This is a genomic window from Paenibacillus sp. Pae15 (genome assembly GCF_024519685.1).
In the GTDB taxonomy this organism is placed as follows: Bacteria; Bacillota; Bacilli; order Paenibacillales; family NBRC-103111; genus Paenibacillus_G; species Paenibacillus_G naphthalenovorans.
Map to the genome: position 1 here is coordinate 1 of NZ_JALJRM010000012.1, position 57,671 is coordinate 57,671.

Annotated in this window: 56 protein-coding genes and 1 riboswitch (1 of these 57 running past the window's edge); of the genes, 13 read left to right on the forward strand and 43 right to left on the reverse strand. The window is 45.9% G+C overall.

Features of this window, described 5'->3' with window-relative positions:
- Positions 1-101: 101 nt before the first annotated feature.
- From NR121_RS11915 to NR121_RS11925, 3 genes are all read right to left on the reverse strand, one after another.
- Positions 102-1,400, reverse strand: a complete 1,299-nt coding sequence (locus NR121_RS11915) for an ABC transporter substrate-binding protein (protein WP_054817117.1) — start codon at positions 1,398-1,400, stop codon at positions 102-104.
- A gap of 148 nt (positions 1,401-1,548) precedes the next feature.
- Complete coding sequence (locus NR121_RS11920) at positions 1,549-2,385, reverse strand: carbohydrate ABC transporter permease (RefSeq protein ID WP_054817116.1); 837 nt, start codon at positions 2,383-2,385, stop codon at positions 1,549-1,551.
- Entirely contained in the window at positions 2,385-3,269 is an 885-nt protein-coding gene (locus NR121_RS11925) for a carbohydrate ABC transporter permease (protein ID WP_062406810.1), read from the reverse strand. Before NR121_RS11925 ends, NR121_RS11920 begins: the two co-directional genes overlap by 1 nt.
- Before the next feature lie 190 nt (positions 3,270-3,459).
- Between NR121_RS11925 and NR121_RS11930 the strand changes: the two genes are divergently transcribed.
- From NR121_RS11930 to NR121_RS11945, 4 genes are read left to right on the forward strand one after another with little or no spacing between them, the layout of a single operon-like run.
- Positions 3,460-5,241 (forward strand): cache domain-containing sensor histidine kinase, encoded by a 1,782-nt coding sequence (locus tag NR121_RS11930; protein ID WP_062406808.1) that lies wholly within the window; start codon positions 3,460-3,462, stop codon positions 5,239-5,241.
- A gap of 3 nt (positions 5,242-5,244) precedes the next feature.
- Positions 5,245-6,864 (forward strand): response regulator, encoded by a 1,620-nt coding sequence (locus NR121_RS11935; protein ID WP_256831241.1) that lies wholly within the window; start codon positions 5,245-5,247, stop codon positions 6,862-6,864.
- Positions 6,861-7,289, forward strand: coding sequence for a hypothetical protein (locus tag NR121_RS11940; RefSeq protein ID WP_054817112.1), 429 nt, complete (start codon positions 6,861-6,863; stop codon positions 7,287-7,289). The genes NR121_RS11935 and NR121_RS11940 overlap by 4 nt, the downstream gene beginning before the upstream one ends.
- 21 nt (positions 7,290-7,310) lie before the next feature.
- Positions 7,311-8,387, forward strand: coding sequence for a phosphodiester glycosidase family protein (locus NR121_RS11945; protein WP_062410819.1), 1,077 nt, complete (start codon positions 7,311-7,313; stop codon positions 8,385-8,387).
- 4 nt (positions 8,388-8,391) lie between these two features.
- Here NR121_RS11945 and NR121_RS11950 read toward each other — a convergent pair whose 3' ends face one another.
- Positions 8,392-9,153 carry a tyrosine-protein phosphatase gene (locus NR121_RS11950; RefSeq protein WP_062410818.1) on the reverse strand — a complete coding sequence of 254 codons (762 nt, stop codon included), beginning with the start codon at positions 9,151-9,153 and terminating at the stop codon, positions 8,392-8,394.
- Between the two features lie 372 nt (positions 9,154-9,525).
- Positions 9,526-9,729 carry a hypothetical protein gene (locus NR121_RS11955; protein WP_062406803.1) on the reverse strand — a complete coding sequence of 68 codons (204 nt, stop codon included), beginning with the start codon at positions 9,727-9,729 and terminating at the stop codon, positions 9,526-9,528.
- A 254-nt stretch (positions 9,730-9,983) separates the two neighbouring features.
- Between NR121_RS11955 and NR121_RS11960 the strand changes: the two genes are divergently transcribed.
- Positions 9,984-11,543: an alpha/beta fold hydrolase gene (locus NR121_RS11960; protein ID WP_062406801.1), complete on the forward strand. Its 1,560-nt coding sequence runs from the start codon at positions 9,984-9,986 to the stop codon at positions 11,541-11,543.
- Between the two features lie 9 nt (positions 11,544-11,552).
- Here the strand turns inward: NR121_RS11960 and NR121_RS11965 are convergent, their stop codons facing one another.
- Together NR121_RS11965 and trmL are read right to left on the reverse strand one after the other, a co-directional pair.
- A complete protein-coding gene (locus NR121_RS11965) occupies positions 11,553-11,810 on the reverse strand; it encodes an AbrB/MazE/SpoVT family DNA-binding domain-containing protein (protein ID WP_054817108.1) in 258 nt (85 codons plus the stop codon).
- Positions 11,811-11,895: 85 nt separating this feature from the next.
- Positions 11,896-12,360, reverse strand: a complete 465-nt coding sequence (gene trmL / locus NR121_RS11970; RefSeq protein ID WP_062406799.1) for a tRNA (uridine(34)/cytosine(34)/5-carboxymethylaminomethyluridine(34)-2'-O)-methyltransferase TrmL — start codon at positions 12,358-12,360, stop codon at positions 11,896-11,898.
- Positions 12,361-12,510: 150 nt separating this feature from the next.
- Here trmL and NR121_RS11975 point away from each other — a divergent pair, with 150 nt between their 5' ends.
- Positions 12,511-13,227, forward strand: coding sequence for a response regulator transcription factor (locus tag NR121_RS11975; RefSeq protein WP_054817107.1), 717 nt, complete (start codon positions 12,511-12,513; stop codon positions 13,225-13,227).
- A 62-nt stretch (positions 13,228-13,289) separates the two neighbouring features.
- Here NR121_RS11975 and NR121_RS11980 read toward each other — a convergent pair whose 3' ends face one another.
- From NR121_RS11980 to serC, 3 genes are all read right to left on the reverse strand, one after another.
- Positions 13,290-15,479 (reverse strand): S-layer homology domain-containing protein, encoded by a 2,190-nt coding sequence (locus NR121_RS11980; protein WP_249929522.1) that lies wholly within the window; start codon positions 15,477-15,479, stop codon positions 13,290-13,292.
- 66 nt (positions 15,480-15,545) lie between these two features.
- The gene (locus tag NR121_RS11985; protein ID WP_062406795.1) at positions 15,546-17,168 is read right to left on the reverse strand and encodes an S-layer homology domain-containing protein; all 1,623 of its coding nucleotides are present in this window, start codon (positions 17,166-17,168) and stop codon (positions 15,546-15,548) included.
- Between the two features lie 218 nt (positions 17,169-17,386).
- A complete protein-coding gene (gene serC, locus NR121_RS11990; protein WP_062406793.1) occupies positions 17,387-18,475 on the reverse strand; it encodes a 3-phosphoserine/phosphohydroxythreonine transaminase in 1,089 nt (362 codons plus the stop codon).
- Between the two features lie 160 nt (positions 18,476-18,635).
- On the opposite strand from serC, the gene thpR reads away from it, so the two are divergent.
- Complete coding sequence (gene thpR / locus NR121_RS11995; RefSeq protein WP_054817102.1) at positions 18,636-19,220, forward strand: RNA 2',3'-cyclic phosphodiesterase; 585 nt, start codon at positions 18,636-18,638, stop codon at positions 19,218-19,220.
- Between the two features lie 562 nt (positions 19,221-19,782).
- A riboswitch (cyclic di-GMP riboswitch) is annotated at positions 19,783-19,875 on the forward strand.
- 456 nt (positions 19,876-20,331) lie between these two features.
- On the opposite strand, the gene NR121_RS12000 is transcribed toward thpR, so the two are convergent.
- Entirely contained in the window at positions 20,332-20,511 is a 180-nt protein-coding gene (locus tag NR121_RS12000; RefSeq protein WP_054817100.1) for a hypothetical protein, read from the reverse strand.
- A gap of 219 nt (positions 20,512-20,730) precedes the next feature.
- Between NR121_RS12000 and NR121_RS12005 the strand changes: the two genes are divergently transcribed.
- Positions 20,731-21,495 (forward strand): metallophosphoesterase, encoded by a 765-nt coding sequence (locus NR121_RS12005; RefSeq protein ID WP_054817099.1) that lies wholly within the window; start codon positions 20,731-20,733, stop codon positions 21,493-21,495.
- 24 nt (positions 21,496-21,519) lie between these two features.
- On the opposite strand, the gene NR121_RS12010 is transcribed toward NR121_RS12005, so the two are convergent.
- From NR121_RS12010 to NR121_RS12090, 17 genes are all read right to left on the reverse strand, one after another.
- Positions 21,520-21,837: a helix-turn-helix domain-containing protein gene (locus tag NR121_RS12010; protein ID WP_062406790.1), complete on the reverse strand. Its 318-nt coding sequence runs from the start codon at positions 21,835-21,837 to the stop codon at positions 21,520-21,522.
- Between the two features lie 44 nt (positions 21,838-21,881).
- Positions 21,882-22,877, reverse strand: coding sequence for a synaptonemal complex protein 1 (locus tag NR121_RS12015; RefSeq protein ID WP_137669860.1), 996 nt, complete (start codon positions 22,875-22,877; stop codon positions 21,882-21,884).
- On the reverse strand, positions 22,874-23,392 hold the full coding sequence (locus tag NR121_RS12020; RefSeq protein WP_074727348.1) for a VanZ family protein: 519 nt from the start codon (positions 23,390-23,392) through the stop codon (positions 22,874-22,876). Before NR121_RS12020 ends, NR121_RS12015 begins: the two co-directional genes overlap by 4 nt.
- 64 nt (positions 23,393-23,456) lie before the next feature.
- On the reverse strand, positions 23,457-24,833 hold the full coding sequence (locus tag NR121_RS12025; protein ID WP_062406784.1) for a sugar phosphate nucleotidyltransferase: 1,377 nt from the start codon (positions 24,831-24,833) through the stop codon (positions 23,457-23,459).
- A 103-nt stretch (positions 24,834-24,936) separates the two neighbouring features.
- Positions 24,937-25,911 (reverse strand): polysaccharide pyruvyl transferase family protein, encoded by a 975-nt coding sequence (locus tag NR121_RS12030; RefSeq protein WP_062406783.1) that lies wholly within the window; start codon positions 25,909-25,911, stop codon positions 24,937-24,939.
- Complete coding sequence (locus NR121_RS12035; RefSeq protein ID WP_306274484.1) at positions 25,908-26,741, reverse strand: lipopolysaccharide biosynthesis protein; 834 nt, start codon at positions 26,739-26,741, stop codon at positions 25,908-25,910. The genes NR121_RS12030 and NR121_RS12035 overlap by 4 nt, the downstream gene beginning before the upstream one ends.
- Before the next feature lie 72 nt (positions 26,742-26,813).
- On the reverse strand, positions 26,814-27,260 hold the full coding sequence (locus NR121_RS12040; protein ID WP_256831247.1) for a polysaccharide biosynthesis protein: 447 nt from the start codon (positions 27,258-27,260) through the stop codon (positions 26,814-26,816).
- A gap of 31 nt (positions 27,261-27,291) precedes the next feature.
- Positions 27,292-28,629: a UDP-glucose dehydrogenase family protein gene (locus NR121_RS12045; RefSeq protein ID WP_054817093.1), complete on the reverse strand. Its 1,338-nt coding sequence runs from the start codon at positions 28,627-28,629 to the stop codon at positions 27,292-27,294.
- A gap of 68 nt (positions 28,630-28,697) precedes the next feature.
- Entirely contained in the window at positions 28,698-29,597 is a 900-nt protein-coding gene (locus NR121_RS12050) for a glycosyltransferase family 2 protein (RefSeq protein WP_062406779.1), read from the reverse strand.
- A gap of 60 nt (positions 29,598-29,657) precedes the next feature.
- The gene (locus tag NR121_RS12055; protein ID WP_074727308.1) at positions 29,658-30,788 is read right to left on the reverse strand and encodes a glycosyltransferase family 4 protein; all 1,131 of its coding nucleotides are present in this window, start codon (positions 30,786-30,788) and stop codon (positions 29,658-29,660) included.
- An 86-nt stretch (positions 30,789-30,874) separates the two neighbouring features.
- Positions 30,875-33,202, reverse strand: a complete 2,328-nt coding sequence (locus NR121_RS12060) for a glycosyltransferase (protein ID WP_074727309.1) — start codon at positions 33,200-33,202, stop codon at positions 30,875-30,877.
- Positions 33,203-33,217: 15 nt separating this feature from the next.
- Positions 33,218-34,447: a hypothetical protein gene (locus NR121_RS12065; protein WP_062406773.1), complete on the reverse strand. Its 1,230-nt coding sequence runs from the start codon at positions 34,445-34,447 to the stop codon at positions 33,218-33,220.
- 22 nt (positions 34,448-34,469) lie between these two features.
- Positions 34,470-35,738 (reverse strand): glycosyltransferase, encoded by a 1,269-nt coding sequence (locus tag NR121_RS12070; protein WP_062406771.1) that lies wholly within the window; start codon positions 35,736-35,738, stop codon positions 34,470-34,472.
- A 26-nt stretch (positions 35,739-35,764) separates the two neighbouring features.
- The gene (locus tag NR121_RS12075) at positions 35,765-36,454 is read right to left on the reverse strand and encodes a sugar transferase (RefSeq protein WP_062406769.1); all 690 of its coding nucleotides are present in this window, start codon (positions 36,452-36,454) and stop codon (positions 35,765-35,767) included.
- Positions 36,451-37,356 (reverse strand): UTP--glucose-1-phosphate uridylyltransferase GalU, encoded by a 906-nt coding sequence (galU, locus tag NR121_RS12080; RefSeq protein WP_062406767.1) that lies wholly within the window; start codon positions 37,354-37,356, stop codon positions 36,451-36,453. The genes NR121_RS12075 and galU overlap by 4 nt, the downstream gene beginning before the upstream one ends.
- 264 nt (positions 37,357-37,620) lie before the next feature.
- Positions 37,621-38,316 (reverse strand): CpsD/CapB family tyrosine-protein kinase, encoded by a 696-nt coding sequence (locus NR121_RS12085; protein ID WP_054817085.1) that lies wholly within the window; start codon positions 38,314-38,316, stop codon positions 37,621-37,623.
- Positions 38,300-39,058, reverse strand: coding sequence for a YveK family protein (locus tag NR121_RS12090; protein ID WP_054817084.1), 759 nt, complete (start codon positions 39,056-39,058; stop codon positions 38,300-38,302). Before NR121_RS12090 ends, NR121_RS12085 begins: the two co-directional genes overlap by 17 nt.
- A gap of 1,171 nt (positions 39,059-40,229) precedes the next feature.
- Here NR121_RS12090 and NR121_RS12095 point away from each other — a divergent pair.
- Positions 40,230-40,604, forward strand: a complete 375-nt coding sequence (locus tag NR121_RS12095) for a helix-turn-helix domain-containing protein (RefSeq protein WP_062406761.1) — start codon at positions 40,230-40,232, stop codon at positions 40,602-40,604.
- Between the two features lie 167 nt (positions 40,605-40,771).
- On the opposite strand, the gene glnA is transcribed toward NR121_RS12095, so the two are convergent.
- From glnA to NR121_RS12135, 8 genes are all read right to left on the reverse strand, one after another.
- Complete coding sequence (gene glnA, locus NR121_RS12100; protein WP_062406759.1) at positions 40,772-42,196, reverse strand: type I glutamate--ammonia ligase; 1,425 nt, start codon at positions 42,194-42,196, stop codon at positions 40,772-40,774.
- Between the two features lie 251 nt (positions 42,197-42,447).
- Entirely contained in the window at positions 42,448-43,494 is a 1,047-nt protein-coding gene (aroF, locus tag NR121_RS12105) for a 3-deoxy-7-phosphoheptulonate synthase (RefSeq protein ID WP_062406757.1), read from the reverse strand.
- Between the two features lie 149 nt (positions 43,495-43,643).
- Complete coding sequence (locus tag NR121_RS12110; RefSeq protein WP_306277258.1) at positions 43,644-44,264, reverse strand: DUF2062 domain-containing protein; 621 nt, start codon at positions 44,262-44,264, stop codon at positions 43,644-43,646.
- Positions 44,198-45,145 (reverse strand): 4-hydroxy-3-methylbut-2-enyl diphosphate reductase, encoded by a 948-nt coding sequence (locus tag NR121_RS12115; protein WP_062410817.1) that lies wholly within the window; start codon positions 45,143-45,145, stop codon positions 44,198-44,200. The genes NR121_RS12110 and NR121_RS12115 overlap by 67 nt, the downstream gene beginning before the upstream one ends.
- A gap of 47 nt (positions 45,146-45,192) precedes the next feature.
- The gene (locus tag NR121_RS12120; protein WP_256831249.1) at positions 45,193-46,713 is read right to left on the reverse strand and encodes an ATP-binding protein; all 1,521 of its coding nucleotides are present in this window, start codon (positions 46,711-46,713) and stop codon (positions 45,193-45,195) included.
- A 1-nt stretch (position 46,714) separates the two neighbouring features.
- On the reverse strand, positions 46,715-47,407 hold the full coding sequence (locus NR121_RS12125) for a response regulator transcription factor (protein ID WP_062406752.1): 693 nt from the start codon (positions 47,405-47,407) through the stop codon (positions 46,715-46,717).
- 219 nt (positions 47,408-47,626) lie between these two features.
- On the reverse strand, positions 47,627-49,186 hold the full coding sequence (locus NR121_RS12130; protein WP_256831250.1) for a S1C family serine protease: 1,560 nt from the start codon (positions 49,184-49,186) through the stop codon (positions 47,627-47,629).
- Positions 49,187-49,611: 425 nt separating this feature from the next.
- Positions 49,612-50,037: a YugN-like family protein gene (locus NR121_RS12135; RefSeq protein WP_062406748.1), complete on the reverse strand. Its 426-nt coding sequence runs from the start codon at positions 50,035-50,037 to the stop codon at positions 49,612-49,614.
- Between the two features lie 312 nt (positions 50,038-50,349).
- Here NR121_RS12135 and NR121_RS12140 point away from each other — a divergent pair, with 312 nt between their 5' ends.
- Positions 50,350-50,709 carry a hypothetical protein gene (locus NR121_RS12140; protein WP_054817081.1) on the forward strand — a complete coding sequence of 120 codons (360 nt, stop codon included), beginning with the start codon at positions 50,350-50,352 and terminating at the stop codon, positions 50,707-50,709.
- A 354-nt stretch (positions 50,710-51,063) separates the two neighbouring features.
- Here NR121_RS12140 and NR121_RS12145 read toward each other — a convergent pair whose 3' ends face one another.
- From NR121_RS12145 to NR121_RS12165, 5 genes are all read right to left on the reverse strand, one after another.
- Positions 51,064-51,189, reverse strand: coding sequence for a hypothetical protein (locus tag NR121_RS12145; RefSeq protein ID WP_256380582.1), 126 nt, complete (start codon positions 51,187-51,189; stop codon positions 51,064-51,066).
- A gap of 60 nt (positions 51,190-51,249) precedes the next feature.
- Positions 51,250-51,921 carry a 3D domain-containing protein gene (locus NR121_RS12150; protein WP_054817080.1) on the reverse strand — a complete coding sequence of 224 codons (672 nt, stop codon included), beginning with the start codon at positions 51,919-51,921 and terminating at the stop codon, positions 51,250-51,252.
- A 122-nt stretch (positions 51,922-52,043) separates the two neighbouring features.
- Positions 52,044-52,718 carry a hypothetical protein gene (locus NR121_RS12155; RefSeq protein WP_137669851.1) on the reverse strand — a complete coding sequence of 225 codons (675 nt, stop codon included), beginning with the start codon at positions 52,716-52,718 and terminating at the stop codon, positions 52,044-52,046.
- Positions 52,719-53,191: 473 nt separating this feature from the next.
- The gene (erpA, locus tag NR121_RS12160; RefSeq protein WP_054817078.1) at positions 53,192-53,563 is read right to left on the reverse strand and encodes an iron-sulfur cluster insertion protein ErpA; all 372 of its coding nucleotides are present in this window, start codon (positions 53,561-53,563) and stop codon (positions 53,192-53,194) included.
- 93 nt (positions 53,564-53,656) lie between these two features.
- Positions 53,657-53,857 carry an aspartyl-phosphate phosphatase Spo0E family protein gene (locus NR121_RS12165; RefSeq protein ID WP_054817077.1) on the reverse strand — a complete coding sequence of 67 codons (201 nt, stop codon included), beginning with the start codon at positions 53,855-53,857 and terminating at the stop codon, positions 53,657-53,659.
- A gap of 371 nt (positions 53,858-54,228) precedes the next feature.
- On the opposite strand from NR121_RS12165, the gene mqnE reads away from it, so the two are divergent.
- Positions 54,229-55,332, forward strand: coding sequence for an aminofutalosine synthase MqnE (gene mqnE / locus NR121_RS12170; protein WP_062406739.1), 1,104 nt, complete (start codon positions 54,229-54,231; stop codon positions 55,330-55,332).
- A 24-nt stretch (positions 55,333-55,356) separates the two neighbouring features.
- Positions 55,357-56,421 carry an NAD(P)/FAD-dependent oxidoreductase gene (locus NR121_RS12175; RefSeq protein WP_062406737.1) on the forward strand — a complete coding sequence of 355 codons (1,065 nt, stop codon included), beginning with the start codon at positions 55,357-55,359 and terminating at the stop codon, positions 56,419-56,421.
- Positions 56,422-56,426: 5 nt separating this feature from the next.
- On the opposite strand, the gene NR121_RS12180 is transcribed toward NR121_RS12175, so the two are convergent.
- Positions 56,427-56,681, reverse strand: a complete 255-nt coding sequence (locus NR121_RS12180) for a YuzB family protein (protein WP_062406735.1) — start codon at positions 56,679-56,681, stop codon at positions 56,427-56,429.
- A gap of 79 nt (positions 56,682-56,760) precedes the next feature.
- On the opposite strand from NR121_RS12180, the gene NR121_RS12185 reads away from it, so the two are divergent.
- Positions 56,761-57,009, forward strand: coding sequence for a NifU family protein (locus NR121_RS12185; RefSeq protein ID WP_062406733.1), 249 nt, complete (start codon positions 56,761-56,763; stop codon positions 57,007-57,009).
- 66 nt (positions 57,010-57,075) lie between these two features.
- Here the strand turns inward: NR121_RS12185 and NR121_RS12190 are convergent, their stop codons facing one another.
- Positions 57,076-57,671 carry the 3' portion of an SDR family oxidoreductase gene (locus NR121_RS12190; RefSeq protein WP_256831251.1) on the reverse strand. 199 nt of this gene lie beyond the right edge of the window, so the window shows 596 of its 795 coding nt (coding positions 200-795); its start codon lies off the right edge, out of view — the gene reads right to left on this strand; the stop codon is at positions 57,076-57,078.

Here is a 57,671-nt window from a genome sequence, read left to right on the forward strand (position 1 = left end):
AAAATTTAGAAAACCAATGGCTCAAATAACATGTATGTTATTCATGCCGCCGTAGAAAAAAAAGCCCGGCGCGCAATCTTCTTGCGGCCAGGCCGTATGCTTTACTTCTTCAAGCTGTCCCAGGTTTGCTGGAACTCGGTCAGCATTTGGTCTTTCGTCTTCTGCTTCGCAACGTAAGCTTGCATGGTCGCTGCGAATTTCTTGCTGGAAGCTTCGCCTCCAGGGAATTTAAACCAGTTCCAGCTGAGCGTTTTGTTCTCTTTGCTGTATTTTATAATGTCGGCCGCCAAAGGTCCGAGAATCTTCTCGTCGCCTTGAATATTCGTAAAGGCCGGGATGAACTTGAACTCTTCAACCATATATTTCTTGCCTATCTCGGAAGTCACCAGCCAGTTCAGGAACTTCTTGGCTTCTTCTTTATTAGGGGAGTTTTTGTTGATCACCCAGTTGTTCGGAACGCCTACCGGCAGCTTATCGTTTGCAGCCGCATCATCGCTGATCGGCATCGGGAGGAAGCCAACATTCAGATTCGGGTTCGTTTGGGTCAGCTGCAATTGTGTCCAGTTCCCTTGCTGCGTCATTGCCGCCTTGCCTGTAGCAAAATCGGTCACTTGTGTTTTGTAGTCGGTTTGCAGCGGGTTTTTGTTGCCGTACTGCAGCTGCAGATCAAACAGCTTCACCCAATTCTCGAACTGGGGATTACCCGGAATTTTCGCTGTGCCGTCGTTAAGACCTTTCACAAAGGCGTTCACGTCAGGCTGATGCGCGAAAGGCAGGTTCACAAAGTGGTTGCCGAGCACCCACCATTCCCCGTAGCCGTTCACAAAAGGAGTGATCCCTTTGGCTTGAAGCTTTTTCGCCGCATCTTCGAGCTGGGACAGCGTTTTAGGCAGCTCCGTGATACCCGCTTGCTCGAACAAGTCTTTGTTGTACAGGAAGCCGTAGCCTTCGAGGTTCAGCGGCTGGCCGTACAGCTTGCCGTCCTTGGTCATAGGCTCCTTGGCTACCGGTACCAGATCCTTCACCCAAGGCTGGTCGGACAAATCCTCCAAATGCTCGATCCACTTGTCAAGGTCGGAGAAACCGCCATTGTTGAACAAATCGGGCTTATCGCCGGAGTTAAATTTAGCCATCAGCGCTGCGCCGTAATCCGCGCCGCCGCCGACGGTGTCGATTTGAATTTTTACGCCCGGATTTTCTTTCTCATATTCTGCGGCCAGCTTGGCGAGCGGCTCTGCGATTTCCACTTTAAACTGGAACACCTTAAGCGTTACGTTCTTGCCTCCCGCAGCTCCGTCCGTACCCGGGCTTGGCGCTTCTTCTTGCTTCGCGCAGCCTACGGCGGTCGACATCAGCATAACGGCTGCCAGGCTTATGCCGGCAAACTTTTTAAGTTTCATGGTGGGAACCTCCCTCTTTTTTACTGCTTTTTATCCAAGTTGCAAATTTATTGTATAAAATGCCCCAGGCGTCGACCACTGAGAATATTGACCGAAAAGGTGGAACATTTTGAACAACCGCTTTCATTATGCGCCCGATGCGCGTGGATCAGCCTTTTACCGAGCCTGCCGTAATACCTTCAATAATGTATTTTTGCATGGATAAGAAGAAAAGGATGATAGGAATGACACCCAGCACCAAAGCCGCCAAAGCGAGATCCCACTGCTTCGTATACTGGCCGAAGAAGGCAAAGGTGGCCAGAGGGATCGTCCGCAGATCAGGGCTGTTCAGCACCAGCAGCGGAAGCAGGAAATCGTTCCAAATCCACAAGCTGTTCAATAGAATAACTGTTACGCTCATCGGCTTCAGCAGCGGAAAAATAATTTTCCAAAATACACCGTAAGGAGTACATCCGTCCACGGTAGCCGATTCCTCGATTTCCTTAGGAATCGATTTAATAAATCCGTGATACAAAAACACATTCAGCGATACGCCGAATCCGAAATAGCAGATAATGAGTCCGGTCCGGCTGTCCATCAGATTAAGTTCGCTTGCCACTCTTACCAGCGGAATCATGATCGACTGGAATGGAATGACCATCGCGGCGACGAACGCAAGGAAAACCAGATTGTTGAACCTGGACGGTCGGCGGACGAGCCGGTAGGCAGCCATGGAGCTGATGATGACAAGCCCCACATTGCTGATGACCGTAATCCACAAGGAGTTCATGAACACCTTCGGAAATTTCATGATTTCCCAGGCTCTGATATAGTTGTCAAAGTTGATCGACTTGGGCAGGTTGGCCGAGTTGACCAGCAGATCTCCAAACGTCTTCATGGAATTGACGATAACGAAGTAGAACGGCGCCAGAAACAGCAGTCCCAACAAGATGGCGAGCACTTCCAGCAGAAATGTGCGGCTGTTGTAATTTTTAACCGATGGCATTACACCTCAACCTCCCTTTTCTTCGTGATGCTCACTTGAACCAGCGTAATCAGCGCCACGACAACGAAGAAAATTAAGGCTTTGGCCGTCCCGAGGCCGTAACGGTTATTGCGGAACGCTTCTTCATAGATGTTGAGCGCGACGGATTGGGTCGAGTTGAATGGTCCTCCTTGCGTCAAGGAGACGTTCAAGTCATACATTTTGAATGCCCAGGAAATCGTCAGGAACAAACATACCGTGACTGCCGGCATAATCATGGGCAGCGTAATGTGACGCAGGGTTTGAAAGCGGGTGGCCCCGTCAATGTAAGCCGCTTCCGTCAGCTCTCTAGGCACGTTGGACAGACCCGCGATATAGATAACCATCAGATACCCGGCCGTTTGCCAAACGCTGACGATGATCAAGCCCCAGAACGCCGTAGGCGCATCGCCAAGCCAAGGCAGCTGGAAGAAGGCAAGCTGGGTCAGCTCTCCGATCGTGGCAAAGCCTTTAACGAAAATAAACTGCCAAATAAAGCCAAGCAGCAGGCCCCCGATGACGTTAGGCATAAAAAAGATGGTGCGAAGCACATTTCTGGTCTTTAATGCCTGTGACAGCAAAAGAGCCAGCAGGAAACCGAGAACGTTGGCCAGGATGACGTTCGTTATCGTAAACCGGGTTGTAAACCAGAATGACCGGTGAAAGTCTTTATCCGTCAACAAAATATGAGTAAAGTTATCAAATCCGGCCCACTTCACATCCGAAGTGACGCCGTTCCACTCCGTAAATGAGTAATAGATGCTCATGAGAAACGGAATGATGATGATGACCGAAAAGAACAATAATGCCGGTCCTACAAACACGAGCTGCTGAAGCAGATCAGCCCTGCGCTGATTCTTTTTCATGGCTTAACGCCCCCTTTTTCCTCATTTAGAAGTTTTTAATTAAAATTTGCAGATGGCCGGTAAAGTATACCCTTAGTATAGAAGCTGCCGCTTGGGAACAACATGGATTATGGTGACGTAACAGGTGGAATTTATTGATCTCTCCTGTTACAATAAGGGCTCAAACACTTTGGGGGGAGGAGCCTGTGCCTTGATACGCAACAGCATCCGGAACAAGCTGATCGTATTCCTGCTTGCCGCGACCATCATCCCGTTCTCCACCTCAATAGCGATGACTTATTTTATAACGAAGCACAATGTGATCGAAGAGACGATAAAGACCAATTCCAACTTAATCTATCAGGGAAAAACCAATATTACGAATCACTTGAACGTCATTCAGCAAGCTTCTTTGTCCATTTATAACGACACGTCTCTTTACGGTGCGGTGGAGAACGGCGCAGTCGATTACCTGGACCGGGGGGAAATCTTCCGCGGGATGCAGGCCATCGTCATGTCGGTAAAGGAAATCCAGCAAGCCTATTTATATTTGTCCAATTCCAATAAATCTTTTTTGTTCTCACAAGGGAACATATTCCGCAACGAAGGGACCGGGCCGAAATATGTGCCTCAAGTCGGCAAATCCGACACCGTCCTGGAGCCGACGCATCTGAGCCATACGTACAAATCCAGCGGGTTCAATCCGCTGCCCTCCGTTCCCGTGTTTACCCTGCACCGCTCTATTACGAACGCCGTTACAATGAAGGAATTCGGAACGCTGTCGATCGATGTGAATCTGAATATGATCCGGTCGATTGCTGAACAGCTGTACGAACAAGGAAAAGAGCAGTTGTTCATTCTCGATTCCGGGGGTACGGTCATTTACGGCCCTGATCCCATGCTGCTGGGCCAAACGCTTGAGGACGGCTGGGTGAAGCATCTGCAGCAGCTGGATCAGCCGAGCGGAAACTTCGAGTGGAACAGCGACGAGTTTAAAGGCATTCACATTTATGAACGCATGGATTCGCCTTATCATGATTGGATTCTTGTCAAACGGATTCCAAACGAGCTGCTGAACAGCAATGCCAGACAAATAACGGAAATCAATATGATGATTCTGATTGCATTCATGATCGTCGTCATTGGCGCCACCTTGGTGATTTCGATCCGGTTCACTACCCCTATCAAGCGGCTGATCGGAACGATCGGAAAAATTCAAACCGGCAACATGCACGCCGATATCGACGTCAAAGGTAATGACGAGTTTGCTATTCTGGCCGGCCGCTTCCGCAGCATGATGGAAAGAATCAACAATTTGATTATGCGGGAATATCAGCTCGAAATCGCCAACAAAACGAATCAGCTCAAGGCGCTGCAGGCGCAAATCAATCCGCACTTTTTGTATAATTCACTGCAATCGATCGGAACGCTGGCTTTGCAGCACAACGCTCCTCAGGTGTATTCGCTGATCTCCTCGCTGGCCAAGCTGATGCGCTACAGCATGAACAGCGATACGGTGGTCCCGTTTGCAAGCGAGCTCTCTCATGTGAAAGCTTATCTGGAGCTGCAAATGCAGCGTTTTGAACACAAACTGACGGTAAACTATGAGGCGGATGAAAGCATCATGCATATTCCGGTGCCCAAAATGATTTTGCAGCCGCTTGTGGAAAATTACTTTAAACACGGCTTCGATCAGCGGTCGGTTTCGGAAACCTTGACGATAGCCGCCCGACTTGGGGATGACGGGCGGATGGAAATCCGGGTACAGGATGAAGGAACAGGCATGACCGAAGATACGCTTCAGAAGCTGCGGCGCAGACTGGAAGCCCGGCCGCGGCATCAGCAGGAAGAAGAAAGCATTGGCCTTATCAATGTCATGTCCCGTTTGAGGCTCTATTACGAGGATGAAGCGGAAATGATCATCGATCATAACAAGCCTTCAGGGGTTACGGTAACCCTTCGCATACCGACGCTGCCAAAGGAGGCTTCTTAAGGGATGAAAGCCATCATTGTAGATGATGAGAAGCACGTGCGCGATGCCATAAAGCTTCTCGTGCCCTGGAATAACTTCGGTATTACCGCCGTGCTGGAGGCTCAGGACGGCGTGGAGGCTATCCAACAAATTGAAGAGCATAAACCCGAAATTATATTTACGGATATGATGATGCCGCTCAAAAACGGCATGGAGCTGATGGAATGGCTTCAAACGAACTATCCTGCGGGGAAAACGATCGTCGTGAGCGGTCATGACGATTTCGAGCTGCTCCGGCATGTCATCAAATACGGCGGCATCGACTACATTCTTAAGCCGATCGATGCCGAGCAGCTTCATGGCGCGCTCGCCAAAGCCGTAACGCGCATCCGTGAGGAGGAAGCGGAGCGGTCCAGGCAAACCGAACGAAACATCGAAAGGAATCAGCTCCGGCCGGTATACTGGGAGAAAAGCTTGTCGGGGCTGATAACGGAACCGTCGGGGTATGAGAGCATGGCGGATGCCCTGCAGGAGGAGTTTGGGTTAAGCCGGGACGTTCGCGAATGCAAAGTGGCGATTTTGAGCGTGGATACGCTCAGCGCCGCTTTGAAAAATAAATTCGGCAAACATACGGAATTGCTCTTCTTCTCTTTAACGAACATCAGCAATGAAATGCTCGCTGAAGGCTCCAAACGCCTAGGAGTGGCATACCGCTATTGGAACAGCGACAATGAGGTTCTGATCTTGTTTTATGAGGAGCTGGACACCACGGAGCAGCTGCTTGCACGATTGCAGCAGGGGATCCGGTCCGTTTTGGGGAGCACCCTTGATATCGGCATCAGCTTGCGCAGGCCGTTCCCGGCCGGTTTATCCGCGGCATACACGCAAGCGCGTCTTGCGCTGAGAAACCGGAACCTGCTGACCAAGACCAAAGCCATCTATACGTTTGACCCGAACCCGCCGGCGCCGCCCAAGCCGCTTTCCTTTACGGACTATGCGGAAGCCTTCAAGCTGGCTGTACAAAGCGGCAGCGAAAAGCAGATCCGCAAAGCGGTTCTGGAATGGACTTCTGCGGTTCGCGGACAGTCTTCCATTACGATCGGGCAGTTGGAGCTGTGGTGGCATGAGTACAATGTATCCCGGAACCGTTGGCTTACCGAGATGTTCGGGAAGGGTCTTCCTTCCTTCGGCCAGAGTGAAGGCTATGCTTTCATTCTCCCGCTGGACGAACAGGGGGCCTTCTCCATCGATTTGTGGGAGCAGCAGCTTATCCGCAGCCTGACGGAGATGTCCCGCCTGCTGCTCACCCAGCAGCAGCAGGATAGCAACGTTATTTTTGACATTGCCAGGTATATTCAGCATCATTATCATCAGGATATTACGCTTCAGGAAATCGCCAACCATTTTTACTTGAGCCGGGAATATATCTCCCGCAAGTTTAAGCAGGAATTTCACGTCAACATTTCCGATTATATAAGCGGCATCCGCATCGACAAAGCCAAGATGCTGTTGTTGAATCCCAACCTGCGCATTGCTCAGGTAGCCGCGATGGTCGGGTACGACGACGAGAAATATTTCAGCAAAGTATTCAAGAAAGCGGTTGGCATGTCCCCGAATGAATATAGGAAGGTGAACCAACCATGAATACACCCCTCGAACCGCAGCCGTCTCAAAAGGTTGAACGCTCCGGCAGAGTAAACACGAAGAAGAAAGCCTATGCCGTACTGTTTCTGACCTGGGCGTTACTGGTGGGCTTGGGCGCTTGGGGCGCCAAGCTGTATACCGACCATCTGAAGGTGCAAATGACAGATGAGATTGCCAAGCAGACCCGTGATCAGCTTGCAGCCATCCAAAGCCAATACCAGCAGGAAATCGCCGGATTGAAGGAAAGCCTGGCCGCGGATATGGCCAAGCTCCAGTCGAAAATCGATTCCGTAAACGAACTGCTCGCTTTTACCAAGGACAGTGCAAGCAGCAGGACCGACAACAGCAATCAGCTCTACACCCAATTAGCCGATGTACGGCAGAAACTCGATGAGCTGAAGAAACAGCTTGACGCGTTGAAGTAGCAAGGAAGGTGATTCGCCATGATGGACACGATACGGCAAATAAACCGGTTGATGCTGCTGGTTTGCGCGCCTTTTACCGGAATCATGATATTCCTGCTGTTCGCCCCCATGTCCGTTGCGCTTCCTGAGCAGGAACACATTGCCGCCAACGGATGGACGATGCCGGATAGCGTGCAGACGGCCGTAAGCCAACTGGACCAAGCGATCGAGGCCGCCGCTTTGACCCGGTCGACGATCGAGAAGCATTACGAGCTCTATTCCAAGAGCGCGGCCGAAGCAGCCGGTATGTCCCGCACGGCCGAGCTCGCTGCCCAGCGACCCAGGATCATTTTTGACGCCAGGATCGGGCTCAAGCTGGGAGGCCATGCGATTCGATCCACATCAGGCCCCAATGCGGATATAAAGCTGTACTCCTTTAACGAACGGAACTATAAAGCGTATGCGCTTAAAGTGGATTTAAAATCGGATAAAGCGATGCAAATGGTGCTGGGGCAGGATAAGGTCGGCGGCAGCGAGACAACGCTTGAGGCCGCAAGCCGCTATGGAGCTACAGCCGGGGTCAATGCCGGCGGGTTTGCCGACGACAGCCGCAGCGGCAGGCGCTATCCGCTCAGCACGACGATGTACAACGGCAAATATGTCTACGGGTTCGAGCCAACCTTTGCAGACCTGGCATTTATCGGGCTAAGCAAGGACCGCAAGCTGATCGGGGGCAAATTCACGAGACAGGCGGATTTGGACAAGCTCAATCCAAACTTCGGGGCGACCTTTGTCCCAATCCTTCTTCAAAACGGGAATAAACAGGCCATTCCGCAGCAATGGCTCACTTCTCCCGCCCGTGCGCCGCGGACGGTTGTCGGCAATTTTAAGAATGATCAATTGCTGTTCCTGGTTACCGACGGCTACGATGAGAAAGGGAATTCGGGGGCTACGCTGCCCGAGCTGCAGGACAAGCTACTTTCTTTGGGAGTGAAGGATGCTTACAATCTGGACGGCGGAGGTTCTTCCAGCCTGATTTATGAAGGTCAGGTCATTAACAGGCCTTCGGACAATGGACGGCTCAGAAAGCTGCCCACCCACTTTTTATTTTTCAAATGACCTTTTACCATAGCTTCCACCATTTCCTGTTCAGCAATACCGGCTGTAAAGTACGGATCTCCAACCGGCTGATCAAACGTTCAGTGTTGTCTTTGAGCTCCTCCGCCAAAGTATCGTTCAAGTGAGCAGATATCGCGGCGTAGGCGTTTTTGAGTCCGAAGGGCCTGTCGTTTATATTATGTGCATCGGATGAAATCATATGGACCATCCCCTGCCTGCACCATTCCAGGCACAGCTTTTGCAGCTTGCGCCCGAATCGTCCATCGACGGCATGTGAGGTCAGCTGGGTCAAAGCTCCCCGTTCCAATAACCGCATCAGCACGGACGGAGACGACGCCAATTCCGCATTCCGCTCCGGATGAGCGATAATGGGGGTAATGCCCAGGACTATCAATTCATGAATCATCTCCTCCGTGTAGGAGGGGACCATGCCTGATGGAAGCTCTAACAAAAGATATTTTGACCCGGATAATGTGATGATTTTTCCTTGTTCAAGATCTTCTAGTAAGCCTTGGTGAATCCGAACCTCTTGCCCGGGCAGCACCTCCAAAGCGATCCGGTGCTCGCTAAGCGCCAGGTTGAGGGCCTGAGTGCGTTTTTGGATCTCATGCCCGGGATTATCATATCTTCCGTTGGCATGGTGAGGAGTCGCTATGACGGCCTTGATTCCTTCTTGGACAGCAGCACGCGCCATCAGGATGGCTTCCTGCTCATCCTGCGCGCCATCGTCGATTCCTGGCAGAATATGCGTATGTATATCGATCATGATCTCCATTCCTTCTCCATACAAATGATTTTCAGGAAAGATGTTCACATATTTATAAGTTTTCTTTTCTTGTACCGTTGGGTATAATATGCAATGGGAGGTGCAATAGCGATGTCAGCCACGTTCTGGATTATGATTCTAATCTTATTGATGTTCATCACCGCAATACTTACAGCAGCCTATAATGATGATAAAACCAAAGGACTATGATCGAAAAAGTAGTATCGGCCTGTTGCCACACGGGTTGGTGCTATTTTTTTACTTTTTAATCCTTTTTACGGGATGCAGATGCCCATCGCTTTTTCAGTTGACTGTAGATACATATTGTATCATACTATTAGTTACTAAACTACATCCCTCATGCGGTCAAAACTACAATGGATTCATATTACCGGTTTGATCATGATTGACAGACTTTAGCACTTTGGTAAATTCAACTTTTTTTAAAGTTTGTGCCTGAGTCCAAGCCCATTCCGGCTGCTTCGATTGATTGTTCAGCATAAATTGGGAGCTGATCCCCAATTGATCTAATATTTTAGCAACATCGATGTTGATGATTTTTTTGGATTCCGACACCTTTTCAACACTCCGTTTCTATTAACAATTATCCCGAATGATGACCTCTCTTCATAAATTGGAAGAAATATAGGATATATTTCCTCCTCTTGTTTAGCTTACCAAATCTAGCGTTACAAAATAGTTACAAAATCCAGTTATTCGTTATCGATTATTAACTATTCTTTTATTTTTACATGAAAGTTTACTATAATCATATTACGGGTCCCAGTTCTTAAAGTCTGCTTCTTGGAATGTCGGAGGACTTTCATCGCATGAATTATATACAAACCGGCGATATTCAATCTTATTATGAATATTATGAATCTGCATCTACGTCTTCAACAACCATTGTATTTATTCATGGGACGGGGCTCGACAGCAGCTATTTTCACTATCTTATACCGATCTTAAGGCAGCAGTACTCCATACTGCTTTATGATTTGAGAGGCCATGGACAAAGTGAAGACGGCGGCAAGGCCGCAACTATAGAATTGCTCTGCGATGATTTATTATCGTTGGTTCAAGCCTTAGGTCTTCACAACCTTGTGATCGTCGGTCACACATTCGGAGCAAACATCGCTGTTCATTTTGCCGATAGGTATGAAACGCTTATCGAAAGTCTGATATTGATCTCGCCTCAGGCTTTTTTGCCGCTGCCTCCGTTGGCCAGTGAAAAGGAATTGCGGGAAGAGCTGGCAAAAGCTCGAACATTGGATAAGTTGGGAGAATTCATGGTTCAGCGTTTAACCGTAAAGCATAAAGACCACTCGATTGCAAAACGGATCATTCAATCCTATGCCCGGCTGCCCGTTAAAATGTATATGAATCATATAGAAATCGCCTGTCAATTCAAGCTCGAGCATTTGCGCCGGATTCATAAGCCTGCATTAGTATTATCCGGCGAATCGGATCCTCTGTTCCCGCCTTCTTTCACCAGCCTTTATAATTCATTTCTTCATCATTCCAAGTTCCTCATTGTACCGGACTCATCGAATATGGTTTTTTTCGATCAGCCGGCGGTTACCGTGGAGTGGATCATGAAGTTTATTCAGAGGCCGAAAAGCATTAGAACGGATACTTATGTTTTTACTGACAGGTTCCTGCAGCTGCTTATGCTGGAGGGATATAACCGGCTTGTCGCCCGGAATAAGGTATCCATTCAATGCATGGGCGGCTTTGAAGTCCAAATGAACGGCCGGGTGATCCGGGAAGGCTGGAACACCCGATATGCCAAAAATATCCTGATCTACCTGGCATTTCGCAAAACCGCAACAAGGGAAGAGCTGTGCGATATGCTTTTTCCGGAGATGACCGCCAAAAAAGCGCTTGGCAATCTCAGGGTGTATCTGAATCATTTTGCGAAGCTGTTTGAAGCCCGCCCTGAAGAGCCGCCATGTCTAGCCATTGACCGGGATTCGATTTATTTCAAATGCGCCGTTGAATGCGATTTGGCGGATGTCATGGAGGAAATGAACCGGAGCCTGGAGGAGAAGGATTCCATGCTGAAATATGCCATGTGCAAGCTGATTCTGCCGCGCGCCACCCAGCATATTCTGCCGGGCTGCTTTGACGCTTTTTCTCTCTCCTTAAAGGAGAAGTTTGCACAGGACTGGGAAAAACTGGCCATATGGGCCGCGGATTACTGCTGTAAGCTGGAGCAATTTGAGGAGGCCGCCCAGTTTATCCGCAGCTGTCTGCATTCCTATCCCAATGATGAAGGCTTAATCGAACGCATGGTAGCGATTCAAAAATTAACCAATAATAAAAAAGAACTGCGTAAATGGACCCGAAAGAAAAAAGCATCGCGCCCCGATCATTCTCGGGAGACGTGATGCTCTCTTCTATTCTTTATTTTGTTTCAATAATTGCATTTCACCAAGACACTCCGCACAAATATGCCGTTCTCTGAATTCGCTCACCAGTTCCATTGATCCGCAAAAGACGCAGCGCGGACGGTATCTCTCCAGAATGATATGATCTCCGCTAACCAAAATCTCTACAGGATCTCCCTCATTCATTTGATACCGTTTACGCAAAGACTTCGGCAGCACGATCCTCCCCAATTGGTCGACTTTTCTAACAACACCTGCCGGTTTCATGATCTAGTCACCTCGCTTATCGATAACTGTCTGCTATTTTACTTTATACAGTTCGACGCCTATGAGGGAATTCCTTCCGTCTTGTTCATTTCAACCCTTGAAAGCCGGTTTGCCTCAGTCCCTCATATAATATGATGGCCGCAGAATTGGATAAATTCAGCGAACGAACCGCTTCTGTCATAGGCATCCTCATCAGTGCCGTTGGATGCTGCTCCAAAATCTCGGCGGGCAGCCCCTTCGTCTCTTTGCCGAATACCAAAAAGTCTCCATCCTGAAATGAAAACTCCGTATACAGCTTGTCCGCTTTGGTCGTTGCAAAGAAAAAGCGTGAATCTTTGTACTTATCCTTCACTTCCTGGAATGAATCATGATATTCGATATTCACCGCGTGCCAGTAATCCAGACCCGCACGTTTTAACGTTCTGTCATCCGTATTAAATCCCAGCGGCCTGACCAGATGAAGCCAGGTTCCCGTAGCAGCGCAGGTTCTGGCGATATTGCCGGTGTTTGCGGGTATTTCGGGTTCAACCAATACGATATGAAATGCCATTTGTCTTGAGTCCACTCCTCTTTCAACGTCAACCACTAGACTACTAGATCTTTGTCAATTTTAACATACATTTTACGCTTTCTTAATACAAGGATGATCCAGTGATGCCATAATACAAATATCAAGTGCACATAAAAAGGAGACTCTCGAATGTTGAAGAAAAAAATTCTTGTCGTTGACGACGAACCTTCGATTTCGATGCTCATTGAATTCAACCTTAAATTGGTTGGCTATGATGTTCACTGTGTCTATGATGGAGAATCCGTATTCAGTGCAATCAAGGAATATCGACCGGACCTTATTGTTCTTGATCTGATGCTGCCCAAGGTGGACGGTTTCCAGGTCTGCCGCCGGCTTCGCTCCCAAAATAACCTGGTTCCTATTATTATGCTCACCGCCATGCATGATCTTTCCGACAAAATTGCAGGACTCGACAACGGTGCGGATGACTACATGACCAAGCCCTTCAGCCCGCAGGAGCTGATCTCGCGTATCCAGGCCATATTGCGCCGCTCCCAATTGCTCCCGTCCGCAGGGGAAGATACCCCGGTCACCATCGGAGAAATCGAGATCCTTCCGGAGCAGCGTGAGGTGAAAGTAAGAGACGAATTCATTGAACTCACGCCCAAAGAATTCGACCTGCTCCTGTTCCTTTGCAAGCACCGCGGCAAAGTACTCAGCCGGCAGCAGCTGCTTCACGGCGTTTGGGATTATCATTTCCTGGGGGATACGCGCATCGTCGATGTCCACATCAGCCATCTGCGCGACAAAATCGAAAATCAAGCGCGCAACCCCGAATATATTGTAACCATTCGCAACGTCGGATACAAATTGATAGAGCCTGCTGCTAAAGAATCTTTGGCCTAAAAGCAAAAAAGAGCACCGCCCTTATCGGCCGGTGCTCTTTTCTTTATTCTGATCCGGGTCACCTATTCCACAATGACATTGATCGTCACATTATTGGCAACCCCCGTGTAATTCGTCAGGGTTCCCGAAACGGTGATGTTTCCGCTCTCCAGCGCACTTCTTAATTTCCCGACGGAAACACCATCGCCTTGAGGATCAAAGGCGGTGCCGAGCAGCTCTTTTATTGTCGCCTGAGCTGTACCGTTTGAAAAGTGAATCCTTTTGGTAATTCCGGCTTCCGTTATCGCAAGCGTGTCGGCATTGCTTGAAGCATGGATCAGCAGACTCTCCAGCATCTGGGAATCATCCAGGGATTTGCTCAATGTGAATGTAATGGTATTCCCGGATGTGATGACTGCCGGTTCGGCATTCCCATCGATGACAGCGGCAGCGCCTATTAACGTAGGCACCGAGTCATTATTCCCCTTGATGATGGTTAAAATGACGGGAGATTGTTTTCCATTCGTATCGCTCAATACCCCGCGCACCGTAATGTTTCCATTTTGAAGCAGCTCTCTTAGCTTTTTGACAGATACGCCATCGCCCTGCGGATCCAATGCGGGGCCGAGCAATGTTGCGACCTTCACCGTTTGTTGGGTACCGCTGGCAAAGGATATTGTTCTGGATTGCCCGCTTTCGGAAAACGTTAGAGCTTCGGCGCCACTGGAAGCTGCGACCGTCAGGCTGGTGAACATGTCTGTATCCTGCAAAGCATCGTCTATAATGAAGGCAATGTAATTGGGCACATTCGTGTGAATCGAAAACGCTTTGCCCCCAATAACGGCGGATGCAGAGGTGATTTCCGGAACCGGTGCACTCGCAGGTTTGACGATTTTCAACTTGACTGTGGATTTATTGCCTGTCTTATCGGTCAACTCTCCTGTCAATTCGAGGTTTCCTTCGAAAAGATGCCTTCTCAATGTGCCGACGGAAACACCGTCACCCTGCCGGTCAAAATCAGGGCCAAGCAGATCGGCTACGCTCACATGAGCAGTCCCGTTCTGGAACGTTACCGTTCTGCTCACACCGGATGACGTAACGATTAATTTGTCTGTGTCCGATGAAGCAACAATCGTAAAATCGGTTATCATATCCGCATTGTTCAAAGCGTGATCCACATTGAATGTGACCTCATTATTCGTTCCGATGACGAGAGGGACGGACGCTTCACCGATCTTGACAGATCCCGAAATAATGACCGGCGGTTCGGTATCTCTAATAATTCCACCGCCACCACCGCCGCCGCCACCGCCAATGATGCCTCCTCCTCTTGGCCTGCCCAGTTCTTCAATTTTTTGCTCGGCATCCGCCAGCTTACTCAGATTTGGAAAGTCCTTGTCCGTTGCCCCCAACTTCCGCGCCGCCTCAACTTTAGCCCTGGCCTCTTCCACGGCCGCTTTATCATCGATCGTTAATTCTGAAGCATCGGGTAATGCCGCGATGGCCTCATTGGCCGCTTTCACTGCCGCCGCCAATGCTATCGCCGCTTCCAGCTGCTGGACTTTGCTCTTATACAACGCCTGATTTAATTTAAATTCATAAGCCAATCTCGCCAGAGCTTGCCTGTCGGCGGCATCCAGCGGGCTAAACCGCAGTGTTCCATCCCCGTTATCGATCCCCTTCAGGAAGCCGATTTTGAATGCCAAAGAAACATGCGGCCTCGCCCAATCCGAAATCTGACCGACATCGGAAAGAGAAGCATCAAAAGGCAGCTTCACCGCCAGTGCTTCCAGATTGAATGCGCGGATAAAAAATACGGCCAATTGCTCTCTGGTCACAGGGCTATCTGGTGAAAACGTAGTCTGGGATGTACCGTTCGTAATGTTTGTATTGAGAAGTGCTCCTACATATCCTTTGAACCATGAATTTGCGGGAACATCGGCAAACACATCGGCGGACGCCCCGTCTTCTTCCAGTCCCAAAGCAAGCACCAGGACTTTGGCAAGATGTGCCCGTGTCATCGTTTCACGGGGTTTGAAGGTGCCGTCTTCGTAGCCCGAGAGGATCCCGTCCTGCACTAAGGACCGGATTTCTTGTGCGGCATAGGAATCGGCAATATCGGAGAAAGGATACGAATTCTCCGCGGCCGTTCCGGCTGCCGAGTCGGGAGCTTCCGTCTCTGCGGAATTTGCGGTGCTTACACTGAACAGCGAAATTAACAAAGCAACGATTAAGAGGACGGACAGATGATAACGAACCGTTTTGATATTCATGGAATACAAGCGGCATTCCTCCATTTTCTTGATTTAGATTTTTATAAAAGCTTTCAATACAAAACACTATGGGTTAAATACAAGTGTCAGTTGTTTTGTCCCGCCGGATTGAAGGGTGACGGTGGCCGGAATACTCAACGCCGTTCCTCCCGCCAGCGACCTTAGCGTGCTGACCGATACGCCGTCGCCCTGCGGATCGGCACCTCCCAATATTTGGCTTACATCAATATGGACGGTACCTTGATCAAATGCAATGCTCTTCGTCATTCCCATGGCGGTAACGGAGATCGACTGGACATCAGGGGAAGCCTGAATGGAAAAACCGGTAAAACGATCCGAATCTGCAATCGAGCCTGGTAACGTAAACGAAATCACGTTGTCTTCTCCAATCTCGGCAGCAATACGCTGTCCGCCGATATTTGCAAATGCGGACTGAATCCACTGCCCGCTTTCAGGCTGGGAACCCGACGACTCCAGATCAGTTATTTTGGCTTCGGCCTCTTGCAAAAGGTTCAAATTAGCGAAATCCGTATCGACAGCGCCTTTGGATTTGGCCGCTTCTACTTTTTCCCGAGCCTCTGTTACCGCCTGTTTATGACTCAAGGTGAGCTGATCCACGGAAGGCAGAGCCTCAATGGCATCTACCGCCGCTTGAATCTCCCGGACCGGCAGCGCTCCGGTTACGGTTACACCGGAATCCCGACCCTTATAACTTAATGTATAAACAGTCCCTCGCGTCTGGGTGGACGTCGTGAGTACGATGACCTTGCCCCCGCTTCCCTCTTTCAGCGAAGCGTTCTGTACAGTCAGCCCGTTATCAAAGGCAAAATCGCTGCTGCTTACTGTACTGACGGCAAGGTTGAATGTAACTTCCACCGTGGTTTGATCGATTGCGGTCAATTGTTGAACAGCAATGCTTCCAGGCGCGGTGGTTGAGCCTGTACCTCCGCCTGCACTTGAACCAGGTGGTGTCTTCGGCGCTCCCGTACCCGATCCGGCAGGACCGGAAGGCTCCTTCGCGATGCGGTTGGCAGCCTCTATGAAGGAATCGCGGTTAAAATTAAACTCGAAAGCCAATCGGGCCAGCGCTTGTCTTTGCGTATGTTCGCCCGGAGCAAATCTCAGAGTCCCGTCCGCATTAGCGATCCCCTGAATGAAGCCTATATGATAAGCCAAAGCAACATAAGGTTTTGCCCAATCCGACACCTGATCTATATCCGTAAAGGGCACCTCAAGAGCCAGCTTGCCGGCTTTGTCTTCCAGACCAAACGCACGTATAAAAAAACCGGCTATTTGTTCTCTGGTCACGGGTTCATTCGGAGAGAACGCTGCTTGTGAGGTCCCTCTCGTAATTCCTGATTTCGCCAATGCTCCTACGTAACCTCTATACCAGGCATCCTCCGGAACATCTTCAAACTCTGACGCCGCCTCCGGATCTTCGGCAAGCTTTAAGGATAGAACGAGAATTTTGGCGAGATCGGCGCGGGTTACAGCTTGGGCTGGCCGGAATGTTCCGTCTTCATAACCGTTGAGGAATCCCGCCTCTGCCAAACGCGAAATTTCTGCTGCTGCATAGGATTCATTCAAATCACTAAAAGCTACATTGGCACTAACCTCGGCAGTTGCAACCATACTCACTAGGGCAGACATCAAAAAAGTACGTTTCCATAAGCGGCTTTTATACCCCAAAATATCAAATCCTCCTCCATCCAAAGCTTATCTATGTATCTATATGATACAAAATGTATCATATTCTCGCTTTTTTTTCCACCATTTATTGTGAATTTTTAATAAATATTTATTTTGAGGCAGCTTATTGCCTTTAAGAGCATCGATACAATTAGTATCGGAAGTGATGATAAAAAATGCCGGGAAGCTCTTTCTCCGGCATTTTTAAGCGAATGTTCTTATCCGTTGCGTTTTTGAAAATCAACCATAAATTCTGCCAGCGCCTTGCAGGCCTCATAAGGAACGGCATTGTATGTCGATGCACGCAGTCCGCCAACGCTGCGGTGTCCCTTGAGTCCAACGAAGCCGTGCTGCTCCGACTCTTTAATAAACTGCTTCTCCAGCTCATCGTCTTTCAGACGGAAGGTGATGTTCATGATAGAGCGGCTGCCAGGATCTACTACGCCGCGGTAGAAACCGCCGCTTTGGTCAATCGCTTTGTAGATGAGGCTCGTCTTCTCACGATTGCGCTTTTCCATCGCGGTCAATCCGCCGTTGTCCCTGATCCACTTCAGCACCAGATTCACCATGTATACCGAGTATACCGGCGGAGTATTGTATAAGGAATTATTCTTCACATGTGTTTCATACCGCAGCATCGTCGGGATATTTTTAGGCGTATCCTGAAGCATGTCTTCCCGCAAAATGACGACCGTCACGCCCGATGGCCCCAGATTTTTTTGCGCACCTGCATAAATCATGGCGAATTTGGAAACATCGACAGGACGGCAAAGAATGTCGCTCGACATATCGCCGATGAGCGGAACGCTGCCGGTATCCGGATACTGCTGATACTGGGCGCCTTCGATCGTTTCATTCGAAGTAATGTGCAGGTAAGCCGTGCCGGGATCCAGTGCCAATTGACTTACATCCGGAATACGGGTAAACTTGTCGGCTTCCGAGCTGGCCACGATCTTCGTTTCACCGAACAGCTTCGCTTCCTTGAGCGCTTTATCCGCCCAAGACCCGGTATGAACATAGCCGCCCACTTGGCCGGCTTTCAAGAAATTCATCGGAATCGCAGCAAACTGCGTGCTTGCCCCGCCCTGCATAAACAAAACCTTGTAGCCGTCCGGGATCGCAAACAATTCCTTAAGCAGGCTTTGTGTTTCCGCATTTAACTGTTCGTACTGAGAGCTGCGGTGGGAAATTTCCATAATGGACATACCGATTCCCTGGTATTCCACTAGTTCTTCCTGCGCCTTCTGAAGCACTTCCAAAGGCAGCGCCGCGGGTCCCGCATTGAAATTGTATGCGCGCTTAGTCACTGATTTCACACCTTCGCTTTTTCATAGGATATACGCTATGATAGCAAAGTTCGTCACGCTTCATCAAGTATTTGTTTACAGGATTCATCAGATTGCCCTACTTTGCAAAGCATAAGGTTATAAAATAGTAACAAACGACAAAAAAAGAGGTGTATCCCCTATGATCGAACCGCGTTGGTTTGTCGCCATCCCTATTCCTGACGAAATACGAACCGTCCTGAAAGAGAACATGGACGTCATGAAGAAACCGTATGCTTTTCAAAAGTGGGTCCATCCCCAAGATCTGCATATCACATTGAAATTTTTGGGAGCAGCCTCAGCGACAGCCCGCCGTCAAATCGTGCAAAGCTTAACCGCACTTACCTCGTCTTTCCCTGCTTTTGACCTGCGTCTAAAAGGATGGGGGACTTTCGGCCGTCCCGCTTCCCCCGGCATCCTCTGGGCAGGAGTTGGAGGCGATCTGCAGCGTCTGTTTGCTCTGCAGGCCGGAGTCGAGCACGCAGCGCTCCAGGCGGAATTTGAGCGTGAAAAGCGCCCTTACAGCCCTCATATCACTCTGGCACGAAGATATAATGGAAAAACTAAATTCCCGTCGGATCCATGGACAGCCGAGTCCGCAAATCCCGATGCCTCCCTGCATGCATGGCAGGTACAAAAAGTGGTCTTGTACCGGAGCCATTTGCACCAGAATCCGATGTACGAAGAAATAGAGTATTTCCCGCTGGTTTATGGCAATAAGGGCTAAAGGGTATTTAATTGTTCACATTGGGGGCACCGGTATACGGCTAAAATAGGAAGAGATACAATTCTAACATTCTTAATCAATACATGATTACATGAACCGCATACAAAGTCCATTCCATTCTCCGTTCCTTCAAAGAAAGGGCTGAGGTCTTTGTCAGGTTTCTGTAAGACCGGAAAAGTAATCTTCTCTGGGTACTCGACTATCGTCATCTTTCTTTCCCTTGGTACTTTTTTCACAATTCTTGGCGGCATGATACATCTACCTTCCCGGTTTAGATACAATTTGTAACATAATTTTAGCCAATTTAGTCGATTTTATCAATAGTTTAATGGTAGATTTTCACTAAAATAGCATATAAAAAGAAACATTTAGTATCAAAGAAGGGGGGCTCTTATCTTAATCTATAACGAATCATAGGATTTCATCGCAGACCGTACGCTTTGGAGATCATATAATGGGTACAAAAGACTTAAATTTTTATTCAAATTTAACCAAGATATAACAAATTCATATTGTCCCAAAATGTAAATTCGTATATGATAGGTTCACAACCACCATAAAACGAGATAATTGGCAAAACCATTGAAAAATGGTGACGCAAAGCTATAGGGGCTACCTTGAGCTATTCGCTTCAACATGCCAGCCAGTTGCCGAAAACCGGCTTCCGTTGGAATGATGTGGGACTAATGGGAAGGGGTTGGAACATGAAGAACCTAATGAAACATGATGTAAAGGACCTAATTGATCAGGATGTACAGGAATTAGTGAATTGCTTGCATCTCCCGGAAAATGAAATATTGGAACGATTTTCTTTCACCCATGAAGGGGAGATCTTGTCCAATGAAAATGCAATGAGGTTTATCCTTTTTCTAAAATCCGAATTGTTAAAAGAGTGCACCGGATGAGTGCACTTTTGTTTTTGTTCACAACCGTCAAGTCTGTATTTCATCTATAAAGCGGCGAGATTTACTAAGAGTCTGCGACGGCTGGGTTTTCAGATCGGATTCTATCAGATGATTTATATAATCTCCACTTACCAGATAAGGCAACCTTGTACCCAAATTTAAGGATACCAGTATTTTCTGAACGTCAATTTCAATTTTATTATTCATTATTTGACCACCCGATTAATAGAATCTTCATAAACCGTCTGTTGAACACTGGCTGTGTCGGTCTGCACGTAGCCGCCAGCCGCAGAAGCTTGATTCTCAAAATGCTTTTTCCCAAACACGATAACCGCGATATTTGCCACGAACAACAGCACTACGATGGACCATTTGAAAAAGTTCAATTCCGCATACCTCCGATATAGGTTTACAGAGGTAACCTTACCAGCTTTATACTAAAAAGTAACTCGAAGGATGTCGGTAGAAAAAAAAGATTTATAAATTAAATCATTTTGACTATCATAGGCTGGCATTTCTTCATAAAGCCGAAACATTATGTATCTAATCCGTTGGAATTATAGTAATATGATACTAAATGGTGCATGAAGGGAGAAACGAGACGTTTGTCGATTTTATGGGGGATCATCCTTGCCATTGCCGCTTGTTATCTGCTGTTTATTTTTCCGACTCAATGGTTGAAGGTGGAGAAAGTCAGACACTCGCTGGGATTAAACATAAAAATATTACAAATCAGCGATATGCATATAGAACGGCTTCGGATTCGTCCCGAGCAATTAAGAAGGGTCATACAACAGGAGCGGCCGGACTATCTGTTCCTTACGGGAGATTATACAAAGCTGGAAGCGTACCTTCCTTTATTGAAGCGTTATCTGAACGTGTTCCAAGCAAGCGGCATCCCTGCCTTTGGCGTGCTCGGAAATCACGATTATCAACAGCGGAAAGTGAGCAAACTCATCAAGCTGCTTCAGCAAAGCGGAATCCATCTTCTGCGTAATGAATCGGTTCGGCTTCCCGGGTTTGAACTCATCGGGATCGACGACTACGACAGCGGCAAAAGTCGTATCGGCGAATCCTTTCATGGAACAAACACCGGCCGCCCGCGCATTGTGATTACCCATGACCCTAATATTGTACTCGAGATGAGGGAGCGGTTTGATTATCTTATGGCGGGGCATCTCCACGGCAAGCAATTGAATATCCCTTTCTTTTATCGGCTTCGACCAATGGGAAAGCTGCCTGCTATGGGAATTTATAAGGGGCTGCATCGAGGGCCATACGGAACCTATTATATCTCCAAGGGGATGGGGCAGACTGGAGTCAATGCTCGTTTTCTTGTCCGAAGCGAAGTTACTTTGCACTTTTTATAAAGCCCCTTATACCAACTAGACCGCCTAAGCATGACTGTTATATTGGCTCAAACAGCTCCTGACCTCGTCAATACTTAAGCCGGAGGCCCGTACCTCCCTAACCAATTGAACCCATTCCTTCTCCAGATATTCGACCTCACACTGTCCTTCTTCTCTAATAAGGTTATGAATATCTACACTAAGAACTACAGCAATTTTGTGTAAAAACTCGATGGAAGGATTATGTTGAATATTTCTTTCGATGGAGCTCAAATACGATTTGGCCACTCCAGCCCGGCTCGCAAGTTCCGAGAGTGACAAACGCTTTTTCTGCCTCAGTTTTTGTATACGCTTTCCAATCATAATATCACCTTTAAATTAGATAAATTAGTATCCATTGATTTTAGTCAACTGTTTTGCAATCGACTTAGCGCCTTGGATTGTGCTTGGCTTTTGAGCGATTCATACTCCTGCTTCCACGCGTTCGGTCCGGTATCGTTTAAACCGGCATCGCGCAGTTCTTGTTTTGCGTTCTGAATAATACGATCGACTTGCCCGCTGCACCGTTTCTCCGCATCAGCTATTTTTTTGAAATATTTGTCCTTGATTGTTTGAAGTGCATCATTATCCAATTGCTCCTGATCACCCATAGCTGCCGAAATTTCATTTACGATCCCGTTAGCTTCAGCCTGGCATGTATTCTTGAGCTTCTCCAGCTCTGCTCTATATTTGTTCTCGATTTCTGCCGTAATTCCTGATTTAGGATCCCGCTGGTTTGCAGAAGGAGCGGAAGGAGCAGCCTCAGGGGGAGCAGAGGTGGATTGGGTCGGCGGCTCTTCCGTACTGCTCTGCTGTTTCTTACGTGCTTCAAGCTCCTTTTTAATCTTCTTGCGCTCTTCCTCATCATAAACGCCCACTAATTCAATAGGATAGTTGGGGTCCAAAATAATGAGGTTTTTACCATATTTGCCGGTGATAGCTTTCAAGGCATCTATTTCCTGTTGACTGAGTTTTTGAAGCAGTAAATCCCGTATATGTTGTTTTTCCTCATTGTTCAGCTTATCGGTAGCCTGGCCAAGCAAGAAATAAATATCCCGCATGGACAAGCCCGAATTTAACAGAATCGCCGCTGCATCCATCGCATCCTGCTTGCTGATCGGTTTATTGGCGAATTCATTGGCTTTTTCCAGCGTATTCCCCAATATAGGAGATGTGCTTTCCGGTTCCTTCAATTTACCGTTGTCCTCTTGCACATGCTGACGCTGCACTATATCTTCAATCGTTGTTGAACGAATCATCCAGTACATGTAGCTAATGTAAATCATGAAACCAAGGGCGATTGCCAATAAGATCAGCAAACTCCATTTAAACCAACGCGACGGTCGTTTTAGAATTCCACTCAAACCGTATCACCACTTCTTTCTATCATTTGTTTGCATAAATAATAAGTCATGATTCCAAAGGCAGCCCCGCAAGTATCCAGGATAACATCCGATATCATCGGCGTCCTGCCGGCCGTATAGATCTGATGCATCTCATCCAAACCCGCGTATATCCCGCAAAAAAGAAGGGAAAGAACCATGTGTACTTTCGCCTTCCTGTGTATTATTCTTGCCGACAATCGGAATACAAGAAAACCTAAGACCATATATTCCATGATATGAGCCAGCTTTCGAATGAAAAACTCCATAAACGCGGCAGCCCCATTCTTATGCACACTGATCTCTTTCCCGCCATAGTTCAGCTGTACTCCTGAAAAACGCTCTTTCACGACTTGTTCTGCCTTACTATTTTGAAGCCATGGTTTCAGATCCTGCTTTTCATGGGGCTGGGCCGACATCAGGAAAATTACCGTCATCCAACAGAGGAGCGGAATCCAATGGTTCCAGAAGGACACGCTCCTTCTGCGTCTTTTCATTCTCAAACGTTACGCATCCTTTTCATTGAATTCACTGACTGAACGGCTTCATAAGCTGCGGAAATTAGCTCATTTTCACACACTGTCTTTCAATATCTGCCCAATTCATATATAACCGGACGATGTCCTCTTCTACCAGCTCGTTGCCGCTCTGTACTTCAATGATTTCCAGATCCGTAATGGCCCTTATACTGTGTCTTGCCCGTACCGGGATTTGAATTACATCTCCCGCGGCTACATGAATCAATTTATCATTAAGCACAAGTTCGCCTTCACCCGATATGATCGTCCATGCTTCACTTCGCTTCAGATGGAGCTGGTAGCTCAAGTTTTTCCCCGCATGTACTCCGATCCGTTTGGTTAACACTTCTTTACCGTCTTTTTTCGTGTAATCTAATACTCTATACCAACCCCAACGCCTTTCTTCGAACATAGGTCTTTGCTCAATATCCTTCATAATTTCTTTTATTTTGGCGCTAGCCGATTTATCTGAAACCAATATGCCGTCCGGACTAACAGCGACAACCAAATTGGAACAACCTATGATCGTTACCGGTATTTCCAACTCATTAATCAGATGTGTGTTCTTTGAATCCGCACTGATTATCCCGCTTCCTATTTGCTGTGTTTCAATCTCTTCCGTTAATGTATTCCAGGTTCCAAGATCCTTCCAGAAACCGTCATACGGCGCCACAACAATGTGTTTAGCCTTCTCCACTACTTCATAATCAAAGCTTAGTTTCGGAAGAGCATCATAATGCTTCACCAGCTCTTCATATTGAATCGGCAGCCCTCTCTGTATCAGCATGTTGATCACATAATCTAATCTAAATGCAAAAACCCCACAATTCCAAAGCGCACCTTGTTCAATCAAAAGTTTGGCTTGGTCTTCGTGAGGTTTTTCTCTAAAATGATCAACAGTCCTGTATGGTGTCAAGACTTCATTTTGCGATTTATCCGGAACGATATACCCATACTTTTCGGAAGGATACGTAGGCTTTACGCCCATAAGTGCTATATCCGCGCCTGAATCATGGACGATCGATTCCAACTCCTTTACTTTGTGGAAAAAGTGATCTTCTACGTAAGGATCGACAGGCAAAACCGTAATGACCTCCTGCAAACTTACACCAACAATAGAATAAAGATAGGTGGACATTAAGGCGATTGCGGGAAAAGTATCGCGGCGGTTCGGTTCACATACGACATTCACCTCGTGGCCCAGTTGGCTGTAAATCATTTCTACTTGTCCCAGACCGGTTATGATGTACGACTGGTTCGAAAGTCCGGCGGCGGATATCTGCCCCCAAACCCTTTGCACCATGGATTCCAATTCCTGGTTTGAATTTTTCAGCACTTTAAGGAATTGCTTCGATCTGGAATCGTTGGATAATGGCCAAAGGCGTTTGCCTGAACCTCCGGATAATAATACAAGTTTCATAGAATCCACTCCTCTGATTTTAAACAATATAAATAAAAACTGGGCTTGCACAAAAAAGCTGCTTCCTTTTCTATGTCGAACAATGTCTTCGTTATGTCATGAGTCATGGAGCAACGGACTCCTGCTGCTGCATATTTATTTCTCCATCCAATTTCGCCGATGGATATTTATAGGTCCAGGTTAGATAATAGTTCGAATTCTTACCATAAGAATTATCTAACAATATATTTTCCTTATCCAAAAGACATGCTAATATATGTCCATGAAGCCTGGAAGTTCTCACTTTATGGTACGTACTAAAAAACTTGACCGATTTACTCACCAGATAATCAGCGTATTTATACCAAAACGGTTGTACGGGAAGTATATTGCCAACAGCACGATCCATTTTATGCAACTTCATAAACATTCTTGTTATTTTTCTATCGAGTGGCGTCAATAATGTTGACCAATCCTTTTGGTCATGTGTAGAACTTACATCCTTTTGATACGAATGATTGATTTCAATATCGGTTCTCAGAAAATGAAGCTCTTCCTTTTCCGCCTTGCCGGTTGGTTTCATTGGCCACAAGTGATGGGCCATATCAGGACATAAATACACGAAACACTTATGAAACTTTTTCTTTGCCATTTCATAGTTGTTTGCGTCTCTTACAAAAACATGCAAATCCTTATGCCTATTGAATATGACTGCTGTTTTATTGAATTCATTTTCGCTTTTGAAATAAATCGTTTGGGGCAGGATGACAATACGGTGCTCCGGATAATTGTCGATAATATATTCCCTTAATGACTGATGCTGTAAATACATGTCTCCAAGATTGCCTCCGCCTTGAAGTACGATTGTCCACTCCTTGGGAATATACATCCCTTTTTTAAAATTAATACAACTGAACCTTGCTTTCACCTTATATTGGTTATCCCTAAAAAACGCCTCTGTTCCTTTCATGATCAGCAGATCGCCAACGTTATTATAAACGGGGTAATCAATATAACAAATTTCTGTTTTTGGAGGGACTACCTTTAAAATTTGTTTGAGTTTTTCCTTGATCTCCTGCATAGGGTGTATGGCATTCATACAAGTCCCCTCCTCTTTAAATTAAGTACACTTTTCAAGTATTGATAATCATCTTTGTTGTATATTACTTGTTTAAGGGGAATTTTCAAAACGATGGGGAACGAAACCAACGTTATGGCCAGCCGAATCATCGCTCCGGTTAACAAAGCGATACTTATTCCAATCAAGCCCCAGATCGGAGCCAGAATAAAAAACAAGCCTACCGTTACGATTAAAGCAATGGCTTGTCTTACAACAATTAATCCTGGTCTGCCAAGTGCATTAAAAGCCTGTGCCAATATCCATGATCCTCCTCCGATCACACACTCCCAGGATAATAGATAAAATATGAAGCTGGAACTGATAAAATCTTTTCCGAGAAACAGCTGAATCAGAAAGGGCCCCAATAAAATAAAAGGAATGATAATCATGCCCATGATGATCATTGAGATCCGGAAGCCCCTGCTCACTTTGGTAACAATATCGGATTGATCCAGTCCTGTCACTTTCGGAAATATGACATTGCTGACCGCGGTTTGCAATACGTTAAATACTCGGGATAACGTAAAAGCAACAGAATACAGGCCGAATTCGCGGGGGGTAAGCAGAGTAATAATAATGATTTTGTCCAGCTGCCCTGAGAGTACTCCCAACAGTTCCAGGATAAAGACCCTAAGACCATAACGTGTAAAAGGAACAAGCAGCGAGTTGTTCCATTCCCATTCCCATTTCCATTTATCTTTGATCTCGCGAATCATTAGGTAGATCGCCCATACAGTCACTAGGAAACTAACCAGGAAGTTATTGAGAATCGCAGAGTAAACCGTAAGTTTACCTAACTGCCACAACAAAACAAGTCCTATAATATTAAACGTAGGAACGGAAAACCGAATCAGATTGTATATTTTGAACTTGTCGAGACTCTAAAAAACCGCCAATAAAAGATTGGTTACCAACAGTAAAAAAATATGAAATACAATTAAAGATTGTGATAATTCAATAATAACAGGCGGATATTTCGCCATCCAAGCCGGCATCTGCCACCAGGCGATCCCGCCTACAACAACACTTGCCGGGAATTGAATAAATACGGAGTATAACAGATAAGTTTGTATATTATCTTTGCCGCCCTTTTTCATATGGTAGATTAGTGAATTGGGCAGTCCGAGATTAATTAAACTGGATAAGAAACCCGGCCAAAATAACGCCGCCGCTAACACTCCTCTTCCTTCAACCCCCAGCATTCTTGCTGTGATTACAGTAGTTAATACTGTAACCGCCAAAATAAATACATTGAAAAACATCGTTTGAACGATGGTGCCGAACATGCCGTTCCCAAAAAATTTGGTTCTTCTTGATAGTAAGCTCATCACACACTCCACAAGAACTTAATATAATCCGTCATTTTACTCTTTCGATGAAATCTGCAATATGACTCTGATTCACGTCAGGTCTGCCGATCGAGTAATAATTCAATCCGGTCTCTTCGATGCGTTCCTTGGCATACACGTTTCTGCCGTCAATAAATACCGGCAGCTTCATCAATTTTTCTATGTTTTTCAAGTCAACTTCTTTGAACTCGTTCCATTCGGTCAACAAGCAGACGCCATGGCAATCGATGGCTGCATCTGTTATACTGTCACACCAAACAATGTTCTCATGGTTGACAACTTTTCTAAAGTTATTTATTGCGATCGGGTCATAAACTTTGATTATACAACCTTTCTTGATTAGTGTTTCAACAATTTCAATAGACGGAGCATCTCTTACATCATCGGTATTGGGTTTGAATGCTAATCCCCAAATCCCAATGGTTTTGGAAGAAAGGTTCCCCAATAGATCTTCAAGTTTATTAATGACATTGAATCTTTGATGTTTGTTTACTTCGACAACGGACTTCAACAACTTAAATTCATAATTGGCATTTCCGGCAATCTGAATTAATGCTTCCGTATCTTTAGGAAAGCATGATCCGCCGTAGCCGATCCCGGCATTTAAGAAGGATGGACCTATACGTTTATCCAGCCCCATTCCTTTGGCAACAAGTGTGACATCGGCGTTCACTTTTTCGCAAATATTTGCTATCTCATTGATAAATGAAATTTTAGTTGCGAGGAAGGCGTTGGAGGCATATTTGATCATTTCCGCGCTTCGAATATCTGTAACGATAATCTGGTCCGTGAGAGTTGAATGCAGTTCCACCGCTTTTTGTTCCGCCGGCTTGCTATCCGTTCCAATGATAATGCGATCCGGATACAAGGTGTCCTTAATGGCGGATCCTTCTCTGAGGAATTCGGGTACAGAAACGACGTCAAACGGATGTTCTGTCAATTCATATATCATTTGTGCGATCTTTTCATTGGTTCCTACAGGAACCGTACTTTTGGTCATGATGACTTTATATTCGTTGATCGCCAGCGCAATTTCTCTTGCTGCCTGCTCTATATACTGTAAATTCGCCTCACCGTTTGGCAATGATGGAGTACCGACTGCAATGATAATAATCTCCGATGCTTGCACCGATTCAGACAATTCATTAGTAAAAGACAGACGTCCGGCTTTTACGTTTTTGTCTATAAGTTCTTTCAAACCCGGTTCATAAATGGGTACCTCGCCGCGCTTCAGCATCTCTATTTTCGTTATGTCTTTATCAACACAAATCACCTTGTTTCCAAGTTCAGAAAAACAAACGCCGGAAACAAGGCCAACGTAACCTACACCTATCACACTTATATTCATATAAACACCCTCTATCCGTTTTTGTTACTCTCCCGAACTGATCATTTTCTATTTATCTCCGGTTGATCTCATCTTTTCATTACCGAAGTCAGTGTATAACGTACAACCCCTAATCTATACATTAGTTTTGCCAAAATATGGATTGTTTTCTTCTTCTCTGATAAGTTGAAAAGGATGTAAACAAGGTAAAAAACGATTCTAATGTTGGAACCAATGAAAAACTTGAGTCTTTTTAACTTTTTTTCCACCCTGATTACATCGCTTACGCCCTGCCAGTATAATCTTCTGAGAAACCACTTTTTATTGATTCGATTAGAAGCGATCGTATGATTGACAAAAGCATACGGAGTATACATAATGATGTAATCCTTCCGTATTTTACGGATCAGTTCCGATTCTTCTCCCGAAAGCAAATTATTCCCTACTCGCCCCAAATCCGTTCGAAAGCAGCCATATTTCTTGAGGACGTCTTTTCTAAACGCAACATTCGCTCCGAAAGGTATGGAATTGTGATCCATTTCAGTGACTTTATCCGAGTAGTCCAGTATGGTATACAAAGAGTAATACCTTTCAGGCAGCCAGGTTGGAACGGACTTTTCCCAAACCGGATTGATTTTCCCACCTACGCAGGCAACCTTCTCATCTTGAAAGCAATCCAAGATGTGTCGTATCCAATCCTGACAAGCAGTCGCATCATCATCCAAAAATAAAATAAACTCGCCCTTTGCCTCTGCAATAGCTCGATTTCTGGCATAAGACAAGCCTTTATTGACTTCCAGGACATACCTGACATGATGCTCTTTTTCTACAATGGGCATCACTAATTGGGCTGTATGATCCGTGGAATTATTATCGATAATGAGAATTTCGTATTCTGTATCAGGATAGGACTGTACCAGCACACTGTTTATTGTTTTTTCCAAATATTCCGCCCGGTTAAAGGTACATATGGCCACAGTTACTTTCATTTTAACAGCCTCTTATCTTATTTAGATTAAATCCAACTTTATTCCGTTGGATTCATTTCATTAGTTTAACTGTTCGATGATTTTCACTCTGTGCTTCCAAAAACATTTCTCAACAACCCATTTTTTTCCGTTTTCTCCCATTTGTTTTGCCAATGCTTCATTTGTCAGCAGTTCTTTTAACTTCACACGGATCTCTTCCGCATTCAACGGATCTACAAGAAAACCCGTGGTTTGATCCAATACCGCTTCAGGAATTCCGCCGCTGTTTCCTCCAATGACCGGCAGGCCATAATAATTGGCTTCCAGGAATACGATTCCGAATCCTTCTACATCGCCATTTTCTTTAATTTCTCTGCTTGGCATGATAAAGATATTCGAGCATAAATATAAGCCTTCAAGCTCATCATTATCCAAGGTTCCTGTAAATATCACGCTTTGGTTCAACCCATAGTCATTCGCTATTTTTTCCAATGTTTTCCTATAAGGACCGTCACCGCATATGACATACCGAATATCAGGATTATCTCTGCATATCGTCTTTAGAGCTTTTAGAACAACGTCATGGCCTTTACGTTCAACCAACCTGGAAACCGTTAATATGACTTTTTTGTTATGCAAATCATAGCGGTCTTTAATCTCTGTTAAATTATGCTTTACATCTGGTTTTTCATGGATTCCTGGTTGAACGATGACGATATTTTCATTAGAAAAACCCATCTCCTTCACTTTTTCACTCGTATACTTGCTGTTGCAAATGATTTTTTTCGAGTGTCTTAATATAAATAATAAGGATTGATATGTTCTTTTGGTGTTTTTCAAACTTAAAATGTCCAACCCGTGAGTATAGCAGTAATAATCAACATGCAATACCCATTTGGCTATAGGCCCGACAAGGCCAATGGGATAGACATTCCCAAAGTGGATTTCATCATATTTGATTTTGTACTTTAAATAAATCAAGTATATGATTAATTTGAACAGTACGAGGACATTTTTAAACTTATTGCCCTTCATTGAAGTACGAAATATTTTATATGTTTGTTCATGATCAAATTCTTTTGCCTTTTCGTGTGTGTGTGTCAGTACAAACGAATCGGCAGGATTTAAATTCGAAATGATGCCATGAACGTAATTTTGTATACCGCCGGCTTCCGGCGGGAAATCAATACTGACAAACAGCCGCTTTTTCATAATACCTCCTTTTTACTGACGAATGATGGTTAAGACGGTTGCCTCATGTCTGCAATCATCATTTGGTCATCGATTTGAATATCCTATTACATATGCTGCGACAGGAAAGCTTTCTTGGTCAGTCGATTATAGATTTGTGAAACATCTCTGGATTTATTTTTTGCATCAAAAAATTTTTTGACATTTTCATATCCTGTTGAAGATAGGCTTTCGTACTGATGCTCGCTTAAATCATAGATTTCTTTAATTTGATGTGCCAAATGATCAATATCTCCGTCCTGACAAATAAAACCTCCTTCAGTCCTTGCAATAATTTCGTGTGCTCCTCCGGAATTCGCAACGATTACCGGGGTTTTTGCAAGCAATGACTCTATGATGACTCGACCGAATGGCTCTTTATCCGAGAAATTAATCGTCACATCACATTCACCCATAGCTTTAATCGGTGTACGGGTATGACCTTTAAAATTAATGTTGTATTCAAGCCCTAATTCTGCTACCAGATCTTTCAGCTGCTGTAAATAAACATCGGACCCATCTACGGCCGTATCGCCATAAATGTTAAGCTTCCAATTGGTGATGTTGAATTTTCGGGTAAATATGGAGAGCGCCTTGATGATATAGTCATATCTTTTCCACTCAACGATTCTCCCAATTACTCCAATGACTAATATACCATCTTCTTTAAATTTTCTTTGCTTCTCTAAGCTTGCATCATTTTTTTGCTCAATTCCGTTATATACAACAGCACACTTTCTCTTTACTTTTATCGTGCTTTTTACGAAATCCGATATACAAATGACTTGATCGAAAAAATGGGGGAGCAGCCATGTATAAAATTTGGATTCCATTGCATCTCTATGATGCCAAATGGTTTTCGCTTTTGTGAAGTATTTGGCAAATAGTACATACCATGGAGCTCTCCAACCATTGGCATGAACAATATGAATGTTGTGCTTCCTGACCAAATGAATGATTGCCATATTTCGTTGAATATAAGCTGCAATGTTTTTTTTGATGCTCCCCAATTCCATATGCAGCCGTTTATGAGGAGTTTTAATTTCATCTACATATTCGGTATCCTGCGGACAAAGCAAATAAATGTTATACAGGCTTGTGTCCATATGATTGATAAGATGAATCAGACTTTGCTCGGCTCCACCCTTCTTCTTGGAATGAGTCACATACATCACATTCATCTTATGATCATGAACGGGAGAATCGAAATGATCCAGGTTAGCGGCATGCTTTTCCAATATGAGCTGATTTGAATAATGGGCTTGCACTTCCTGATATCCTAATTCCCCCATTTGCCCGGCCAGATCTTTATTGTTCAACAACTTCAATATTGTTTTCTCCATATCTGCAGAGCTGTCTGCTACTTCGAAGCTGCCTTCCTTTAAATGTATCCCCTCTGCACCGATACTTGTAGTTACGACCGGTTTTTTCATCGCCAACGCATTTAATATTTTAATTCTCATCCCGCCGCCAATTTTTAATGGAACGACGAAAACGTCTGAAGCGGCAATGTAGGGTCTTTCATCTTCGACAAAACCGGTAACATGAACATTCTTTGGATATTGCGATTCATATTTCACGATGCTTTCCGGAGGATTCTTACCGACAATATAAAATTGGATATTGGGTACTTGACGCAGCAATGATGGAAACACGTTTTCCATAAACCACGTAACCCCTTGAATATTAGGCATCCAAGCCAATGAACCTAGAAAGGTTATCGTCGGCCATTCATTTTGCCGGTAATCCAGAGGAACATATTTATTCATATCAACCCCTGCAGGCAGTAAACTTAATCTAACACGATGATTCATTTTTTCCATTAAATTCAAATCTTCCTGCGTAATCATAATGCACTCGTCAAAATCAGCACAAATACTGCTTTCGTAAGCGTTAAGCTTTGCATACTGCATCTGAAAATACAGTTTCTTAATCGGGTTTCGTTCTTCCTCTGCCACTCTTTTCATGATCAGGCTTTCCACATTATGCTGTCTCAACACCACTATCAAATGGGGATAGGTTTGTTTAATAAGCCTCCCGTAATAAGCCATATGCAGATGATCCACGTAAACAATGTCGATATTCAGCTCAGATAATAATGAAAAAACCAATTCTCTCATCTGCCGATTCACGTACTTCTCCATGTTGTAGGACAAAGGCGAGATCAGGTTTTTCATTCCACCTCCTAATGTATTGGCATAGTCAACCGGCACTCCATACACTTGCATTTCCAGCGGGAAAGTGCTTAAGTCATCTTTTTCTTTTGAGTAAAAGGTGCACACCGTGATATGATGACCATATTCCGCCAAATGCTTTAGTGTATTAAAGCTGACAATCTTCCCGCCGTCATTGGGGGGATACGGATAAAGATGTGTTAAAAATAAAATGTTTTTCATTTAATTTTAACCTCATTAAGAAGGATCTGGTCGTAATAACTTATCCGAAACGAATACAGGAGATTCTTTCTCTATTTTCAGGCTGCTGCAAACTAATGTTAAGGTATAAATTAAATATATGGTTTGAGGCTGGAGCAAGCTGCCCGAAAGAATCAAATACATAAAAAGGAATGAAAAAGAAAGTGCCTTAGATTCTACACGTGTCATCGAATAGATAATAAATATCAAAAATACGATGCCGACAATTAAACCATATTCATAAAGCAACTTTGCAATGGTGGAGAAGTTGGCTTTAAATGCCAAATCATACTCATCCACTTTGCCTATACCTATTCCCTTGATTAATAACGTAGCATCTGAACGTTTAATTTCATCGAATGCTTTGTAAGGCCCGATAAATCGTTGAAAGGCACTGGATTGCGAAGAATTAAATTCACCGTATCTACTAATGAGTGCCGAGGAGTATTCACTATTGATATACAGGAAAGAAAAAATAAATAAAACCCCAGCCATTACAAATAATTTCCATAATTTCATGCGATAAATAATAAAAGGAACACTCACGCATAAAAGCAGAATTCCTGTCCCCGAAAATGAGGAGAGTAATCCCAACAAATAGATGAATATGGATTTGATTCGTTTGAAATAGATCAGCTCGATGATGATAGCCACTGCTAAAAATTGCGAATAAAATGATGGTTCCAAAAAAAAGATACCGTTGGATTTGTAAATACTTGAGCCCCATTGAATTGGATAAGGGTTTTGATAATGCTGTTGAACGAACTGGGCCGGCAGCAAATTAAAATAATCTTGGAATTTCCAAATATGAACTGCCTGCAGTACGAATTGGATGATCCCGATCATTGCGGCAGCAAACATTAATTTTTGAAATAAGATTAATAGGTCTCTGTGGAGCTTTTCGGTTATTTCTTTTTGGATCAGTACAAAAGGCGCGTAGCAGATAAGAATGTAAATAACTGAAAAATGGGAATATTCATTTTGAAATAACAACAGGGATAACATCAATACGGTAAACAAATAAAAAAGTATGAATTTTACTTTATCTAAAACAAGTGTCTTTTGAATGATAAGTATGATTATTACTCCATAAATGACCGGAATAATCATTGGTAATTGCTTGTCTCCTAACGGAAGAGCGAATCTCTGGCCAAACACAATAAAAAACAGCAGGAAACCGTAAAGAAAATAAGTTTTTCTTAATCTTTTCGGATCTTCCGGTAACATTGTACATTTCCTTTCCTTGAACCTAACTGTGGGTTATGCATTGATTATTCAACAGTTCATCCCATCTCGATATACTTCTTGTTTTTGAGTAATATTCATCGATTAACTTGTAACCATTGTTTGTAACCTCATAATTCAATTCGACATTATTCATCAGTTTTAATATATACTCAACAAACTCTTCACTATCATCCGTTACAAATAAGCCCTTATTCTCTCCATAAAATATTCCTTCAGCTCCGATGGTAGTGGCTACAACCGGAATCCCTATCGACATGGCTTCAATGACCTTGGTTTTAATTCCTGTCCCAAATAATAACGGAGCAACAAACACAGCCGCATCTTGAATGGCTTCAAAGATGTTTTCCATTTCTCCGGTTACAATAATGTCTTTCTGTCGTGCCAATTCAGAAATTTCGGGAGCAGGAGATTTTCCTATGATATAAAATTTTGCATTGGGACTATGCATTTTTACTTTAGGCCAGATCTTGTTGTAAAAATAAAGAACAGCGGAAATGTTATGAGGAATATCCATTTTTCCGACAAAGACAATTTTATTCTTGTCAATGCTTCGCTTATCCATTCTGTTCTTCGTTTCAAACACCATCGGTATCCCCATACAAACGGGGTGTGTGGTTAGAAGCTGGAACTCCCTTGCCTCTTTTGGAGAAGTAAAAATGAGCTTATCAAATACTTTGGCAACTTCAACTTCATACTTAACTAACAAATAAGATTCAAATTTTAGCAGGAGTGATTGAAAATATTTCATGTTGAACAGCGGCCTAATGACCTTAGGCAGTTTATAGGCAAAACTACCCAATAGCGAGGGCGTATACTTGATCCATTGCAGCTGTCTTTTGTAGCGAAGTGATAAGAGATCATCGTAGCTCATAATTGTCTGTGATTCACATTGAACAATATACTCCGCAAGCCGTACCATATCGTAAAATATAAAATCCGGCTTTTCATGTTCAATAATCTTTTTGATTCTATGATGTGTAGATCTGCTGTAATAAACAGCTACTTGAATAGGCCATTTCCTTCTTATAAAGGAATGAATCACGACATTGTATATTTTCTCAAAGAAATGGGGTGGATCTAATTCAATAACCTTGGAAATAAAATCGGGCTTCTCATTTAGATGTTTTTTTTCATCTACAAAAGATAAGTTGACAATGGAGCAATCCGGGTATATTTCCTTAATTTGCTCACAATATTGAGAGAGTATATTTTTCCTCCCGTCTGTTTTAGGAAACGGGAGTCTATTCGTGATAAATAATATTTTATTCATATCATTTTCATCCTTCTGCTAATGCACTAAAATGCATGTTTTGAACCAAACAAAACAAAAATCGTTTTAAGAATGATCTTGATATCAAATAAAATCGAACGCTCCCGAATGTATTTCAAATCAAGCTCCACCATTTCCTTAAACCCGATATTGCTCCTTCCGCTCACTTGCCATAACCCGGTACAACCAGGTGTAACAAGCAATCTTTGTTTATCATAGGTCGTATATTCCTCCACTTCTCTCGGAAGGGGAGGTCTGGGTCCGACAAGACTCATTTCACCTTTCAATACATTCCATAATTGAGGCAGTTCATCGATACTTGTCTTTCTTATAAATTTTCCAACCCATGTGACTCTGGGATCATCCTTCATCTTAAACATGGCACCGCTAACTTCGTTTTGACTTAATAGGTCAGATAACATCTCTTCCGCGTTATTTACCATAGAACGAAATTTATACATAACAAATTTTTTGCCGTTTTTGCCGATTCGAACCTGCTTAAAAAACACAGGCCCTTTCCAATCATCCAATTTGATCCATATGCTTATCAGAATAAAAAGAGGTAGAAGAAGTATGAGTCCAATCGATGATAAGACGACATCCATTACTCTTTTGACAAAAAGATATAATGCCAGATCCCTGGTAATAGCATCACTTAGTTGTGCCGTCTTATGTTGACTTCTTTCTACAGCCACTTCTAAATCAGAAGAACTCATAAAACCGACTCCTTTTTACCCAACAAAAGTATTTTTCGATTTAGAATCTCCTCGAGGGCATTTAGCAATGGCATTCTTAATTCCTTATTCATTAATGCAAAATCTAAAGTGGTCAAAATAAAACCCAATTTCTCGCCAACATCGTAGCGAATGCCTTCAAAATGATAGGCATATACCTTCTGCATCGTATTCAGCTTCTGAATCGCATCCGTCAGCTGGATTTCTCCGCCTGCGCCAATCTTTTGTTCCGCCAAAATATTAAAGATTTCCGGAGTCAATATGTATCTCCCCATGATCGCAAGGTTCGATGGAGCCTTCCCCTTCGCCGGCTTCTCTACAAAATTTTTCACTTGATACAATCGCCCTTCGCGTTCCAACGGATCAATAATGCCATAACGGCTGGTTTCCTCTTGGGATACCGGCTGTACTCCAATCACAGAGCTACCGGTTTGGTTATATTGATCAATCAACTGCTCCAGGCAAGGAGGGGCCGAATGGACAATATCATCGCCCAGCAGTACAGCAAACGGTTCGTCGCCGATAAATTTCCTTGCGCACCATACCGCATGTCCTAAACCCTTGGCCTCTTTTTGACGAATATAATGAATGTCTACAATCTTCGAAGAATGCTGCACTTCTTTCAGCAGCTCCAGCTTTCCCTTCTCCAAAAGATTTTGTTCCAATTCAAAGGCGTTATCAAAATGATCCTCAATCGCTCGTTTTCCCTTGCCGGTTACAATGATAATATCTTCAATGCCTGATTGAACTGCTTCTTCAACAATGTACTGGATCGTAGGCTTATCCACGATGGGGAGCATTTCCTTTGGCATCGCCTTGGTGGCCGGCAAGAAACGGGTACCCAATCCGGCAGCAGGAATGATAGCTTTTCTTACTTTTTTCATCTCTTTTACCTCCCGAATAATAATCTATTTTTATCTAGTAATTAAGAATACAACCCATGCTGCCAATATAAAATTGCAAGCTATGTCGTTTTACATTAAGAAAACAACATAGCTTGCAGTTTTATGTATACAGGGCATCTAACCCCTCCTCACATCACACCCTCGACGATATACGTCTAAGGCGGCGCACCGCCCACAGCATGACCGAGTGCCTACAGTGATATAGGTGCAGTAGACATTACCTATAGATTCTTCTAAGCCTAGTTACTTTTTATCGTTCGGACCATAGTAGTAATAGTAAGGACTTTCGTTCTTGTTACGATCCTTGTTGTTCAGAACAACGCCTAATATCTTCGCATTCACATGGTTTAACCGGTCTATTGCTTTACGTGCCGTATCCCGCTTGACTTTTCCGCTATTGAGTACGAACACCACCCCATCGCATTTGGTAGACAGCACCTGAGCATCCGTTACCGCAAGCGTAGGCGGCGCATCGAACAGAATGATATCGAACATCTTTTTAAGTTCTTCAAGCTGCTGCTCCAACCGTTTGGAATTTAACATTTCCGCCGGATTGGGGGGGACAGGCCCGGAGCAGATCAACGACAGATTATCGATATGGGTGTCAGAGATCGCTTGCTGTAACGTGAACTGTCCTGCCAATAGATTTGACAACCCGATGCGATTTGACTTCATAAAGAAGTGATGCAGTGTCGGTTTGCGGAGATCCGCATCAACAAGGACCACTTTCTTGCCTTCCTGGGCGAATGCAACAGCCAGATTCGTAATGGTGGTTGACTTGCCTTCGGACGGTTCCGGCGATGTAACGATAATACTTCTAATATGGTTATCGATCGTTGAGAACTGGATATTCGTTCGGAGTGTCCGATACGCTTCTGAAATATACGATTTCGGATTCACATCGGTAATAATGTTGTAGTTCCTAGTTGAGGTTGGCATATGATTTTTCACCTACTTGCTGCTGGTTTAATGATTCATCTATCTTGTTGTTTTTGAATTCATCCTTATGAAATTTGTTAATCGTGACCAGTACAGGCAGCTGCAAGTAATTCTGAACATCCGCTTCTGTCTTGATCGTATCGTCCAGATATTCCAACAAAAAGATGAGACCAATAGCCGCCATTAACGAAACCACGAAAGCGATGACCAAGTTAAGTTCCGGTTGAGGCTTTACCGGCACCGGATGTTCAACCTGCTTTGCCGCATTCAGTATCATGACATTATCGACTTTCATGATTTGCGGGATTTGGCTCTTGAACACCTCCGAGACCGCATTGACGATCATCACCGCTTTCGCATGCGAATAATCCTCTGCACTGACTGTGATCACCTGCGTATCATTGACGGAGCTTACCTTGATCTTATTGATCAGCTGCTCCGTGGTCATTTCCAGTTCCGGATAATCGGCTGCTACATAATCCAAAATAGCCGGTGTCTTCATGATTTCCTTGTAAGTGTTCACAAGCATGATATTGGATCGGACAAGATCGGTCGTTAACGTGTCAAGCCCGCTGATTTCATTCGATTTATTGACGATCAGCTTGGTGCTGGCCGAATATACGGGCTTCAAATAATAGTAACTGACAATGCCGGTTGTAATGCAGGATACAAGCACAATAACGACTAACATCCAGATCCGTTTTTTGATGATATTAAAATATTCCTTGAGTTCTAATTCCATGTATACTCTCCGCATCCATTAGATTTTTGACTAACCTGTGTGTAATGTTACATTTTGTATCTAAATGTTTACGTCATTATTTCCCTCCTCTTTGAAACTGTTCTTACATAAGAACATACATTACCATCAACACGATACTAAACGTATCTTATAACGTACAGCACACATCAAATTTACGATACTTTATGTATCATGTCAATTCATATTTTCATTTTTCTGGTACCCTGAATTCCGGAGAGCCATCATGTTAGATGAGGATCGTGATGCATTCTGAACATTGAAGAGAGCATGGGAATACTTGCCGTTGCCCAAATGAAGCTGTGACAAGACTTTATTGACATCCAATTGAATTTTGGTGTGGCTGGATTCTTGATTTCTCACATTGAACTCTCCCTTTGATCATCCGATTTTTGGAATTCTCAACTGGAATTCTCTAGTATTTCTTGAATTTGTATATTATCACTTTATGATACATTATGTATCTTGTCAAACGATTATAATGCCGATTCATGTCGAAATGAAACTCAATACACACAAAAACAGGAGGATTTTCCTAAAGATTCGTTTATATGAGAAAGTGGTCACATAGATTATTTAAAAAGAAGGAACTATACTTGAGAGAAGATCATACTTCATCCTGCCGTCTCTCATGGATCCTCCCAGTATCAGGATAAAATACCGGTGACATGAAAAATGAGACGGCCATCGAATTGTCCATTAGATTTATCGCTTCAGTCCGATCCAGATGGAAATGTTCTCCGGCCCAGTTAAAATGCGGCTTTGGACGACGAATGCTTTCGGTTTTGTATGCTAAACTCCGGCAGCCGGATCCTTTATCTAATGTATATTCCATTCATATTTCGGACTGCTCATTAAAATTGCTTGTTAGGCCGGCCAAGGAAGTCCCGGACTCTGCTTATACGGCTGAAACATGACATCAACAGATTAATTTATCAGACATCTTCCCTTAGCAAATGATTTTAGGTAGAATGGATTAAGATAATTACTTTTGACACATAATGTAATAATAATGTGTTCAGAACTAAATTCCATATCTTTATTATTGTCAAGTGATTTTCATCATTTTTTCTTGTGAATTCGTGGTATAATATAATGTAGCGTTTTTTTATTATTGATAGATCAATACAGTTTTAAACGGGGGTTAGGTTACATGAAGTATGGGGAGCGCATTGCTTCACTCAGAGAAAAACACGCAATGACGCAAGAGGAATTATCTGCAAAACTTGGTATCACTCGCGCTTCTCTATCCCACTATGAAAACAACAGAAGAGCGCCGGACTATGACACGATCACGAAAATTGCCGGCTTCTTCAACGTATCTATTGATTATTTGCTTGGAAGAACCGATGATCCTCATATAGTGCTTGACGATGAAGTCAGAAAATTCGTGGACAGCCTGGAATTATCCGACGACAACATTTTAGAAAAATTCTCACTGACCATTGACGGTAAAAAACTCACCCCGGAAGAGGCCAAAAGATTTATCGCTTTTGTCCGTGCTGAACGTTCCATCAATAATAACTAATCGACATCAATCCATACGATACATTACGTCAAAATATGCTCTTGTACAGAAAAAATGATTTCTTCTGTACAAGAGCTTTTATTTTATCCGCTGAAAAAATAAAAAGGACTGCCCCTAAGTCAAAATGGCTTAAGGGTAGTCCTGATATGAAGGAATAAGACCGGATCTTACAGATCGAAATACAGGGAGTACTCGTGCGGATGAATGCGAATGGATACGGCTTTCGCTTCTTCGCGCTTCAGAGCAATGTAGTTGTCGATAAATTCTTTCGTGAATACGCCGCCTTCAGTCAGAAACTCGTAATCTGCTTCCAATGCATTGAGCGCTTCGTCAAGCGTACCCGGAACGCTGCGGATTTCCGCTTTTTCTTCAGCGGACAGATCGTAGATGTTCTTGTCGAGCGGACCGTAGCCAAGTGCACGAGGGTCGATTTTCTTAGCGATACCGTCAAGACCGGCAAGCAGCATAGCAGCGAACGCCAGGTACGGGTTAGCTGTGGAATCCGGAGTACGGAATTCGATACGGCAGCCTTTTGGTGTTACGGCAGCTACAGGAATACGAATAGCCGCAGAACGGTTGCCTTTGGAGAATACCAGGTTTACAGGCGCTTCATAGCCGGGGACCAGACGCTTGAAGGAGTTCGTGCTCGGGTTCGTTATAGCGATCAGAGCCGGAGCATGATACAGGATACCGCCGATGTAATGAAGAGCCGTTTCGCTCAGGTTGGCGTAGCCGCCTTTTTCATAGAACAAAGGAGTATCGCCGTTAAAGATCGATTGGTGAACGTGCATGCCGCTGCCGTTATCGCCAAACAGAGGCTTCGGCATGAAGGTTGCCACTTTGCCGTATTGTCTTGCTGTATTTTGAACGATGTATTTATATTTCAAAAGGTTGTCAGCTGTTTTGGTCAATGTGTCAAAACGGAAGTTGATCTCGCCTTGGCCCGCCGTAGCCACTTCGTGGTGATGGCGCTCGATGCGCAGGCCTGCTTCTTGAAGCAAACGGCACATTTCGCTGCGGAGATCCTGCTGGGTGTCCGTTGGTGCTACTGGAACATAACCGCCTTTGTGCTTCACTTTAAAGCCCAGGTTGCCGCCTTCATCTTTACGGTTGGAGTTCCAATGCGCTTCTTCGGAATCTACAAAATAAGAAGAGGAATTTTGGCCGCTCTCGTAACGAACTTCGTCAAAAATGAAAAACTCGGACTCAGGCGCAAAGTATGCTGCAGTGCCTACGCCGACTTTTTGCAGATACTCTTCCGCTTTTTGAGCGATGCTGCGAGGGTCGCGCTCATAACGTTCGCCGTCCGGTGTAAAGATATTACACATAATCACCAGCGTCGGGTGAGCTGTGAAAGGATCAACGAACGAAGATTCCGAATCCGGCATCATGACCATGTCGGACTCTTCAATTCCTCTGAAGCCAGGGATGGAGGAACCGTCAAAAGCAACGCCGTTCTCAAAAGTCGCTTCATCCACCTCGGTAGCCGGCAAAGAAATATGGTGCGCTCTGCCGCTCAAATCGACAAAACGGAAATCGACCCACTCAATACCTTTTTCTTTAATCGTGTTTAATACGTTTTGAACTGACATAGTCTCGCTTACCTCCTAAATTCCGAACATTATTGGCCGTTTGTTCGTGCATTGTTCAAGTTTTTGATGATCATGTGCTAATTATAAAACCATTCTACAAGAATCGTCAATACTTATGTCAGGTATTTTTTGCGGAAGTGTTAGGTATGCTTACACACAACACATTTTTTTCACATTTCAGCCATAAAAATGGCTTGACTTTCCTGAGCTCCAGGAAAGCCAAGCCTTTTCTGCATTCTAAAGCCGTATATTCAAGAGAGCGGAACAAGCTCTTTTTTCGTATCGAAACGTTTGCCGCACAGTGGGGCCAGCTTCTCCAAATCGAGCATCAGCCTTGCGAATTGATCCGGGAACAACGATTGAACCCCGTCTCCCGTCATGGAGTTATCCGGATCCGTATGCATTTCTACGATCAAGCCGTCGGCACCGGCCGCCACAGAAGCCTTGCTCATCGGCTCTACCAGCTCGCGGCGTCCGGTTCCATGACTCGGGTCCGATATCACCGGCAGATGACTAAGCGACTGAAGGGCAGGAATCGCCGCTAAGTCCAGTGTATTGCGCGTGTAGGGCTCGAACGTCCGGATTCCCCGTTCGCACAGCATAACGTTCGGGTTTCCTCCTGCCAGGATATACTCCGCCGCGTTTAAAAATTCGTCATAGGTGGCGCTGAAACCCCGTTTGAGCAGAACCGGCGTTTGAATCGTGCCCAGCTTGCGCAGCAAATCGAAATTTTGCATATTTCGCGTGCCAACCTGCAGGATATCGGCGTATTCCGCACATACGTCCACATACTCCGGCGTCATCACTTCGGTGATCGTCAGCAGGCCGTGCTTTTTCCCCGCTTCTGCCATCATAACCAACCCTTCGACGCCTATGCCCTGGAAGCTGTACGGCCCGGTTCTCGGTTTGAACGCTCCGCCGCGCAGCACCTGCGCTCCGGACGCCTTCACCAAGCGTGCAATCTCATCGATCTGCTCCGGAGATTCCACGGCGCATGGACCGCCCATGACGACCAGCTGATCTCCTCCGATCTCAACATCCTTGATTTTAATCACGGTGTTGTCCGGGTGAAAATCACGGCTTGCCAGCTTGTATGACTTTGATATTTTTACAACCTGTTCGACTCCCGAAAGCTGGCGCAGCTGCTCAGCCAGTACAGGACTGGCTTTACCGATGATCCCGATGACCGTGCGGTCGACCCCTTTGGACACATGCGTCTTCACATCATGCTTCTCAATATGCCGAACAATTTCGTGAATACGTTCTTCCGGCGTTTTATTTGAAATAATCACGATCATGACCAATGCACGCTCCCCATAAATATGTATTCTATACTTAAACGCTTCGACGCTTATACGCTTTTAAGCTTTTAACTGTTAAAGTAAATATACAACGGAGAGCGGCACTCCGTCAATACTTTTCTTATCATGCCGGAACCCATTCGAATTTATCCTTCGGCTTCGGAAGACAACAGCTGCTCTTTGCGCCTTCTGCGCTTTTCCTTCCGTTTTCCGTCAACCCATTCGAGCATCCATTTGACCGGATAGAAAACAAGCAGCCCCAGCACGGCGCCGTTAATGATTCCCCCGACCAACAGCTTCATATTTAATCGGAGAAACGTATTAAGCCATTCCGGCAGGATCGACTGCAAATGCATCGTGACGCCGTGAGGCAGCACTAATGCTCCAACCTGTTTGTTAATAAAAGACATGGGGAGATAGATAACCTTGCCGAACACAAAGCCGATCAAAGCTGCCCCCATGCTCGCCCGCAGTGAATACACCAAAGGGAAGATCAGGAAAAAGGCAAGCCCTGCCGTCGGGAGCGTGAACATCTCAACCGCCAAGCCGATGGAAAAGCCGAGTGCCACCATGACAGGACCCCCTTTGGCCCTTGTCAGCAGCAAATATTGATATTTAAACCAGCGACCGATGCCGTAGACATTGAATGTTTTTTTCTTTCTCGCCGTTTTATTCATCTGCCGCCGTCCTTTACCATGACTTAGACCGTCTTTTGCTTGGGCGCCGGAATCAATCTGGCCATATTGACCGTCCGCCGAATTTCCCATGTCTGCGGATCTTTTGGATTATACTGCTCGAGATAAGTAATGACCTCTTTGGTAATCGGCGTCGGAGTGGAAGCACCGGAAGTCACAGCCACACGGCGGACCGGCTCAAGCCATTCGCGCTTCAATTCGCTCACATCGGCGATGCGGTATGCTTTGACTCCGGCGATCTCCTCCGATACCTGAGCCAGCCTGTTCGAGTTATTGCTGCGCGGGTCGCCGACCACAATAACCAGATCGGCATCCTTGGCCTGCTCAGCTACGGCCTCCTGCCGTACCTGGGTCGCCAGGCAAATTTCGTTATGAATCTCGGCATGAGGAAACTTCTCCAGCAGCCGGTTCATAATATGCCTGATATCCCATTGACTCATCGTCGTTTGGTTGGTGATGATGATTTTGTCCGAATGGATCTGAAGCTTTTCAATTTCTTCAGGCTTTTCGATCAAATGCACACGGTCCGGCGCTACACCGATGGCGCCTTCCGGCTCGGGATGGCCTTTTTTGCCGATATAGATGATCTGATAGCCTTCAGCGCTCTTTTCCCGAATGAGATTATGCGTCTTCGTCACATCAGGACAAGAGGCATCCACCACCGTCAGGCCTTTCTCTCTCGCCCTGCGGCGAACCTCCGGAGAAACTCCGTGGGCGGTAAAAATGACCGTCCCCTTGTCTATTGTTTCAAGAATCTCAAGACGGTTCGGCCCGTCGAGCGTGATGACCCCTTCTTTTTCGAAAAATTCCGTTACGTGCGCATTGTGTACAATCATGCCTAATATATATACAGGCCGCGGCAAATCCAAATTTTTAGCCGTCTGCATGGCGAGCGCCATGGCATCGACGACTCCGTAGCAATAGCCTCGGGGGGAAATTTTGATAACGTCCATCATAGCACCTGCCTGTTTGTCGAATTTTCGATACTTGCTTATGTCCATTATACTTCATTCCCGGACGGGAGGGAATGATCCGATGATGGAGACGTTCCCTCGGCGACGATCGGGAGCCAAATGACAAAGGTCGTTCCTTCGTCCTTACGGGTCTTCACTTCCACCGAACCGCCGTGCTCGTCGATAATCCATTTGGCGATAGACAGCCCCAGGCCCGTCCCCGATTTTTTGCCGCGCGACGGGTCAGCCCGGTAAAACCGCTCGAAAATATGCGGTACTTCTTCCTTGTCCATCCCGATTCCCGTATCTGCTATGCGGATTCCAATCTGGTCTTTATGACGCTGCGCATCCAACCTGACACTGCCTTGCTCCGTATATTTGAAAGCATTTTCCACAAAAATAAACATCAACTGCTGCAAATAATCCGGACTGCCGTAAACGTATACGCCTTCCCCGGCAGACAGATCCCCGACGACAAAATCAGCGGTACGCGGCAGCATTTGCGCTTTACGTGCAACCTCATCCAACAGCGTCTTCATCTCGACATGCGTTTTGCTTATTTGAAACCCGGCGTCCGCACGGGCAAGCGACAACAGGTCACCTACGAGCCGCGACATCCGCTCCGCCTCACCCGATATATCCTTCATGGCTTCGATGGAAAGCTCCAGCCGCTGACCATCCTGCTCCCCTATTTGCAGAGCCGTTTGCTTCCACATTTTCTCCAGCAGCTCTACATTGCCGCGGATCGTCGTCAGCGGTGTCCGCAGCTCATGGGAAGCGTCCGATACGAACCGCCGCTGCGCTCTGTAAGCCTCCTCCAGCTCTTCATATGCGCTTTGCAGTCTGGAGAGCATGCCGTTGATCGTTTGGGTGAGCACGCCGATCTCATCGTTGGGTCCGTGATACTCAATCCTTTTCTGGAGGTCGGCTCCTTTTTGGATCTGATTGGTGGCTTCAATAACCCGCTCGATCGGCCGCAGCGCTTTGCGCGCAAGGAACCAGCCGACCGAAGAGGCAAGCACTATACTGAGCAAAGCCGTAACCGTAAGAATCAGACGAAGCGTGGCCAGCAGCTGTTCATAAGGCTCAATGTAGGTCCCTGCCTGCATCATCCCGATGGCCTCTCCCCGCTGGGATATGATCGGCGTGTAGTAGACCAGAAAGTCCAATCCGTCAATTTTTATTTTCTCGAACCGGCAGTCTCCATCCAGAACACAGGAAATTTGCTTTGCCGGTATATCTGGAAAATGAAGACCGGCCTCCTCTACATTCGGAGAATAATATTTGCTTCCGTTCTGCAGGTTAACAACCTGAAAATACATGTTATTGTAGCGGAGCAAATCGCGTCCTGACCCGGAGTAGCGGAATTCCAAAGTCAATCCCTTTTCCGACAAGGAAAACTGCGGTACAATCCGCGTTCTGACGCTTTCGGCCTGCTGCTGCAGCTGGGATTGAAGGCTGTCGTAATAGATATAATGCAAAAATAAATACAACCCCATCCCGAGCAGCAGCAGCGTTGCGGATAATATGCCCGTATACCACAGCGTCAGGCGCATACGAACGGACATGTCAGTCCTCTCCTCTCAGCACGTAACCCGCGCCGCGAACGGTCTGGATGATCCGCTTGTGCCCATGCTCCTCCGTTTTTTGCCGCAGAAGGGCGATATACACCTCAAGCACATTCGATTCCCCGCTGTAATCGTATCCCCAGATTTTTTCCATGATCACGTCGCGTGAAAGCACTCTTCTCGGATTTTGCAAAAACAAATGCAGCAGTTCAAACTCTTTGGTCGTCAGCTCAATCCTCTGCCCTCCCCGGAATACTTCACGGGTATCCAAATCCATAAACACGTCCTGATAATGAATTTTGTTGGTTTCCGGCTCGGTTTTGGCCGCCGCTTTACGCCGCAGCAGCACACGTACCCTTGCCAGCAGCTCTTCCAGCGCAAACGGTTTGACCAGATAATCGTCCGCCCCCAGATCAAGCCCTTTAACCCGGTCTGCAACCTCGTCCTTTGCGGTGAGCATCAGCACCGGCACATCCGAGCCGCCCTCCCGTATGCGGCGCACAACCTCCCAGCCGTCCAATTGCGGCATCATGACGTCCAGAATGACCGTGTCCGGATCGTTCTCCAATATTTGCTTCAGACCGTCCATGCCATGATTCGCCGTCAGCACCGTGTACCCCTCAAACGCAAGGCTTCTGCGCAGCATCGATGTGATTTTTTCATCGTCGTCAATGACTAATATTTTCTCTCTCATATCCCCTTCGCACCATCCTCAACATTTATTGCAAAACAATGACTCGTCGCTTCAAGATGTCCAACCTTCACGTGTGCGCAGCAGAACTCGCCCTCGAAGGCAGGAAAGTTCTTCATCGGTCGCTTTCTTACATCTTAACAAATTGACGGATCTCGAGAAACTCCACCGGGGCAAAAAAAAGCAGAGCATCCGAAATGGTCCGCTCTGCTTGTAATCCCATTATTGCTGCTTCTGTGCGTTCCGGTCGCCGATGGTGACTTCAATGTTTATTTTCTGTCCGTCACGCATCACGCCGATGGTAGCTTTGTCGCCAACCTTTAATTTTTGAATAGCGCTGACCGCCTCCGCCGATGTTTTCACTTTGGCTCCGTTCACTTCCACAATGACGTCATAAGGACGAATGCCTGCTGTAAAAGCGGGGCTTCTCCGCTCAACATCGGAAACGATCGCACCATCGGTATTCGGAAGCTTGAGATCGGCAACCCAGTCCTTGTGTACGTCACCCAGCCTTACCCCGATATAAGGAGCCGGTTCTTTGGGAATTTCCACGTTATTCTTCAGGTTATCCAGTACCGCATTAATCGTGCTCGTCGGGATGGCGAAGCCGATACCCTGCGCCTGGGAGCTGACCGCCGTATTGATGCCGACGACTTCACCGTTCAGATTCAGCAGCGGGCCGCCGGAGTTGCCGGGGTTGATCGATGCGTCGGTTTGAAGCAAATGCTTGTATTCGCGTGTTCCGTTAGTGTCCGGAATGCTGATCGGACGTTCCTTCGCACTGAGCACGCCCACCGTTACCGTATGGTCAAAGCCGTACGGGTTGCCGATCGCCACTACCCAGTCGCCGACGTTCAGGTTATCCGCATTGCCCAGCGGCAGCGTCGGGAAGTCTTTATCGCCTTTAATTTTCAGAGCGGCCAGGTCAAGATCGTAGCTGTTGCCGAGAAGCTCGGCTTTGAACGGCTTTTCATAGCCTTGCACGTAAACCCAAATTTCATCCGCGCCGTCAATGACATGCTCATTGGTCAGAATATATCCGGACTTTTCAAAAATGAAACCGGTCCCCATGCCTCCGGGCTGCAGCTGATCGCTGTCCGGCTGCTGGCCGCCGTTATCACCAAAAAATTGACGGAAGAACGGATCGTCGAAAAACGGATTGCCGGTGCGGCTCGAGGCTTTAGGTTTCACCTTGGTTTCGATCTTTACCACCGCCGGACTGGCTTGTTGAACGATGCTCGACACACTGTTCGGGCGGCTGATATCCAGAGCGGAAGGCTGTACGCCACCGTTATTGGAGGATGCTGCCGGAATCGAACCGTTCGATCCTCCACTGTTCATCACCCCTTCAGCACCCGTAAACAGGTTCATTTTGTCGGAGGCGAACATCAGCGAACCGACCACAACGACCCCCGCCATGAACGAGGCAAAAATAGTGCGGAAGCTGCCGGAGCGTTTCGGCTTTCCGACCTGCCAGTTTCCCATGCCGCCGTTCGTTATATTCGGCTCCTCAGGTGAATGAAAGCTGTAAGTCCGCAAGGGCTTCGGCGGGGTGACCTCCACCGGAGGAGAACCGGCATTCTCTCTTGCCGCCGCACTCTCGCCGGGCTTAAACGGTCCGTAAGAAAAGTAATGAGATGAATGGCGCTCAATATCTGCAGCTTTTTCCTCTTTCATCTCCTGCTTATCGTCAATCTCTTGCTCCTTATGATGAGAGGAACCGTCATTCGCACGACCAAAGAAGTCATATAACGGATTGCCATTTTTATTGTTGTTATCCATAAGACCAAACCTCCATCTTATTCAGGTTTCAATAGGATTGTTTAGCTCTCTGTTCTTGTATTCCATATTGCACCCGCGACATTAAAGAAACCTTAATAAAAAATAAAATGGAGTTAAAATCGAATATTGTCGCAAATCCTCCAAAATAAGGGGCTTATATCCGCGCAATTAAGCGGGTCCGTCACTAGTTCGCCATCAGGTGAACACGCTCGGACAGACGCGGGGAATTCCTCCTCAGTTGCTCCCAAGCACGCACCGCTCCAACTGAAAGCGTATCCGTCCCCAGGCTGCTGAAAGCCAGGCAGGGAAGGACAAATCGCGAGCACACGCTCAGCCTTCCCGGTATACTCGCCGCAACCGCTCCCCCGACAGCTTTCGTCGTCCAGGGGACGAAACTCCTGGGGTCCCCCTTAGGTAAGGGGGATTTAGGGGGATGTGTCACCACTCCACCCCTGCTCCACTTCCTTCAGCAGCGACTTCGCCTGCGCAACCCACTTGTCCTCCACCGGGGCATCCTTATCGAGCGGTTCCTGAAACTGATCGATCAAAGCGCCGGATACTCGCACCTGGGCTTCTTCGTCCAGCCCTTCATTATACACATGCTTCAACACAAACGGAGTACCGATTTGAACGACCGCATCCGTGGAGTCCGCATCCCCGTCCAGAACACCGTGAGTGACTTGAAAAGGAATCCGAAGCCAGACCTTGCGGCCTTCATCCAAATAACGATCAAAGCTGCCGTGCTCATAATCCCAATTTCCGCCCAAAACAAACTCATGCTCATGCAAATATTGCCGTACCTGATCAAAATTTTCTTCGCGGTTCAACAATGACGAATCCAGGGGAATCATCCGTATCTCCTCCAACCGTTAGCAGTGTTATGGTCTATTCATAGAATGGACTACATATGGGAAAATTATGCCCATATGTATTTTCTACTCAAAATACCATGCACATGTTTGATTGGGGATCACGATGAACTCCGCATTTACCGTACGAATGAAAAACCTCATTGGACCATTGTCCTTATTGATACGGTCTGCCTGCCGATGTATACATCATTTTTTTCTCAAACAAGACCAATTGTATAAACCATTTTATTTTTTTTTCAATACAATAAATTAAGCTGCTTTACATTTTTTTAAAGACGGGGGTAATTAACCGTGAATAGTGATAAAAGCAAAATGAATAATATCAGTTTGCTTGGCTCGGGTGCAAGACGAATTGTATATGATCTGGGTAACGGTTACGTTTTAAAAGTTGCTAAATCCAAATATGGGATCAAAAGCAACAAAAGAGAAGTAAATACTTATCGTTCATCTCCTTCTCCATTAAGAAAACGCCTTGCCGAAATTATCGATTATGGGAATCATTACCGTTGGTTGATCATGAAAAAGCATACTAGGAAATTCCCGAATTCTTCAAAACATAAACGGAATCTTTACAAACTAAGAATCATGTTTAAGTCCAATGGTATCAGAGCTTATGAGGTTCTCACCCGCCGGGGCAAACCCAATTTATGAAAACTTGCGTGTAAACAGAAATGGAAAAATTGTTGTGATTGATTATGGAAATTTTAAATTTCACCGGTAAAATGCCAACCGTTGTTTTTTCCAGAAGCGTTCCCTACACTTTGATCTGTATCCTCATTTCCGCATTGGGATAATCGGCTTCTTTATAAAGCTTAATGACCTTTTCCGAATCATACCCGACCCGTTCGATCGATGTTCTCAGATGGCCTTCATAAAACGGTCCGGCGTCGCATAAAATCCGTAAATTACGCTTCCGTTCACCTCACATTCAATTTGGGTGGGCAGACCTGCCAACAAAAATGGAGTGTCAAACCGGTTGCCCGTTGCACTCCATTTTATAGAGCATTATCTTTTGGCGCTTTGAGCCGCACCCTCGCTCGGATTATTCTGGGCCGGCCGCTTTACATTATTTTCAACGACTTCTTCGGAAAATTCCGAGTCGTTTTTCTTTCTGTTTTTGTTTTTAGCCATGGTCTCACCTCCCCTACATCCGATATTGTGGATGCACCGGAAGGGTTTTATGATGGAAACTTAATACAGCAGCTCATTTTTTAATTGGTTCCAAAGGGACTGATTTATTTTCCCGCTGCCCTTTTTGACCACAAACACATTCAGCTTCTTTTTGCCCCACTCCTGATAGACCTGATCTTTGGTTTCAAAGTACAAATCGATCCGGTTACCTTTAATCGCGCTGCCCGTATCCGCTACAATTCCGTAGCCATAGCCGGGAATGTAGAGAACCGTACCAATGGGGAATACTTTCGGGTCTGCGGCAATGGTCGAAAAAGATTGTACGTCGCGGGCAACCATCATACCTGAATACGTAACGCCATACTCCGGATGTCCCGGACTCTTTCCGGTGGATTCCTTACCCGCGAAGTAACCTGTTGCGGTCACTTCCACAGCCGTATATTTCGATAAATCCTGCCCCGGATGCGGGAAAAACTTGTAATTACGAGCTTGCTTACCCTGTCCCGATTGGGTTGAAACGGGCTTGGTTTCTCCTTTAGGGCTTTCCAAGGTTACAGCCGTTTGGCTAAAACCGGAAACCGGAATCGGAATGTTACTGGCCTGAACGGGTGTAAAGCTTGTGCTGCGTAATGCTGCAGCTTGCCTTTGTTCTTGTCCAAACCATACCAATACGGACAGCATCAGCGTGATGAAACAAATCCATTTGGCATGGCTTGCGGTTTTCGTTAACATATCTGTTGTTAAACCTCCCCTTAATATAGGAGGCTATCCATATCTGAACCAATCTATACATAGGACAAATAGATCGCTATACAAAAAAACCCGAAAGGCCCTCCATACGCCGGATCTATGTATTATTCCTGAACAATACTTTCTTTTACCTGACCATCCTCGAAAACCCGGTACTCATAGATTTTGCCGTCCTTCAGGTAAAGGAAAGAATAATGATTCACGGTTTTTTCTTCAGACCAGTCCACAAACAACTGAATGGTAACCGACCCGTTTATCAAACCATCCATATCGATGGAATCCATTTCCCCCTGATAATTGTACCCCTGCTTTGTTCCTATATCATAACGCCACATCTTATTGCCTTCCATAGCATTGGTTACTTCGGTGTAGGTTGAGCCCAGCAGCTTTTTCACTTCATCTTGGGACATGTTCATTTTCAGATTCTGCTTAATGTAATCCACATCGATCTTGCGGTCCGTGCTGGCAGCTTTCTTCGGGCTCGGTTGGGAAGCTGCACCCGCGCCAGACGGTTTGGTTTCTGTACCCTTAGCCGGCGGCGTGCCCACAGATGGGCTTGCTTTACCGGTATCGGCGTTTTTGTGCTCGGTACCCGCTTCAGGCTGTTGACTCACCGGAGGAGCCACCGTGCCAGCGTCAGCGTTTTTTTGTTCAGTGCCGGCAGAAGGCTTCGTACTAGAGGGGACAGCGGACTCGCCTTCCCTGGAGCTTTTCTCCCCGCAGCCGCTTGCGAGTACAATAGCAACCGCGATCATCAATAGAACCATCGATTTTTTCATTCATTTCCTCCTCGTATTTCTGCAAAACATGATGTACTCTTCACAATTATTAACGCGGAAACCATCCGAAAGTTGCATTTTAGATTCGCTAGTTCTTATACAAGCCCGCACTTATGCGCCGGATTGGATACGGTCGGGCGGATGCAGACGAGCGGGACCGTTTTGATTCGGTGGTTTTCATTTAAAATGAATTCAATGAACTATTTTTATCTGAACTAAAAAAACGTTGTCCTCATGCAATCATTCAAGAACATTAACATAGCCTTTGAAATACGCCACTCTCCGGAATTACGGAACCAAAGTCCTGTTAGGAACTCGCCTCTCACATTTCTTTAGCGTCATAATAAAAAACCTCCTGACCGATGCTCACGTATGAACATCTGTCAGGAGGACGCTATCTTCAACCCTGAAACGCCGACTTTGGGGTCGTTAACGTTCGCTATCCGGGGTTGTTAATCAATTAAGTATCTATATTAAACCTCGACTTTATCGTCGCATTTCTCGGGAGTCCCCTCTTCATCCTTCATTTTGAAGGAAGAACCGCACCCGCAGGTAGCAACAGCATTCGGGTTGTGAATAGTGAAACCGCCGCCCATGCCTGCGTCCTGGTAATCAATCTCGACGCCGTAGAGGTATTTGGCGCTGTCCGGGTCTACGACTACCTTGAGACCGTTAATATCCAAAACCTTATCGTCCTGCTGCTGGGTATCGTCAAATCCCATACCATAGGAGAAGCCGCTGCAGCCGCCAGACTTTACGCCGATACGAAGGAACAAATTCGCAGCTTCCTCCGCCGCCAGCATTTCCTTAATTTTATCGCAAGCACTTTCGCTAATGGTAATCATAATCCGTTGCCTCCCTTACATTTAAAATGTGGTCCTGCTTAAAGTATACTCCTTCCGGGCTCTTACCTCAAGGGCGCGTGATTTGCGTTTTATCTACAAAGATGGAGCTTTAGCCGCGGGGCCGAGTTTTATATGATGATAACGCAGCAATAATTCATCCAACTGCTGACTGCACCTCTGCACTTCCGGATGCAGCAAACCGAATTGAACGCCTAAGCTGACCATTCGCCCGCGAACCTCTTCTATTTCACTGGTGATAGCTGATTGTTTATCGGGACAACTCGAAACTAACACGATCGTTACACCGCCCTAAACTAGTTCTACAATGAAAAAGTATATTATATTTGGAAAGAAAAGAAAATAGGCAATGTATACATTATGCATAATTATATTAATTATTTTTATTAACGATCTTTCATAATCGATTTTGATAAACATCCACCGAATGCGTTTTTCACCGAATCATATATTGCCCAGCTTGTTCAGTAGGTTTATAATGAGAAGGATTGATGGTTGATTCCAGTCATCAAGAAGACTTCATAATATAAGGTTTTGCCGTACAGTCTTCTTCACTTGTGACAATATTCACGGACTCACGGACGTTAAAAAATCGCGTCCCAGGCTCTCCGGCCGGGGGCGCCTAAACAGTTTACGGAGGTGCAACAATGAGCATCACGACAAATTACGGGCAGCGTATGGCTGAAATCGCCGAAAAAGTGGAACACGGAGAGCGCCTATCCTTGGAGGAAGGCGTATACTTATACGAATCCGATGATTTGCTCGCCATAGGTCAAATGGCCAATAAGGTCAACCTGCGCAAGAACGGGAAAAAGGTTTATTTCGTCGATAATATGAGTCTTTACTTTACTAACGTATGCGAAGAGCATTGCGCTTTCTGTCATTTCCGCCGCGATGAAGGACAGGAAGGAGCCTATACGTTAACGCCGGAGCAGATGTTTGAATATATCGATCAGCACATTCATCCGGGTCTCCGCGAGTTTCACATCACCGGAGGGCATAACCCGAACGTGCCGTTCCAATACTATGTGGACAGCATCCGCGCGTTGAAAGAGCGTTATCCGAATGTAACCATTAAAGCTCATACCGCTGCAGAAATCGAGTTTTTTTCACGGCTTAGCGGGTTAAGCTATAAAGAAGTGCTGCAGACGCTCATCGATGCGGGATTAGATACAATGCCCGGAGGAGGCGCGGAAATTTTATCCGAGCGGTACCGCAAAAAAATGCACCTGGTCGACAAAGCCTCGACGGAACAGTGGCTCGAAGTTCACCGTACGGCGCATCAGCTCGGAATGAAGACGCATGCCACGATGCTGTTCGGATCGATTGAGACGTACGAGGAGCGTATCCGTCACTTGATATACCTGCGTGAGCTGCAGGATGAAACCGGAGGTTTTATGGTATTCATTCCGAATGCTGTGCAGCCGGCCAGTGTCAGTGCAGGTTTGAAAAAACGGGTGTCCGCATACGACAATCTGAAGACGATTGCGATCAGCCGTTTGATGCTGGATAATATCCAGCATGTCAAAGCCTACTTTATCAATCTCGGTACACAGCTTACTCAACTCGCCTTCACTTTCGGGGCATCCGACGCTCACGGAACGATTATCCAGGAGCGGATCAGCCATTCGGCCGGTGCGCTTTCGCCTGAAGGCATGACCCGCGATGAGCTGGTATGGCTGATTAAAGGCGCGGGACGCATTCCTGTAGAGCGGGATACTTTTTATAATGAGATCAAGGTTTATAACTAGGTCATAGAAAGGGTTTGCCATTGTATGAAAAAACTTGTGATTTTGGGCGGAGGCTATGGTGGATTAACCGTAGCCAAAGAACTGCTCAGTAAGGAATTGCCGTCGGACACCGTCATGATTCTGGTGGACCGGATGCCTTATCAAGGGCTCAAAACGGAGTATTACGCACTGGCAGCAGGGACGGTATCGGATTGGGACATTCGGGTGCAGTTCCCGGTCGACCCCCGGCTTATTTTAAAATACGGAGAAGTGGTCTCTGTCCTGCCGGAGCAAAAGGAAGTCCGTTTTGCAAACGATGAGACGTTGTCCTACGATTGGCTGGTCATAGCCCTCGGCTGTGTTGATCGTTATCATGGCATTCCGGGTGCCGAAGAATTCTCACATAGTATCCAGACGCTGTCCTCCACCCGGAAAACGTATCAGAACGTTAACGACATAGCGCCTTATGGCCAGGTGACCATCGTCGGCGGCGGCCTCAGCGGTGTTGAAGTCGCTGCGGAGCTTCGTGAAAGCCGGCCCGATATGAACATCCGAATTCTGGATCGAGGTGCCAGCATTCTGTCTCCGTTTCCGGGCAAGCTGCAGAGGTATGTCCGCGACTGGATGCTCGAGCATGACATTGAGCTGCGTTCGCACATCTCTCTCGCCCGTTTGGAAGGCGGCATGCTGTACAACCAGCAGGAAATCATTTACACCGACATGACAATATGGACTGCCGGCATTCAACCGAGCCCGATCGTGCAGAACTTGAATCTGCCCAAAGATGCACAAGGTCGTCTCATCATCAACGAATACCACCAGCTTCCGGATTATAACGATATCTTCGTCGTTGGCGACTGCGCCGCCCTTCCGTTCTCCCCCAGCGGTCAGGCTGCGGAGGCCCAAGGAGAGCAAGTGGCTCATGTCCTTCAAGCGATATGGAAAAACGAAACTCCCCGGCTCGGCAAAATCAAGCTCAAAGGAGTTCTCGGATCGCTGGGAAAAAAAGCGGGGTTTGGCCTGATGGGCAAGCGGACCGTCATGCTTGGAAAGGTGCCCCGCGCTATAAAGTCCGGGGTGCTTTGGATGTCCAAGAGACATTTCGGATAACCGGATTACTCACCCAGGAGATCGAACATGGCTTCGATCTCTTTTATTTTATCCTTGATAGCCGCCTCCAGTTCATCGGCCGTTGAAGCGGCGACAATCTCGCCGTTAACCAACGCAAACGGCAAAACGTAGCATTCCCCGCAATTGCCCAGGCAGCCATATTCAATCACATCGTAATCGGCGTTCTGTTCCAGTTTTTTGAACAGCTTGTCTGTGCCGTGATGCATATTATTTGTACAAAATTCAATAATAGGTCTCATAGGAAGGTAACACCGCCTTGCAGCCATTTTCATTTTTCGTTGATTGTAATATAATAAGGTAAGAAGGGAGATGATGCAAATGAGCGAAAGTACTCAACAAAGTACGGTGTACGATGAAGTGCTTGAGGTTCTAGATAAACTGCGTCCGTTTCTTCAGCGCGACGGAGGCGACGTGGAACTTGTTGATGTGGAGGACGGCGTCGTTAAACTGAAGCTCATGGGTGCTTGCGGCAGCTGCCCAAGCTCGACCATTACTCTGAAGGCCGGTATCGAACGCGCCCTCCTGGAGGAAGTGGAAGGCATAGAGGAAGTCGTACAAGTATTCTAACGGCTTGATTCCCATTCAGGCACAATAATGCAAGCATAAAGCCCTGAATCCCGCAGTATGCGGGTTTCAGGGCTTTTTTGCCGTGCCGTTGCCGGTAATCGCGCGAATCGGATCCAAGCCTCCGGAAATGTCCATGATGTTGCCCGTAATGAAATCAGAACGATCCTCGCACAAAAAACGGATCACGCGGGCGATATCTTCTCCGGTTCCCGGCCTGCCGCGCGGAGATTCGTCATCATGGATGTGCTCAACCTCGCGGATCGTACGTTCCTTGTTGTCTCCAACGATATCGCCGGGACAAATCATATTAACCGTAATGCCGCTTGCCGCCTCTTCGACAGCCAATGTCTTGGTAAATGAGACCAGACCTACCTTCGCCGCGGCGTATACGGCCCGATGGGGCCAACCGCGTGCTTCCGCCGCATGACCGAAACCAAAATGGATAATGCGGCCCCACTGTTTGTTTCGCATCATAGGGATGACCAAATGGTCCAGATGCATGACTCCAAGCAAGTTGCCCTGCATCAAATCGAGTATTTCCTGAGTCTTGTAATCGCGAAACAGCCTTCGTTCGCGAATGAACGGCCCCGCATTATTAATGAGAATGTCAATCGACCCAAAGCGGCGTACGGCCTCGTCCACGAGGCGCTCCCGATCCTCCC

Bases quoted from the DNA above. Each gene is read 5' to 3' on its own strand.
- NR121_RS11935 (WP_256831241.1), top strand. From the start codon at position 5,245: ATGAAAGCCATCATTGTAGATGATGAGAAGCACGTGCGCGATGCCATA.
- NR121_RS12145 (WP_256380582.1), bottom strand. From the start codon at position 51,189: ATGGCTAAAAACAAAAACAGAAAGAAAAACGACTCGGAATTTTCCGAA.
- trmL (WP_062406799.1), bottom strand. From the start codon at position 12,360: ATGGCATTTCATATCGTATTGGTTGAACCCGAAATACCCGCAAACACC.
- NR121_RS12130 (WP_256831250.1), bottom strand. From the start codon at position 49,186: ATGGATAACAACAATAAAAATGGCAATCCGTTATATGACTTCTTTGGT.
- NR121_RS12125 (WP_062406752.1), bottom strand. From the start codon at position 47,407: ATGAGAGAGAAAATATTAGTCATTGACGACGATGAAAAAATCACATCG.
- glnA (WP_062406759.1), bottom strand. From the start codon at position 42,196: ATGTCAGTTCAAAACGTATTAAACACGATTAAAGAAAAAGGTATTGAG.
- NR121_RS12020 (WP_074727348.1), bottom strand. From the start codon at position 23,392: ATGAAAAGACGCAGAAGGAGCGTGTCCTTCTGGAACCATTGGATTCCG.
- NR121_RS11975 (WP_054817107.1), top strand. From the start codon at position 12,511: ATGTTGAAGAAAAAAATTCTTGTCGTTGACGACGAACCTTCGATTTCG.
- NR121_RS11940 (WP_054817112.1), top strand. From the start codon at position 6,861: ATGAATACACCCCTCGAACCGCAGCCGTCTCAAAAGGTTGAACGCTCC.
- NR121_RS12110 (WP_306277258.1), bottom strand. From the start codon at position 44,264: ATGGGAAATTCGGCGGACGGTCAATATGGCCAGATTGATTCCGGCGCC.
- NR121_RS12045 (WP_054817093.1), bottom strand. From the start codon at position 28,629: ATGAATATAAGTGTGATAGGTGTAGGTTACGTTGGCCTTGTTTCCGGC.
- erpA (WP_054817078.1), bottom strand. From the start codon at position 53,563: ATGATTACCATTAGCGAAAGTGCTTGCGATAAAATTAAGGAAATGCTG.
- NR121_RS11950 (WP_062410818.1), bottom strand. From the start codon at position 9,153: ATGATCGATATACATACGCATATTCTGCCAGGAATCGACGATGGCGCG.
- NR121_RS12135 (WP_062406748.1), bottom strand. From the start codon at position 50,037: ATGATTCCCCTGGATTCGTCATTGTTGAACCGCGAAGAAAATTTTGAT.
- NR121_RS11920 (WP_054817116.1), bottom strand. From the start codon at position 2,385: ATGCCATCGGTTAAAAATTACAACAGCCGCACATTTCTGCTGGAAGTG.
- NR121_RS12030 (WP_062406783.1), bottom strand. From the start codon at position 25,911: ATGAATGCCATACACCCTATGCAGGAGATCAAGGAAAAACTCAAACAA.
- NR121_RS11980 (WP_249929522.1), bottom strand. From the start codon at position 15,479: ATGAATATCAAAACGGTTCGTTATCATCTGTCCGTCCTCTTAATCGTT.
- NR121_RS12180 (WP_062406735.1), bottom strand. From the start codon at position 56,681: ATGAGACCTATTATTGAATTTTGTACAAATAATATGCATCACGGCACA.
- galU (WP_062406767.1), bottom strand. From the start codon at position 37,356: ATGAAAAAAGTAAGAAAAGCTATCATTCCTGCTGCCGGATTGGGTACC.
- NR121_RS12120 (WP_256831249.1), bottom strand. From the start codon at position 46,713: ATGTCCGTTCGTATGCGCCTGACGCTGTGGTATACGGGCATATTATCC.
- NR121_RS11960 (WP_062406801.1), top strand. From the start codon at position 9,984: ATGAATTATATACAAACCGGCGATATTCAATCTTATTATGAATATTAT.
- NR121_RS12055 (WP_074727308.1), bottom strand. From the start codon at position 30,788: ATGAAAAAGCGGCTGTTTGTCAGTATTGATTTCCCGCCGGAAGCCGGC.
- NR121_RS12050 (WP_062406779.1), bottom strand. From the start codon at position 29,597: ATGAAAGTAACTGTGGCCATATGTACCTTTAACCGGGCGGAATATTTG.
- NR121_RS11965 (WP_054817108.1), bottom strand. From the start codon at position 11,810: ATGAAACCGGCAGGTGTTGTTAGAAAAGTCGACCAATTGGGGAGGATC.
- NR121_RS12025 (WP_062406784.1), bottom strand. From the start codon at position 24,833: ATGAAACTTGTATTATTATCCGGAGGTTCAGGCAAACGCCTTTGGCCA.
- NR121_RS12010 (WP_062406790.1), bottom strand. From the start codon at position 21,837: ATGATTGGAAAGCGTATACAAAAACTGAGGCAGAAAAAGCGTTTGTCA.
- NR121_RS12090 (WP_054817084.1), bottom strand. From the start codon at position 39,058: ATGGAATTAGAACTCAAGGAATATTTTAATATCATCAAAAAACGGATC.
- NR121_RS12095 (WP_062406761.1), top strand. From the start codon at position 40,230: ATGAAGTATGGGGAGCGCATTGCTTCACTCAGAGAAAAACACGCAATG.
- NR121_RS12070 (WP_062406771.1), bottom strand. From the start codon at position 35,738: ATGAATAAAATATTATTTATCACGAATAGACTCCCGTTTCCTAAAACA.
- NR121_RS12115 (WP_062410817.1), bottom strand. From the start codon at position 45,145: ATGGACGTTATCAAAATTTCCCCCCGAGGCTATTGCTACGGAGTCGTC.
- NR121_RS12185 (WP_062406733.1), top strand. From the start codon at position 56,761: ATGAGCGAAAGTACTCAACAAAGTACGGTGTACGATGAAGTGCTTGAG.
- NR121_RS12065 (WP_062406773.1), bottom strand. From the start codon at position 34,447: ATGTTACCGGAAGATCCGAAAAGATTAAGAAAAACTTATTTTCTTTAC.
- mqnE (WP_062406739.1), top strand. From the start codon at position 54,229: ATGAGCATCACGACAAATTACGGGCAGCGTATGGCTGAAATCGCCGAA.
- NR121_RS12085 (WP_054817085.1), bottom strand. From the start codon at position 38,316: ATGCCAACCTCAACTAGGAACTACAACATTATTACCGATGTGAATCCG.
- NR121_RS12175 (WP_062406737.1), top strand. From the start codon at position 55,357: ATGAAAAAACTTGTGATTTTGGGCGGAGGCTATGGTGGATTAACCGTA.
- NR121_RS12040 (WP_256831247.1), bottom strand. From the start codon at position 27,260: ATGAGCTTACTATCAAGAAGAACCAAATTTTTTGGGAACGGCATGTTC.
- NR121_RS12150 (WP_054817080.1), bottom strand. From the start codon at position 51,921: ATGTTAACGAAAACCGCAAGCCATGCCAAATGGATTTGTTTCATCACG.
- NR121_RS12155 (WP_137669851.1), bottom strand. From the start codon at position 52,718: ATGAAAAAATCGATGGTTCTATTGATGATCGCGGTTGCTATTGTACTC.
- aroF (WP_062406757.1), bottom strand. From the start codon at position 43,494: ATGATCGTGATTATTTCAAATAAAACGCCGGAAGAACGTATTCACGAA.
- NR121_RS11915 (WP_054817117.1), bottom strand. From the start codon at position 1,400: ATGAAACTTAAAAAGTTTGCCGGCATAAGCCTGGCAGCCGTTATGCTG.
- NR121_RS11945 (WP_062410819.1), top strand. From the start codon at position 7,311: ATGGACACGATACGGCAAATAAACCGGTTGATGCTGCTGGTTTGCGCG.
- NR121_RS12075 (WP_062406769.1), bottom strand. From the start codon at position 36,454: ATGAGTTCTTCTGATTTAGAAGTGGCTGTAGAAAGAAGTCAACATAAG.
- NR121_RS11925 (WP_062406810.1), bottom strand. From the start codon at position 3,269: ATGAAAAAGAATCAGCGCAGGGCTGATCTGCTTCAGCAGCTCGTGTTT.
- NR121_RS12060 (WP_074727309.1), bottom strand. From the start codon at position 33,202: ATGAAAAACATTTTATTTTTAACACATCTTTATCCGTATCCCCCCAAT.
- thpR (WP_054817102.1), top strand. From the start codon at position 18,636: ATGATCGAACCGCGTTGGTTTGTCGCCATCCCTATTCCTGACGAAATA.